47 protein-coding genes and 5 pseudogenes (1 of these 52 running past the window's edge) are annotated in these 57671 nt (G+C 69.2%); 31 read left to right on the top strand and 21 right to left on the bottom strand.

Annotated elements, in window-relative coordinates:
- From ACFY0P_RS49880 to ACFY0P_RS49870, 3 genes are all read left to right on the top strand, one after another.
- Positions 1–369 carry the 3' end of an alpha/beta hydrolase gene (locus ACFY0P_RS49880; protein WP_388929140.1) on the top strand. Its footprint begins 576 nt before the window's first position, so 369 of the gene's 945 nt are visible here — the last part of the coding sequence; its start codon lies beyond the left edge, outside the window; the stop codon is at positions 367–369.
- A gap of 252 nt (positions 370–621) precedes the next feature.
- Positions 622–1521, top strand: coding sequence for a helix-turn-helix transcriptional regulator (locus ACFY0P_RS49875; protein ID WP_388929139.1), 900 nt, complete (start codon positions 622–624; stop codon positions 1519–1521).
- Positions 1522–1631: 110 nt separating this feature from the next.
- On the top strand, positions 1632–2117 hold the full coding sequence (locus tag ACFY0P_RS49870; RefSeq protein WP_388929138.1) for a DUF5994 family protein: 486 nt from the start codon (positions 1632–1634) through the stop codon (positions 2115–2117).
- Positions 2118–2123: 6 nt separating this feature from the next.
- Here the strand turns inward: ACFY0P_RS49870 and ACFY0P_RS49865 are convergent, their stop codons facing one another.
- The 3 genes from ACFY0P_RS49865 to ACFY0P_RS49855 all read right to left on the bottom strand — a co-directional run bounded on the left by ACFY0P_RS49865 (position 2124) and on the right by ACFY0P_RS49855 (position 4070).
- Positions 2124–2891 carry an ANTAR domain-containing protein gene (locus tag ACFY0P_RS49865; protein WP_388929137.1) on the bottom strand — a complete coding sequence of 256 codons (768 nt, stop codon included), beginning with the start codon at positions 2889–2891 and terminating at the stop codon, positions 2124–2126.
- Positions 2888–3637, bottom strand: coding sequence for an ANTAR domain-containing protein (locus ACFY0P_RS49860; protein ID WP_388716934.1), 750 nt, complete (start codon positions 3635–3637; stop codon positions 2888–2890). The genes ACFY0P_RS49865 and ACFY0P_RS49860 overlap by 4 nt, the downstream gene beginning before the upstream one ends.
- A gap of 64 nt (positions 3638–3701) precedes the next feature.
- On the bottom strand, positions 3702–4070 hold the full coding sequence (locus tag ACFY0P_RS49855; RefSeq protein WP_388716931.1) for an STAS domain-containing protein: 369 nt from the start codon (positions 4068–4070) through the stop codon (positions 3702–3704).
- 428 nt (positions 4071–4498) lie between these two features.
- Here ACFY0P_RS49855 and ACFY0P_RS49850 point away from each other — a divergent pair, with 428 nt between their 5' ends.
- The 4 genes from ACFY0P_RS49850 to ACFY0P_RS49835 all read left to right on the top strand — a co-directional run bounded on the left by ACFY0P_RS49850 (position 4499) and on the right by ACFY0P_RS49835 (position 7799).
- Entirely contained in the window at positions 4499–4780 is a 282-nt protein-coding gene (locus tag ACFY0P_RS49850; RefSeq protein ID WP_388929136.1) for a DUF5372 family protein, read from the top strand.
- A 174-nt stretch (positions 4781–4954) separates the two neighbouring features.
- On the top strand, positions 4955–5437 hold the full coding sequence (locus tag ACFY0P_RS49845) for a transposase (protein ID WP_388929135.1): 483 nt from the start codon (positions 4955–4957) through the stop codon (positions 5435–5437).
- 28 nt (positions 5438–5465) lie between these two features.
- On the top strand, positions 5466–5711 hold the full coding sequence (locus ACFY0P_RS49840; RefSeq protein WP_388929134.1) for a hypothetical protein: 246 nt from the start codon (positions 5466–5468) through the stop codon (positions 5709–5711).
- 27 nt (positions 5712–5738) lie between these two features.
- A complete protein-coding gene (locus tag ACFY0P_RS49835) occupies positions 5739–7799 on the top strand; it encodes a recombinase family protein (RefSeq protein ID WP_388929133.1) in 2061 nt (686 codons plus the stop codon).
- Here ACFY0P_RS49835 and ACFY0P_RS49830 read toward each other — a convergent pair.
- A pseudogene (locus tag ACFY0P_RS49830) lies at positions 7762–8403 on the bottom strand (IS3 family transposase); the annotation flags it as partial. The gene ACFY0P_RS49835 and the pseudogene ACFY0P_RS49830 sit on opposite strands and share 38 nt — an antisense overlap.
- A 191-nt stretch (positions 8404–8594) precedes the next feature.
- Positions 8595–8870 carry a transposase gene (locus ACFY0P_RS49825; RefSeq protein WP_388716925.1) on the bottom strand — a complete coding sequence of 92 codons (276 nt, stop codon included), beginning with the start codon at positions 8868–8870 and terminating at the stop codon, positions 8595–8597.
- A 465-nt stretch (positions 8871–9335) separates the two neighbouring features.
- Between ACFY0P_RS49825 and ACFY0P_RS49820 the strand changes: the two genes are divergently transcribed.
- Positions 9336–10433: an IS110 family transposase gene (locus tag ACFY0P_RS49820; RefSeq protein ID WP_388929132.1), complete on the top strand. Its 1098-nt coding sequence runs from the start codon at positions 9336–9338 to the stop codon at positions 10431–10433.
- A gap of 863 nt (positions 10434–11296) precedes the next feature.
- Here ACFY0P_RS49820 and ACFY0P_RS49815 read toward each other — a convergent pair.
- A complete protein-coding gene (locus ACFY0P_RS49815; RefSeq protein ID WP_256215714.1) occupies positions 11297–11674 on the bottom strand; it encodes an ANTAR domain-containing protein in 378 nt (125 codons plus the stop codon).
- Between the two features lie 867 nt (positions 11675–12541).
- On the opposite strand from ACFY0P_RS49815, the gene ACFY0P_RS49810 reads away from it, so the two are divergent.
- The gene (locus ACFY0P_RS49810; protein WP_388929131.1) at positions 12542–14317 is read left to right on the top strand and encodes a SpoIIE family protein phosphatase; all 1776 of its coding nucleotides are present in this window, start codon (positions 12542–12544) and stop codon (positions 14315–14317) included.
- Between the two features lie 37 nt (positions 14318–14354).
- Here ACFY0P_RS49810 and ACFY0P_RS49805 read toward each other — a convergent pair whose 3' ends face one another.
- Positions 14355–14579: a hypothetical protein gene (locus tag ACFY0P_RS49805; protein WP_388929130.1), complete on the bottom strand. Its 225-nt coding sequence runs from the start codon at positions 14577–14579 to the stop codon at positions 14355–14357.
- A gap of 1096 nt (positions 14580–15675) precedes the next feature.
- On the opposite strand from ACFY0P_RS49805, the gene ACFY0P_RS49800 reads away from it, so the two are divergent.
- The 9 genes and pseudogenes from ACFY0P_RS49800 to ACFY0P_RS49760 all read left to right on the top strand — a co-directional run bounded on the left by ACFY0P_RS49800 (position 15676) and on the right by ACFY0P_RS49760 (position 21501).
- Positions 15676–15981 carry a hypothetical protein gene (locus ACFY0P_RS49800; RefSeq protein WP_388716916.1) on the top strand — a complete coding sequence of 102 codons (306 nt, stop codon included), beginning with the start codon at positions 15676–15678 and terminating at the stop codon, positions 15979–15981.
- 134 nt (positions 15982–16115) lie between these two features.
- Positions 16116–16610: a DUF5994 family protein gene (locus ACFY0P_RS49795; RefSeq protein ID WP_388929129.1), complete on the top strand. Its 495-nt coding sequence runs from the start codon at positions 16116–16118 to the stop codon at positions 16608–16610.
- Between the two features lie 84 nt (positions 16611–16694).
- Positions 16695–16949: pseudogene (locus ACFY0P_RS49790) on the top strand (STAS domain-containing protein); the annotation flags it as partial.
- Positions 16950–17127: 178 nt separating this feature from the next.
- Entirely contained in the window at positions 17128–17544 is a 417-nt protein-coding gene (locus ACFY0P_RS49785) for a DUF5994 family protein (RefSeq protein ID WP_093498239.1), read from the top strand.
- 344 nt (positions 17545–17888) lie between these two features.
- A pseudogene (locus ACFY0P_RS49780) lies at positions 17889–18332 on the top strand (aldo/keto reductase); the annotation flags it as partial.
- Between the two features lie 155 nt (positions 18333–18487).
- The gene (locus ACFY0P_RS49775; RefSeq protein ID WP_388929128.1) at positions 18488–19465 is read left to right on the top strand and encodes a magnesium transporter CorA family protein; all 978 of its coding nucleotides are present in this window, start codon (positions 18488–18490) and stop codon (positions 19463–19465) included.
- Between the two features lie 192 nt (positions 19466–19657).
- Positions 19658–20194, top strand: a complete 537-nt coding sequence (locus ACFY0P_RS49770; protein WP_093498237.1) for a DUF5994 family protein — start codon at positions 19658–19660, stop codon at positions 20192–20194.
- Positions 20195–20456: 262 nt separating this feature from the next.
- Entirely contained in the window at positions 20457–20729 is a 273-nt protein-coding gene (locus ACFY0P_RS49765; protein WP_135791221.1) for a hypothetical protein, read from the top strand.
- Between the two features lie 283 nt (positions 20730–21012).
- Positions 21013–21501 carry a DUF5994 family protein gene (locus tag ACFY0P_RS49760; RefSeq protein ID WP_093498236.1) on the top strand — a complete coding sequence of 163 codons (489 nt, stop codon included), beginning with the start codon at positions 21013–21015 and terminating at the stop codon, positions 21499–21501.
- A 38-nt stretch (positions 21502–21539) separates the two neighbouring features.
- Here the strand turns inward: ACFY0P_RS49760 and ACFY0P_RS49755 are convergent, their stop codons facing one another.
- The 3 genes from ACFY0P_RS49755 to ACFY0P_RS49745 all read right to left on the bottom strand — a co-directional run bounded on the left by ACFY0P_RS49755 (position 21540) and on the right by ACFY0P_RS49745 (position 24618).
- Positions 21540–22808, bottom strand: a complete 1269-nt coding sequence (locus ACFY0P_RS49755) for an ATP-binding protein (protein WP_388929127.1) — start codon at positions 22806–22808, stop codon at positions 21540–21542.
- A 120-nt stretch (positions 22809–22928) separates the two neighbouring features.
- Positions 22929–23792: a slipin family protein gene (locus tag ACFY0P_RS49750; protein WP_388929126.1), complete on the bottom strand. Its 864-nt coding sequence runs from the start codon at positions 23790–23792 to the stop codon at positions 22929–22931.
- A 136-nt stretch (positions 23793–23928) separates the two neighbouring features.
- Positions 23929–24618, bottom strand: a complete 690-nt coding sequence (locus ACFY0P_RS49745; RefSeq protein WP_093507934.1) for a DUF5994 family protein — start codon at positions 24616–24618, stop codon at positions 23929–23931.
- A gap of 335 nt (positions 24619–24953) precedes the next feature.
- Here ACFY0P_RS49745 and ACFY0P_RS49740 point away from each other — a divergent pair, with 335 nt between their 5' ends.
- Positions 24954–25559: a DUF5994 family protein gene (locus ACFY0P_RS49740; RefSeq protein ID WP_067052318.1), complete on the top strand. Its 606-nt coding sequence runs from the start codon at positions 24954–24956 to the stop codon at positions 25557–25559.
- A gap of 61 nt (positions 25560–25620) precedes the next feature.
- Here ACFY0P_RS49740 and ACFY0P_RS49735 read toward each other — a convergent pair whose 3' ends face one another.
- The 7 genes from ACFY0P_RS49735 to ACFY0P_RS49705 all read right to left on the bottom strand — a co-directional run bounded on the left by ACFY0P_RS49735 (position 25621) and on the right by ACFY0P_RS49705 (position 29674).
- A complete protein-coding gene (locus ACFY0P_RS49735) occupies positions 25621–26601 on the bottom strand; it encodes a PP2C family protein-serine/threonine phosphatase (RefSeq protein WP_388929125.1) in 981 nt (326 codons plus the stop codon).
- Positions 26602–26905: 304 nt separating this feature from the next.
- Positions 26906–27061 carry a DUF6131 family protein gene (locus ACFY0P_RS49730; RefSeq protein WP_093498231.1) on the bottom strand — a complete coding sequence of 52 codons (156 nt, stop codon included), beginning with the start codon at positions 27059–27061 and terminating at the stop codon, positions 26906–26908.
- Between the two features lie 84 nt (positions 27062–27145).
- Positions 27146–27754, bottom strand: coding sequence for an alkaline shock response membrane anchor protein AmaP (locus ACFY0P_RS49725; RefSeq protein ID WP_388716890.1), 609 nt, complete (start codon positions 27752–27754; stop codon positions 27146–27148).
- A 27-nt stretch (positions 27755–27781) separates the two neighbouring features.
- On the bottom strand, positions 27782–28408 hold the full coding sequence (locus tag ACFY0P_RS49720; protein WP_351961988.1) for a DUF6286 domain-containing protein: 627 nt from the start codon (positions 28406–28408) through the stop codon (positions 27782–27784).
- A gap of 112 nt (positions 28409–28520) precedes the next feature.
- Positions 28521–28928, bottom strand: a complete 408-nt coding sequence (locus tag ACFY0P_RS49715; protein ID WP_067052312.1) for an Asp23/Gls24 family envelope stress response protein — start codon at positions 28926–28928, stop codon at positions 28521–28523.
- Positions 28925–29092, bottom strand: coding sequence for a hypothetical protein (locus ACFY0P_RS49710; protein ID WP_030645371.1), 168 nt, complete (start codon positions 29090–29092; stop codon positions 28925–28927). Before ACFY0P_RS49710 ends, ACFY0P_RS49715 begins: the two co-directional genes overlap by 4 nt.
- Before the next feature lie 84 nt (positions 29093–29176).
- Positions 29177–29674 carry an Asp23/Gls24 family envelope stress response protein gene (locus ACFY0P_RS49705; protein WP_093498228.1) on the bottom strand — a complete coding sequence of 166 codons (498 nt, stop codon included), beginning with the start codon at positions 29672–29674 and terminating at the stop codon, positions 29177–29179.
- 154 nt (positions 29675–29828) lie between these two features.
- Between ACFY0P_RS49705 and ACFY0P_RS49700 the strand changes: the two genes are divergently transcribed.
- The 6 genes and pseudogenes from ACFY0P_RS49700 to ACFY0P_RS49675 form a co-directional block, all read left to right on the top strand.
- Positions 29829–30404, top strand: a complete 576-nt coding sequence (locus ACFY0P_RS49700; RefSeq protein WP_177232883.1) for an RNA polymerase sigma factor — start codon at positions 29829–29831, stop codon at positions 30402–30404.
- Complete coding sequence (locus tag ACFY0P_RS49695) at positions 30395–31066, top strand: hypothetical protein (RefSeq protein ID WP_388929124.1); 672 nt, start codon at positions 30395–30397, stop codon at positions 31064–31066. The genes ACFY0P_RS49700 and ACFY0P_RS49695 overlap by 10 nt, the downstream gene beginning before the upstream one ends.
- A complete protein-coding gene (locus ACFY0P_RS49690) occupies positions 31063–31431 on the top strand; it encodes a hypothetical protein (protein WP_388929123.1) in 369 nt (122 codons plus the stop codon). The genes ACFY0P_RS49695 and ACFY0P_RS49690 overlap by 4 nt, the downstream gene beginning before the upstream one ends.
- A gap of 253 nt (positions 31432–31684) precedes the next feature.
- Positions 31685–32567: pseudogene (locus ACFY0P_RS49685) on the top strand (SDR family oxidoreductase).
- Positions 32568–32827: 260 nt separating this feature from the next.
- Positions 32828–34141 carry a PP2C family protein-serine/threonine phosphatase gene (locus tag ACFY0P_RS49680; protein ID WP_388716884.1) on the top strand — a complete coding sequence of 438 codons (1314 nt, stop codon included), beginning with the start codon at positions 32828–32830 and terminating at the stop codon, positions 34139–34141.
- 360 nt (positions 34142–34501) lie between these two features.
- Positions 34502–34732 (top strand): annotated as a pseudogene (locus tag ACFY0P_RS49675) (GAF domain-containing protein); the annotation flags it as partial.
- A 408-nt stretch (positions 34733–35140) separates the two neighbouring features.
- On the opposite strand, the gene ACFY0P_RS49670 reads toward ACFY0P_RS49675, so the two are convergent.
- Positions 35141–35488, bottom strand: coding sequence for an ANTAR domain-containing protein (locus ACFY0P_RS49670; RefSeq protein WP_351962030.1), 348 nt, complete (start codon positions 35486–35488; stop codon positions 35141–35143).
- Between the two features lie 892 nt (positions 35489–36380).
- Between ACFY0P_RS49670 and ACFY0P_RS49665 the strand changes: the two genes are divergently transcribed.
- From ACFY0P_RS49665 to ACFY0P_RS49655, 3 genes are all read left to right on the top strand, one after another.
- The gene (locus ACFY0P_RS49665; protein ID WP_388929122.1) at positions 36381–37232 is read left to right on the top strand and encodes a hypothetical protein; all 852 of its coding nucleotides are present in this window, start codon (positions 36381–36383) and stop codon (positions 37230–37232) included.
- Between the two features lie 503 nt (positions 37233–37735).
- Complete coding sequence (locus ACFY0P_RS49660; RefSeq protein ID WP_099054838.1) at positions 37736–38971, top strand: PP2C family protein-serine/threonine phosphatase; 1236 nt, start codon at positions 37736–37738, stop codon at positions 38969–38971.
- Positions 38972–39761: 790 nt separating this feature from the next.
- Entirely contained in the window at positions 39762–40802 is a 1041-nt protein-coding gene (locus tag ACFY0P_RS49655) for an IS110 family transposase (protein WP_388929121.1), read from the top strand.
- Positions 40803–41391: 589 nt separating this feature from the next.
- On the opposite strand, the gene ACFY0P_RS49650 is transcribed toward ACFY0P_RS49655, so the two are convergent.
- The 3 genes from ACFY0P_RS49650 to ACFY0P_RS49640 all read right to left on the bottom strand — a co-directional run bounded on the left by ACFY0P_RS49650 (position 41392) and on the right by ACFY0P_RS49640 (position 47465).
- On the bottom strand, positions 41392–41760 hold the full coding sequence (locus ACFY0P_RS49650) for a LamG-like jellyroll fold domain-containing protein (protein WP_388929142.1): 369 nt from the start codon (positions 41758–41760) through the stop codon (positions 41392–41394).
- Complete coding sequence (locus ACFY0P_RS49645) at positions 41679–43376, bottom strand: hypothetical protein (protein WP_388929120.1); 1698 nt, start codon at positions 43374–43376, stop codon at positions 41679–41681. The genes ACFY0P_RS49650 and ACFY0P_RS49645 overlap by 82 nt, the downstream gene beginning before the upstream one ends.
- A gap of 213 nt (positions 43377–43589) precedes the next feature.
- Complete coding sequence (locus tag ACFY0P_RS49640; RefSeq protein WP_388929119.1) at positions 43590–47465, bottom strand: LamG domain-containing protein; 3876 nt, start codon at positions 47463–47465, stop codon at positions 43590–43592.
- Between the two features lie 479 nt (positions 47466–47944).
- On the opposite strand from ACFY0P_RS49640, the gene ACFY0P_RS49635 reads away from it, so the two are divergent.
- From ACFY0P_RS49635 to ACFY0P_RS49625, 3 genes are all read left to right on the top strand, one after another.
- Entirely contained in the window at positions 47945–56431 is an 8487-nt protein-coding gene (locus ACFY0P_RS49635; RefSeq protein ID WP_388929118.1) for a ricin-type beta-trefoil lectin domain protein, read from the top strand.
- Positions 56431–56874 carry an SUKH-3 domain-containing protein gene (locus ACFY0P_RS49630; RefSeq protein ID WP_352357987.1) on the top strand — a complete coding sequence of 148 codons (444 nt, stop codon included), beginning with the start codon at positions 56431–56433 and terminating at the stop codon, positions 56872–56874. Before ACFY0P_RS49635 ends, ACFY0P_RS49630 begins: the two co-directional genes overlap by 1 nt.
- Before the next feature lie 201 nt (positions 56875–57075).
- Positions 57076–57612 (top strand): transposase, encoded by a 537-nt coding sequence (locus tag ACFY0P_RS49625; RefSeq protein ID WP_388929117.1) that lies wholly within the window; start codon positions 57076–57078, stop codon positions 57610–57612.
- Positions 57613–57671 lie beyond the last annotated feature (59 nt).

Below are 57671 nucleotides of genomic sequence, written 5' to 3'. Positions count from 1 at the left end.
GCGTTGACTCCGCAGGCCCTGCGCGCCCGGGCGGCCGACTACCTCGGGGCGACAGCCGCCGCCACCGACCCGTTGGCCAGCCCCCTCTTCGCCGACCTGACGGGCCTCCCACCGCTCCTCGTCCAGGTCGGCTCGCACGAGATTCTGCTGGACGACGCCGTACGACTGGCCGCACGCGCCGCCGTTGACGACGTCCGCGTCCAACTCCAGGTGTGGCCCCAAGTCCCGCACGTCTTCCAGTCGTTCGCCGTCATGCTCGACGAGGCCGACGAGGCACTGGACTCCGCCGCCGCCTTCACCCGCGCGCACTGGTCGGCCGCCGGGAAGGCCGCCGCCGGGACTGCGCCGAACGCCGCGCTCCCGTCGTGACCACGATCACCCCCCGTACTCCGTAAGCAGATTGGGGAGGAACAGCAGACACACCGTGTTTTCCACCGGCGCGCGAGGCAAGGCGACACCGCACCCGCGTGGCGCCTTCTACGGCGCTGCCCGGCCCCCGGGCAGATGGCCGGCGTGCCTCCCACCGCGCCGGGCGCCGAACGCCCGCTCTCCTCATGGGTTTTACCCAGATGTGGAAGGGGAGGTCTGCCGTGAGCAGGGCATCCGCATGATGATGACCGCATGGCACCGGCGAACACCTTCGGCACCACCCTGCGAGGCTGGCGGGAGCGCCTCTCTCCCGTGGCTGCCGGACTGGAGACCCCCACCGGCCGGCGCACCTCGGGCCTGCGCCGCGAGGAACTGGCCCGCCTGGCCGGTCTGTCGGTGGACTACGTGGTGCGGCTCGAACAGGGCCGGGCCCGCAACCCCTCCGCCCAGGTCATCTCCGCGCTGGCCAGGGCCCTGCGCCTGGACCCCGCCGAGCGCGACCACCTGTTCCGCTGCGCCGGCCTCGCACCACCCGCTACCGGCGAAGTACCGTTGCACGTACCGCCGAGGGTCCACCGGCTCGTCCAGCAGCTCGGTGACACGCCGGTCGCGGTGTACGCCGCCGACTGGACACTGGTCGGCTGGAACCGGATGTGGACCGCCGCCGTCGGCGACCCCCGTACCTACGGCTGGGACCAGGGCAACCTCGTCGCCGGGATGTTCCGCTCCAGCGGCGGCCACCGGTTCGACTCCATCGCTGCCTGGCCGGTGCGGTCCTGGGCGGGCGACGCGGCCGAGGAGGAGGCCCTCGTCGCCGACCTTCGGATCACCGCCGCCACCCACCCCGACGACACCCGCCTCGCTGCCCTCGTCGACCGGCTGCTTCACACCAGCCCTCGCTTCGCCCAGCTGTGGTCCAACGGCACCGCGGGCCTGCACGTCGGCGACCGCAAGACCATCGAGCACCCCCTCGTCGGACACATGGCCCTCGATCTCGACGTCCTCATGGTCCCCGGCCTGGATCTCCGTATCGTCGCCTACACGGCAGTCACCGGAACCGACGACGCCGAAAAACTGGACGCCCTGCGTGGCCTGTCACCGGCGGGTCGTCGAGCTCGCGCGGGAGGGAGGGGCTCAGAGGCCAGGAGTTGAGCAGTCCGTGTCCGGCCTCGTCCGCGGCCCGGGACGCCGGCAGGCGGAGGCCCTCATGGGCGGGCGCGCCGAGGAAGTCACTCCATATCTCTCGCAGACGGGCGAGCGTCATGTCCGACTCCGGCTCTTCGCGTGTGACCAGGGTTCTGTCGGACGCCGTCCACCAGGTGGTGAAGCCCGGGACGGCTGTCGTACGGCTGGATACCACGCACGACCGACGGGGCGTTCTCGACGGGGCGTGGTGGCCGCATTCCCGGGACATCGCAGCCGAGCTTCCCGCCCTGATCTCCGCGCTCACGGAGCACCTCGGGCCGATCACGCGCGTCGGCCTGGACACCGGAGCCTGGGACGCGCTGCCGACCCGGCTCATCGTCGACGGCCGCGCCGTATCCATCGACTCCTTCCCGGTCGGCGATGACACCGTCCTCGTCACCCGGGGCGAACAGGACCACTTCTCCCTCCTCGTGGTCCCGCCGCACGCAACGCCCGAGGCGGCACGCGCCGCAATGGCCAAGGCCGTCCGCGCCGACAACGTCACGCAGGCCGAACAGATCCTCATTGACACCGGCACCGGTCGGGCGGTGCCGGGGGTGTGACGACCGTCAGCCGCGGTGATCGCCGGGCCGGTCCGATGCCGGAGCCGGGATGGCCGTGGTGTCGAAGTCGCCCGAGATGATCCGTGTGGCCAGCTCCGACAGGCGCATACGGCGGGAGCGGGCGTACGACCGGAACACCTCGAAGGCGTCGTCCACGGAGGTGTTCCAGCGCTCCGCCAGCACACCCTTCGCCTGCTCGACCAGGATGCGGCTGGTCAGCGCGGTCTCCAGCTGGCTGTTCTCGACGTGCGACTGCTCCAGCGTGCGCTGCTGGAGGATCGCGATGGTGGCCACGTCGGCGAGGGCCTGGGCGAGCGCGATGTCGTCGTAGCCAAGGCGCTGGGGGGTGCTCTGGAAGAGGTTGAGGGCGCCGACGATCCGGTTGCGCAGGCGCAGGGGGACCGCATGTGTGGCCGCGTACCCCGTTTCGCGGGCCCGTGCGGCGAAGCGCGGCCAGCCGACGGTCGCCTCCGGCTGCGTCAGGTCGATGTTGGTGCGGGCGGTGCCGGTGCGGTAGCACTCGACGCACGGGCCCTGGTCGTGCTGGAGCGCGAAGAGTTCCAGCAGACGGGTGTGCTCGTCGGAGGCGGCGATGATCTGCAGTTCACCGTGTGCGTCGGCGAGCAGGATCCCGGCCGCCGACACGTCGAGCAGTTCGACGCAGCGCGCGGACAGCCGCTGCAGCAGGTCGATGACGTCGAAGTCCTCGACGAGGGAGTCCGCGACCTCCACGAAGATCTCGACCAGACGTTGTTCGCGGGCCATGCCGATCATCCCTTTCCACCGTCGGGCGTGTACGGCCCGCTTACATCGTCATCGAAGTCGTCGCTGAAGCGCAGCCTGCGGGCGACCACGTCCGCCGCAATCTCGCCGAGGGGGCGCTCACTGCCGTACGCGTGAGCGCGCAGACGCAGCAGTGCCTCCTCCATGGACACGTCCAGCTGGACGCTGATCATTCCCGTGGCCTGGTGCACGACCGCGCGGCGCAGCCCCGAGGGAGGTTCCAGGGCCATGCCGAGCCTGGGAACGCCCCCGTCCCCGTCGTGTCGGTCGCCGTTCAGGAGAGCGCTGGTCAGCACGGCTGTCAGTGCCGTGGCGTCCGCGTACTGCTGCTGGCTCAACCGCCGCTCGCCGTCACACAGCAGGGTCAGTACGCCGATCCGGATGGCCCCGATGCCCAGCGGGAAGCAGCACACACCGTGCACGCCCAGCTCGCGCGCGGCCGGCAGCAGCGCGGGCCAGCGCTCGGGGCGCACCTGTTCCAGGTCCGGCTCGACGACGGGTGAGCCGACGCGGACCGCGTCCGGCCCTGGGCCCTCGCCCAGCGTGAACTGGAGTTCCTCGAACCGCGCGCTCAGCTCGGGATGGCACCACAGCGGCTCGGCCGACCGCTTGTCACCGACCAACAGCGACAGCGCGACCCCCGCGGCGTCCAACGCCCGCGCACACGCCTGGGCCGGGTCGTCGACCCGGCCCAGGCGCAGCGACCGCAGGACCTCGGCCATGCCGTCGCTGATCACGGTTCTCCGCTCCCTGGCGGCCGGGGCACTTCGAGGTAAGACGCCGTCCGGCTTGCGCCGTACATTACGTGCCCCGGCCCGCCGCCGCACGGTCCGCGGGTACGTCCTGCCAGGCGTCCTGGGCACTGGCATACCGCGGGAAACGCTCCAGCAGCCCCGCGGCCCGGAACACCAGGTTCGATCCCCGCCGCGAGTGGACGACGCGCACCCATCCGCCCCGCCCGCGGCAATCGCGCCACGCCGCGCACAACGGGTCCAGGATGCTGCCGTCCATGAACGTCACGCTGCTCAGGTCGACGATCAGGAACAGCCGGCCGGTGCCATGGCGGGCGTCCTCCAGATCACGCGCAAAGGCCGGCACGGTCGTCACGTCCAACTCGCCGCCCGCCGTGACCACACGCAACTCATCGAACAGGTCGGGATGCGGGCCCATGCGCCCCATCTCCTCTGTCACTGGGTGGCTTTCGCCTTGCGCAGGGCCTCTGTTGCGCGGAAGGGACTTCACGGAGAGGGCCGGGGTCACGGGCGGCCGTATGACGAGAGTACTGCCACGGAGGGATCGACCGATCGCCTCTTCTCCAGGTATCCACGAGGGTGGTCCGAAAGTGTTGTCCCTGGTCGGTTCCTGACGGGACCGAGAGAGAAGGTGCAAGAGAGTGGTGCGGGCGGAGGCCGTTGCCCGGGAGCCGGATTCCGAACTCGGCTCCCAGATGGCTCCCAAGAAGGCCCCACAACCACTCAGGGGCCCGACCCGCACTGCGGATCAGGCCACCTCCCGTTCGATGGTGGCGAAGAACGACTCGGCGAGCGCGTTGGCATTCACCGTCGAATGCGCTCGTTCCCCTCGATGACGATGCATGTGTGCGGTTGATCCATCCGTTTCATCCCCGGTGTGGTGAGGCTTTCGAGTTCCTCGAGCGGCTCAACTCGTGGCGCGGGGACGTGGTGTTGGTCCTCGACGGGCAAGGTCGCAGGTGTTCGTTCCCGCTGGAGTGGACCGATATGGCACCGGTGGATGCGTTCGTCGCGGCGGCCGGCGAGGAGTGCCCGTATCGGACCGGGGATCTGGTCGAGCTGGCGGCTCTGGTGGCCGGGCTGCTGTCTGGCGGCCGCCGGAACGGTGTCGGGGAGATGACGCCGTGATCGTCGTGGGATTGAGGCCGCTGCCGGGGGCGCTCGCAGGTGCCGCTGGGGGCGTGTGGAGGCTCGGGACGGTCCGTGACCTGCTTCTTCCGCTTCTCTGCTCGGCCTTCGCGCTCTTGGCCCCGGTGGTGGGCGGTCTGATTCTGGGGACATCGGGATCGACGGGGAGGCGCGATGATCCAGCCGGCAGGCAAGAAGGCGGCGCTGAAGGAGTTCCGGGCGCTCAATCCGCGGCCCGAGGCCGTGACCGACGAGGACTTCGCCGCTTGTCCGTTCCTGGACCCGGACGATGTGGTGCAGGTCAAGTACGAGATGGTGCGACGGGTGAGGGTGGACAAGGTGCCCGTGGCGCAAGCCGCTGCGGCCTTCGGGTTCTGCCGGCAGACCTTCTATGTGATCGCGGCCGCGCTGGACGCGGGCGGGCCGGCCGCGCTGGTGCCGGGCAAGCCCGGCCCGAAGGGACCGCGCAAGCTCACCGAGGAGGTCATGGCCTTCGTCGAACAACTCCGGGCCGGCGATGCCTCGTTGCGGCCGGCTCAGCTGGCGGAAGCGGTCTTGGAACGGTTCGGGATCACAGTTCATCCGCGGTCGGTGGAGAAAGCCCTGGCCAGGCGGCGCGAGCCACGCTCTGCGGAGGAAGCCCATCACCGCTGGTGAGGCGGTGTCCCGGGCAGGCGGGACCGAAATGGCCCGGCGGTATGAGGACCTGCGGGCTGCGGTCCTCGGCGGTGTCGATGGGGGATCCCGGCACGGCTGGGCGGTGCTGGCCCGTTCCGGCATGGCCGCCTGGATCAAGGCAGTTGCCCCCATCCCCGTGTCATCGCAGGCCGTTCGGCATCGGCCGTCGGCGCCGGTCGTGGTGGCGGGCGAGTTGGTGGAGGTGCTGGCGCGCATGGCGTGGACGGCGGCCGGGGGCTGTCGCAGCGGATGACCACAGCAACGCGGCGAGGAGGGTGCGGTGAGTTTCGAACAGACCGGGAAGGTCACGGCGGAGCATCTGCGGCGGGACGCGTATCTGTATGTGCGCCAGTCCTCGCTCAAGCAGGTCGTCAACAACAGCGAGTCCACCCAGCGGCAGTACGCTCTTCGCGGCCGGGCCGTCGCGCTGGGCTGGGAGGACTCCCAGATCATCGTGATCGACTCCGATCAGGGCCGCTCAGGGTCCTCGACGGCGGGCCGGGACGGCTTCCAGCACCTGGTCGCCGAGGTCTCCATGGGACACGCCGGGATCGTCCTGGGACTCGAGGTGTCCCGCCTGGCCAGGAACAACACCGACTGGCACCGGCTGCTGGAGATCTGTGCGCTGTCCGGGACACTGATCCTGGACGAGGACGGACTATACGATCCGCGGACCTTCAACGACCGGCTCGTGCTGGGCATGAAAGGCACCATGTCGGAGGCCGAACTCCACCTGCTGGCGGCCCGGTTGCGGGGCGGGCAGCTGGCCAAGGCCCGCCGCGGCGAGCTGAAGCAGGGCCTGCCGGTCGGCTATGTCCACGACTATGCCGACCGGATCGTCAAGGACCCCGACGCCTCGGTGCGGTCCGTCGTCGAGCACATGCTGGACCTCTTCGCGGCCACCGGCTCGGCCCGCCAGGTCGTCAAGGCCTTCGCCGCCAACCGTCTCACTTTCCCCTCCCGTATCCGCACCGGTCCCCGCAAGGGCGAGCTGGTCTGGGGCCCGCTCAAGCACTGGCAGGTCCTCAACGTCCTCCACAACCCGCTCTATGCAGGGGCGTTCTGTTACGGACGGCGCAAAGTCGAGCGCAGTGCGGACGGCAGGACCCATATCCGGCTGCTGACCCGCGAGGAGTGGGACACTCTCATCCACGATCACCACGAAGGCTATGTGACCTTCGCCCGGTGGGAGTCGAACCAGACCGCACTCGCCGCGCAAGCCGCCTCCCGCGGCCTGGAGCGGACCGCGACCGCACCGCGCGAGGGGCCCGCGCTGCTGCAGGGCCTGGTGATCTGCGGCCGCTGCGGCCGACGCATGACCATCGCCTATCACCTGCGGCAAGGCCGCGAGGTCTCCGACTACCGGTGCATGACCCACGCCATCCAAAACGGCGGCAAGGTCTGCCAGCGCATCCCCGGACCCGGCATCGAACAGGCCATCGCCACCCTGCTCCTGAAAGAACTGACCCCGCTCGCCGTCGAAGCCGCCCTGAAAGTCACCGACCGCCTCGCCGCCCAGGCCGCCGACGCCGACCGGCTCCGCTCCACCCACCTCCAACGCGCCCAGCACCGCGCCGACTTGGCCAAACGCCGCTATCTCGCGGTCGATCCGGACAACCGTCTGGTCGCCGACAGCCTGGAAGCGGACTGGAACACGGCCCTGCGCGAGGTCGCCGCAGCCCGCAAGGACATCGAACGCGCCCGCACTGAAGCCGAACCCGTCAACGAGGCCCTGCGGGAGAAACTGGCCCACCTCGCCGGCGACGTGCACCGCCTCTGGCACGATCCGGGCACCCCGATGCGAGAACGCAAACGCATCGCCCGCCTGCTGATCACGGACGTCACCCTCACCAAAGCCGAACGGATCACCGCCCAGGTCCGGTTGTCCGGCGGCCAGCACCACACCCTCGACCTGCCTCTCCCGCTGGGCGGCGGGAAACTGTGGCAGACCCCGAAGCCCATCGTCGCCGCCATCGACACCCTCCTCGAGGACCACACCGACGCGGAGATCGCCGACATCCTCAACCAGCGCGGCCTGACCAGCGGCAAGGGGTTGCCCTTCCACCGCCTCCTGGTCCGCGACATCCGCCAGGACTACCAGCTCACCAGCCGTTTCGACCGGCTGCGGGACCGTGGCCTGCTGACCGCCCACGAACTGGCCGAACTCCTCGGCGTCAGCGTCCCCACCGTCTGGAAATGGCACCGCGCCGGACTGCTCGAGGGCGAGAAGTACAACGACAAGAACGCCTGTCTCTACCCCCACCCGGGACCCAACCCGCCCCGCGTCCAGCAAGGCGTACGCCTCAACCACCGCCGACCAGCAACAACGACCTCAAAGTGAACCCGATAGGAGAAGAGGAGCAGTGTGATGACAAGTGCTTGTCCCAGCACTGCCCGGTCCGGCCGACCGACAGGCTGACGCCGAACTCCGTTGCCAGAGTGGCGAATTGCTGACTGGTGGACTGGCAGCCACGATCGGAGTGATAGATCACCGGCCGGGTGGGACGACGCTGTCGGCAGGCCGCCATGAGGGGTTCGGCGACCAGATCGGTTCGCAGGTGTTCGGCCGTTGCCCAGCCGATTACCCGGCGGGAGGCGATGTCGATGACGGTGGCCAGATAGAGCCAGCCCTCCTCGGTGGGGACGTAGGTGATGTCGCCGCACCAGCGGGTGTCGACGCCGGCTGGGTCGGGATCGAACTGCCGCGAGATGAGATCGGGCCGGGTGGCGGCGCGGGGGTCGGGGGTGGTGGTCAGGTGCCGTCGTCTGCGGTGGGAGCCCTCCAGGCCCGCCGCTCGCATCAGCCGGGCGATGTGGCGGCGTCCGCAGAGGGCACCCTCGCGTTTCAGGACGGCGTGGATGTGTGGAACGCCGTATGTGCCGCGGGACTTGGCGTGGGCCTCGGTGATCTGCCCGGTCAGCTCGGCGTCACGGACCGCCCGCGGACCGGGCTTGGCGGTGTGGCGGGCTTAGAAGGCGGTTCGGGAGACCTGCAGTAGTACACACGCGCGCTTGACGTTGTGACCGTCTCGCTTCTCCGCCTCGATGAACGGGTGCACCGTCACCGGGTCTCCTTCGCGAAAAAAGCCGTCTTAGATTCAACCGGTCGAAAGCGACAGTGCTGGTTGAGGACGGTTTACGTGGCCCGCTTGAGGATGTCGACGTCCTCGCGCAGTCGGCGGTTCTCCCGCCGCAACGCAGCCAGTTCCTCGCGTTCACTGCTGGTCAGGCCATCGCGTTCGCCCGCGTCGACCTCGGCCTGGCTGACCCACAGCCGCACCGCGGTCTCCGTCAGGTCGAAGTCCTTGGCGATCTGGCCGACCGAGCGGTCACTTCGTCGGCACAGCTCGACGATCTCGGCCTTGAAGTCCGGCGTGAACGAACGGCGAGGCCGAGGCTTCTTCTTCCCCATGCTCTCCACGATGGACATCCTCCCGGGGCGGAACCCCTGATCTCGGACGTCCGTCAAAGCGGATCAAGCCCAGTGAGCACCACCTCCTTGCGTGACGTATCCCTGCCAATACTGGTCAGGAGCGGACGAGAGCCAACGCCTTGTCAGCCGGTCCAGGCCAGGTTGAGCGCCGGTTCGTTCGAAGCCATCCGGCAGTCTCGAGTCACGCCGTTGTGCCGGGATCGATGGGACGGTTGCGCAGTGCCGTCCCAGACGGGGGTCTGACTCATGAGATCTATGACCGGAGTGTCCAGTCACTGGCTTGTCGACTGTCGTTGCGGGATGGCGCCTGCAGGTACCGAGCCACAGGGCGTGTCCCAATAGGGGCCTTGCCGATCCTCAGGCGCCATCACGGTTCAGACCGCCCGAGCAGGCCGGTGCCATCCACCCCAGCCAGCACGTCACCCACGTCGGAGGCGAACCATCATGACGACCCGACAGCGCAGCACCTCCTCGAGCACGGATCCGCCCGTTCGGCGCGAGGTCGTCCTGGGCGTGGACACGCACGGCGAGGTGCATGTTGTCGCCGTGATCTCCCCGCTCGGGAAGATCCTGGGAACGGAGTCCTTTCCCGCGACGGCGGCCGGCTACCGACAGTTGCTCGTGTGGGCCCGCAAGCGGGGTACGGTGCGCCGGGCCGGTGTGGAGGGCACCGGCACCTTCGGCGCGGGCCTGGCCCGCTACCTGCTGGCCCAGCAGATTCAGGTCTTCGAAGTGAACCGGCCCGACCGCTCGGCCCGCCGACTGCTCGGGAAGTCGGACCCGCTCGACGCTCAGGCCGCCGCGCGAGCCGTGCTCAGCGGTCGCGCCCGGGCCCGGGCCAAGTCCGGCGACGGACCAGCGCACAGCGCCCGGATCTTCAAGCTCGCCAAGGACTCCGCTGTCAAGGCCCGTACCCAGGCGATCAACCAGCTCAAAGCCGTCCTGGTCATCGCCGACCCCGCACTGCGGGAACGGCTGGCCAGCCTCGGCAACGCCGAGCTGTTCCGCACCTGTGCGCGCCTCGACCCACCCGACGGTGAGGGAGACGAGGACGCGGTGGCTCAGGCCACCCACATGGCGCTGCGCATGCTCGCCGAGCGCATCGAACAGCTCACCGGGCAGATCAATGAGCTGAACCAACGCCTGACCCGGCTCGTCGAACACCACGCCCCACAGCTACTCGTACCGGTGGGCATCGGCCCGGACAGCGCCGTCACTCTCCTGATCACCATGGGAGACAACCCCGAGCGGCTGAGTACCGAGGCATCCTTTGCTGCCCTTTGCGGAGTCAGCCCCGTCGAGTTTTCGTCGGGCCGTCGGAGCACGCGCCGGCTCAACTACGGCGGCGACCGGCAGGCCAACGCCGCCCGGCATCGCATCGTGTTCACCCGCCTGCGCCACGACCCACGCACCCAGGCGTACTACGAACGCCGAACGCAGGAGGGCAAGACCCGACGCGAGATCATCCGATGCCTCAAGCGATATGCCGCCCGCGAGGTCTTCAACCTGGTCAGACCGGTTTCCCGCACCCCCACGCTATAGGGGCGTCGGTGATACGGCGAAGCCCCACCGAGGTCCGTCTCTGGCGGGAGTTCTGCGCGGATGCGTGAGACGGCGAAGCCGCACCGGAGCACTCCGATGCGGCTTTTCCGTGGGATCGAGCGCGATGGCTCGCACGCCGCGGTCGGTGCCTCGTGCGGTCCGTGTGCCTGTGGCTCTCCCGGGTGCTTGATTTGCAGACGCACCCACTCACTCGTCCGTGCGAGGGGTGCATCCTCTCCCAGCAGCAACGGAGATCGTCGACTTCCGCCTGCCCGCGGGAGGCCGACCCGGTTCTCCGGGACAGCGGGGAGGCAGTGCCGCAGCGTGTGGGCGGCCCGGGGATCGTGCTGCGGTTGCCCGCTGCCCCGGCCGACAGCCCCGTCACGGTGCTCCGGCTGTCGGGCGTGCGGGCATCGTGGCGTTCTTCGAGCTGTCCAGGGGGCGTCTGTGACCGGCGTGTCTTGGGCACGCTGCGTCGACCGCCGGTCGGGATGGTGCGTTGCTGGTACCGGGCCGGCCGGGTGTGTCTCGAACGGGGGCTACGCGACCAGGCGTCGTCACCGCTGTGACCGTCCGCGCGGTCCGGGCCTGGCCGGTGGCGAGGGTGCCACAGGCGCTCGCGACGACCTGATGAACGGACTCGTGGCAGGGGCCCACGACGACATCGCCCTGCTCGCCCTGCGACTGCCACAGTCGGACGAGGGCGTCTCGCCCTGAGGCCGAATGCTCGCCGTACGCGATGTAAGTCTGGGGTGGGACGTTTTGGTCAGGTGGGTTCGGGGACGCGTTGGGCGGAGGTCGTGTCGCGTGCGGGTTCGGAAGTGAGCTGGCATTCCATTCGTCCGCCCGCCCTGCCGTCCGGCTCAGATCGCGGGCGGCAGAGCTGTGCTGCGTACAGATGACCGTGCTCTGGCCAGTGCCTTGTTGAGAGCGGTGCGGATCTCGTCCGGCAGCTGTTCGCCGTGTACCCAGTCCACGATCAGTTCGGATACCTGCCGCAGTTTCGTATTGGTGTGCTGTGAGATCTCTCGCAGCACTTGGAATCCTTGCTCGGGATGCAGGCCACCAACGGTGATGACCACGCCGATCGCTTGGTCGACCACGGTGTGGGAGACGACGGCCTCCTGCAGCTGACTGATTTCCGTCTGCAACTCGCTGATCTTGTTCAGGGGCGGTGTCCGTCCCGGAACCAAGTGCTCCTCGAGCCGCGTGAGGGTGCCGTTTCGAGAGTTCTCCATCATGATCACATCCCAGACCGCGGGTCTCCCGCCCGGGTCGCCGATGCCGTACGGATTGCGAGTACGACAATTCGACTATTACCCCGGGTTGCTGTCTTCGTGCGGATCGCGGGATGTTCCGTTCGTGGTCGCGGGTGCCCGCGGGCGTGCATGATCCAGGCGAAGGGCTGCTCGACCAGCAGACGCCGGGGCAGACGACCGTGCTTTCGGAGCGCATGAACCGCAGCCGGAAGAAGACGTCTTGACCGCGTCGTCTCAGAGCGTCCCGCCTCCCGGGGGCCTGCGCACGACCGGTCGCGGCTTTGTCCACGAAGGGGAGTGCCTGACGGACTGCAAGGATCCTGCGGGAGCGGATCACGGCTCACATGACCATACGATCGAGCGCCTGCCGTACATCGCGGCAGGGCATTCGGGTGTGGGGGACTCGGGAGGGGGGACCCAGGAGATGGGCCGCGTTCAGCAGCGTATCCATGGGGCTGGCTCGACTCAGGCTCCTCCGGTTCAGCCAACGAGCCGGGGGAGCCGCTGACAGGATCGCAGTGGTGACGACCGACGACGATGCCCATGGCGTCGCCGATGGTGTGGCGGGTGGCGAGGGCCAGTTCCCTCTGGATGTGGGTGGGCGTTCGAGACGGCGACCCCGCATGGGAGGCCGGCCGCAGACTTCTCGTCTCGGCGGGCACCCGTGCACGGTTGCGGTCGAACGCTTCGCGTTCCACGGGCTGACGAAGCCGGTCGGGCGAGGGCGGCGACCCACTCGCGGGTGCGGGGTACTCGAAGAGGAACCCATCGGGGTGCCGACGTCTCTGTGACCCGCCGGCCCGGGGGCCGCGCACCGCGGTGGGTCCGTGCGGAAAGGACGGCGGCGACGTGGCGGAGGGCCTGAAGTCCGGCGCAGAGCACGAGCGGCGGCTGTCCGCGGGGGAGCCGGCTCTGTGGCAGCAGGTGGTCGAGCAGCTGGGCACGGCCCTTGCCGTGATCGATCCGGCCGGGCGGATCGTCGCTGTCAACCAGGCCGCCGAGCGGCTTCTGCAGCGCGCAGCAGGGTCGGTGTACGGGCGGGATCTGCACGACCTGTGCCATCGCGACCCAGGAGGTGCCCTCATCCCGCGGGAGCGCTGCCCGCTGCTGCGGGCACTGGCGGAGAGGCGTGCGGCACGCGGGGACGACGACAGGTGCCTGCGTGGTGACGGACGGCTGGTCCCGATCTCCTGGTCGGCCACCCCCCTGGCGGACGACGTCTCCGGCGTCTGCCAGGGCATGGTCGTGTTGATCGTCGAGACCGCGGCGGACCGCCGTGCCGGTAGGGAACGAGCGGAACGCGCCGAGCGGTCGGAACGGGTGGAACAGGCGGAACGAGCGGCTCATACGAGCGCTCTGGAGAGCCTCGCCGAGCGGCTGACACTCGTCGCGGAGATCACCGACGTGCTCGGTCAGACCCTGGAGGTGGACGAGGCCCTCGCCCGGTTGAGCCGCGTCCTTGTCCCCCGCCTCGCCGACTGGGCCGCGGTGGACCTGCGGGTCGGCTCCCGTCAGGTGCACCGAGTGGCCGTGACCGGTCCGGAGGGCCGTGCAGCCGGGCAGGAGGACTGGCGCGGCCATCTGCCCCCGGTCGGGGAGGCGACCTACTCGCCCCTGGTCCAGGTACTGAACGAAGGCGCGCCCGTCCTGCAGGAGCGGGTGGACCTGTACGCACCGCCCGACTCACCGCTGGCCGCTGTCCACGACGCGTTCCTCGGAGCAACCGGCGCGGCATCCGCCATCACGGTGCCGCTCGGCAGTAGACGGCAGGTCACTGGTGCCCTGACGCTGGTGCGCACCGACCCGGCCCGGCCCTTCGACACCGGCGATCTCGACGTGGCCGGCGACATCGGCCGCCGGGTCGGTCTGGTCATCGACAACGCGCTCCGGTTCGGCCGGCAGCGCGCGGTCGCCGAAGCCATGCAGCGTAACCTCCTTCCCCCGCTGCCCGCGCACGGCCGGTTCCAGCTGGCCGCCCGGTACCAGCCCGCTCCGCCCGGCTCCCAGGTCGGTGGTGACTGGTACGACGCCTTCGCGCTGAGGGACGGCACGCTCGCCCTCGTCATCGGCGACGTCGTCGGGCACGATCTGACCGCCGCGGCCGGCATGGCGCAGCTGCACGGCATCCTGCGCTCCCTCGCCTGGGACCATGCCGAGCCGACCGGTGCCGTCGTGGACCGCCTCGACGACGCCATGCACGCCATCACCATCGTGCGGATGGCCACCCTCGTCCTCGCCCGGGTGGAAGGTCCGGACACCGGCCCCTGGACGCTGCACTGGACCAGTGCGGGGCACCCGCCGCCCCTGCTGCTGACCCCCGACGGGAGCGCGCAGTACCTCGAAGCCGGGCAGGGACTCATCCTCGGAACCGACCCGTGTGCCGGCGATCCGCGCCCGAGTGCCGCCCACGCGCTGCCGCCGCGGTCCACGCTCCTGCTCTACACCGACGGCCTGATCGAAGTCCCCGGCAGCGATCTGACCAGAGGGCTCAGCCGACTGCGTCGCCACGCTCTCGCCCTCGCCCACGAACCTCTGGACATTTTGTGCGACCAGCTGGCGGCCCGGATGCCCCTGGGCAGCACGGACGACGTCGCCCTTCTCGCCCTGCGCCTGCCCGTGCCCTGACCGGGCCGAGGCGTGATCCATGACGGGGCGCGGCTGTTCACGTCCCCGGAGCAAGCGCCAGAATGCGGAACGGACTGGGCGACACGGCCTGAAGGCCGTCGTCTCCGGCGTACCGCCAGCCCCAGGACCGCATTGTCTCGACGGTCCTGCCGTCCCGGACGTCCACCAGTGCGACGCCGAGCGCGGCGCCGTGGTCGGCGAGCAGTCGCCGCTGCAGGCGCCTGGCGAGGTTCCAGACGTGGTCCCGGTACTCCCGGCGCACGCGAGGCGGGACGACGATCCCGGAGACGACGAAGAGCCGCCCGGAGGCGGCGCGGCGGAGCAGACCTCCACGGACGTGCCCGTCGAAGCCCGCCCACCATGGACCCGAGCCGCCTGTGGGGAAGCCACAGGCGTAACCGGTCAGGGCGGTGGTCTCCGCGATCAGCAGCGAGAACCCCGGCCGTCGTGCGTCGGCCGTGAGATGGCCCAGGAAGGGGCCACGTGCCTGGTTCCACGCCCACGGGTCACCACCGGAGGTTTCCGCGTACAGGTCGCCCAGCTCCTGCAGACGGTCCGCGACCTGACCACGCGTCAGCCGATGGATCCGATCTGCAATCTGGGGCGAGGACGTGCGCTCCCTCTGCGGCGGGCCCAGTGCGCGGGTACGCGGCCTGCCCCGTGCCGGCCGGAGAGCGGGGATGGCCAGGGTCGTCGGGGGGGAGCACCTGCGCGGTCATTGCCAACCCTGCCCCCGGGCGCGGACGAAAGCCGCCCCGGCGTCGTCGATCCCCGAGAACGGCACCGGTGCCTGAGGCGGTGCGCGGCGTGCCCTCGGTGTGTCCACCGTACTCCCGGCCGGTCCCGCCCCGGCGACCCGGCGGTCGCCGGCACCGGGAACGGCGCCGACCGTCCGCGTGCGGTCGCTGTCCTGCGGCCCAGGCCGGCTCGCGTGGTCACCGGGCTCGGCCGGGCGAATGGCAGGCGGCCGGCCGCCCGGCCGGTCATGGGACGCACGGCCACCCGTACCCGGCATACCCTGCAGAGGGGGCTGCCGTGGAAACGCGACGCAGGCCCCCCACACCGTCGCCCGCCTGCGTCGGGCAGCGACCCGAATCGTGGTCCGTACGTTTCGTACTCGTCTCGCGTCCGGGGCTCCGTGTGGAGCAGCTGCCCCGCCGGTCGCGAAGGAGGGACCCGGCTTCATGTCACCCTCGACACCGCGCACGCCGTGGAACCCGCATGCTCCGGCTCGCGACCAGCAAATCGACAGAGTCCGCGCACGCTCACGCCGACGAGGTCTGACCCGGATCCGCGAGGCCACGAGGATCCGCCGGCGTGTCCGTCGCCCGCGGCCGTGACCCCGGAGAACGACAGCCATGACAAGACTCCGCGAACGCAAGAACAACCGGGAGGCGGTCCTGCGATCCCTCTACGGGGCCGTCGAACGCAATCGCCCCGAGGTCAGCGGATCGGTACTCCGCGCCGAGCTGGGCCTGCCCGACGAGGACCTCTCCGCCGCCTGCGCCTATCTGGCAGACGAGGGACTGATCAGCGTGGACTGGACGTCGCACCGGACCCCCGCGGCCGTCTCGCTGACACATGAGGGCATCTGCCTGATGGAGGAGCTGGAGGAAGAACAAGGGGAACAGGGGAGGCCAGAGAAGACGGGGCCGGACGGCTGACCCGCCCGCTTCTCCTGGGCTCAGGTGTAGCCTGACCGTACCGAGAGCTTTTCGTGTAGCGCTTCCGGCGGTGCCGTTCCCGGCGAGGGACGAAACGGGCAGTCGTCCTACGGCTCCCGGGACGGGACCGGACCATGGAACCCAGCAGTACGCCGGCCGATGACGCGCCCGGTGCAGACGCGCACACGTACCGCATGCCCCTGCCCCGCCTGACCCTGACCCCGGACGTCAGCCACGGCCCGCTGGACGGTGCCTGGTGGCCGCGCTGCGACGCGCTGGAACTCGAACTTCCCTCGCTCGTCGACTTGTTGGAGCCGGAGCCGGAGGCCGTTATACGGGTCACCGTGGACCCCGCCGGGTGGCCCGACACCCCGCACACAGTCAGGGCCCCAGGCCGGGTGATCGCCGTGGAACCGACCGGCCCCGGAAGCGACGCGCACATCATCACCCTGGACTGCGGCACCGTGGGACGCTGGGTGCTCCTGGTCGTCCCGCCCGAGGAGCCCCCCGGAACAGCCGTCCGGCTGCTGGCCGCCGCTGCAGACCCGGAGAACCCACTGACCGCCGCGAGCATGCTGGCGCTCGCCGATGCGAGTCGCCCGGTGGGCGCGGCCGGGGAGGCGGAATGAAGCGCGGGGCCCCTTGGGAGCCCGCGGCAGGGACGACCGGCCGGCCTCGACCACCATCCTCGCGTGAGCCGTTGCCCACTCTGAATGACACCTGTGCGCTCTTCGAGGAGTGCCGCATCGTCCGCACGCATGGCGAACTGGACACGCAATCCGCAACACCACTGGTCCGCGCCCTGGCCGAGGCCCGAGCGGCCCGGCCCGGACGGCTCTTTCGTGGACCTCAGCGAGGTGACCTTCTCCGACTCCAGCATCCTGTCTGCGCTGTGCGAGGCGTGGTCCGACTGCCGCGCCCGGCGCGGCTGGGTACGCATCGTGTACGAAAACCACACGACCGACCTGGTCTTCCGTCACACCGGCCTGCTCGACCGCTTCCCCGCCTACGCGAACGCACAGGACGCCTGGGAGGGACGAAGGCCGACGCCGCACTCCGCCTCCCCGCGAGCGCATCGCCCGCCGCCGAGGCGCGCTGTCCGGCCGAGGGCCACATGCCGCGCCGAACCACCCGACAGGACACCTCATGAGCGACCAGCTGCGGCGCCCGCCACCGGCCCCGCCCCTCCTTCGCCTGTACCTAGCGCCCGAGAGCACCGTGCCACGCCGGATCGACGGGGCCTGGTGGCCGCGAACCTTCGACCTCCTGGCGGAGCTCCCGTCACTGCTCTCCGGCCTGCCCCGCGCCTGGGGCCAGATCGTCAGTGTCCTGGTGAACGGCACCGGGTGGGCGGGGGCCCCGGGCCGCATGCTCGTCTGCAACCAGGTCGTACGGCTGCGCAGGACCACCACGGCGCGCACGCCGAGCACCATCGTCCTGATGGCCCCCGCCCACGGGCGCCGGGATCTGCTGGTCGTGCCACCGGAGGCCACCGAGCAGGCCGCGGAATCGCTCATGTCCGCATTGGGACTGACGCCGGAGCAGGGTCACTTCGCGAGCTGAGTGCGTGGATCCGGCCTGTCCGGCGGCACAGGCAGGCGCAATCGGCGAGGATGCGCTCGGTTCGTGGGTAGACGCCGGCCGGCTGCAAACGAGACTTCTTCCGGAGCAGCCCTGCGCGCGACGCGGTGCGAGGTCTGGGACGGGTACGGCGGCTTACGGCTGTTGACCGGTGGCCCTCGGGGTGTGCGCGGGGCGTTGCGGCGGCCGCGGCGCGGTCATGTCGAGAAGGAGAAGGGCGTCGTGGTCCGGAGTGCCAGACCTTCACCCTCGACCAGGCGCCGGACGCCTACCGGGCCATGGCCGACCGCCAGGTCCTCAAGGCCCTCATCCGTGGCCTGGCGGGTTTCGAGACGCCCCTGAACAAGCTGGGTCTGGACCACCTTGACGTCTACGGCCAGTGGCGCGCCATGGAGGCGCTCAACCGCGAGGGCGTGGCCAAGGGGATCGGCGTCGCCAACTTCTATCCGGACCGGCTGATCGACCTGAACGTGAACAACGAGATCGTGCCGGCGGTCAACCAGATCGAGACCCACCCGTTCTTCCAGCGCGCCGATTACCAGGACCTCATGCGGCAGCACGGGGTGCAGATCCAGTCCTGGGGCGGCTTCGCCGAAGGCCGGAACGACTTGTTCACCACCCCGCTGCTGGCCGAGATCGGCAAGGAGTACGGCAAGTCGGTCGCGCAGGTCGTGCTGCGCCGGCTGAGCCAGCGCGGCGTCGTCGCCATCCCCAAGTCGGTGCGTCCCGAGCGCATGGCCGAGAACGCCGACGTCTTCGACTTCCAGCTCGGACGCTTGATCCGCTCCCGCCCACCCCTCCCGTGCCACAGCCGCCCAAGGTGCGGCGGGGGCCTGGCGGCGCGGGAAGTCGGGGCGGTCATTGCCGGTCAGGATCAATGCGGGCGAAGCGCCATGATCTAGGTGTAAGACACTAGCCTCGGGCCATGGTGACGCGCACCCGGCTGTATCACGACGGCGCTCTCGTCCTGGAGGACTTTCCCGCCAGTGACGTTTCCGCGCATCTCGCCGATCCTGCGTCGGTCCTGTGGCTGGACCTGTACCGGCCCGGGCCTGCCGAGTTGACCATGCTCGGCCAGGAGTTCGGCATCCACGAACTGGCTCTGGAGGATGCCGTACAGCGTGGGCAGCGGCCGAAGCTCGACCGCTATCGCACCCACGAGTTCCTCAGTGCCTATTCCGTGACCGTGAGCCCGGACGGTGCGGAACTGTCATGCAGTGAGATCGCCGTGTTCCTCACCAGTCAGGCCATGATCACCGTCCGCAAGGACGACGGTCTCGACATCGAGGACGTCGTCGCCCGCTGGGACGAGAGCCCGGACCTGGCCGGCCATGGCGTCGGATTCCTGCTGCACGGTCTGCTCGACCATCTCGTGGACGGCCACTTCGCCGCGGTCCAGCAGCTGGACGACGGCATCGAGGAGCTGGAGGGCCTGCTCTTCGCGGCCGGGCGCCGTGAGATCGAAGCTGTACAGCACCGGGTTTTCGCACTGCGTAAATCGCTGGTCCGGTTGCGCCGCGTCGTGCTCCCGATGCGTGAGGTGGTCAACGGACTCATGCGTCCCGGCCTGCACATGGTCGCCGACCCTCTCGTCCCGTATTACCAGGACGTCTACGACCACGTGCTGCGTGCCACCGAATGGACGGAATCACTGCGGGACCTGGTGGCCTCGGTCATGGAGACGAACCTCTCGGTCCAGGCCAATCGCATGAACCTGATCATGAAGAAGGTGACGAGCTGGGCCGCGATCATCGCCGTACCCACCGCGATCACCGGCTACTACAGCCAGAATCTTCCCTACCCCGGTTTCGGCCGCCAGTCCGGATTCATCACCTCGGCAGCCGTCATCGTGGTCCTGTCCGCAGTGCTGTATCTGACGTGCAAGCGCAAGGACTGGCTCTGACCGGCCCAGTGCCGGGCGCGGGTGACCAGGCCGAAGGCAGGAAATACCTGGTCACCCCCGGCTTCTCGGGCCGGTGAGCGGAGTAGTGTGAAAGCACCGGGAGTTCTTCGCGTACCGGCTCCGCTGCGGGTGCCGTTTCCGGTGATCGACAATGCCGGGCCGCACCCACAAGCCCGGGGACAGGTGTGCGCCATGCCTGTGACCATTGACCGTACGACATCGAGCAGGCGCGCGCCGCCGCGGCCGGCCCGGCTGTCCCTGACGCCCGCACCGGGCGGGCTGGACGGCATGTGGTGGCCGCGTTCCCGTGCCCTCACCCGTGAGCTGCCCACCCTGACGGCCGCGCTGGTCGAACAGTGGGGCCGCATCACAGGCGTCACCGTGCACCCGGCCTACTGGCCCGTCATCCCGCACTGGGTGTCCGTCGCCGGGCGTACCGTGCAGGTGGGCTGGTCCACCGAGACCCAGGATCCGCACAGACTGACTCTCTCCCTACCCGACGGTCGCCGAGACGTGCTGGTGATTCCGCCGGAAACCCGTGCGGAGGCAGCCGCGCAGCTGATGGCGGGCGACGGCACCGAGGCCCCGGCACGGGAGGAAGCAGCAGACAGGACCGACGCCCGGATCAGGGAAGAAGCTTGGGAGACCGACGGCGGAGCCGGTCGGGCCGTCGGCCTGCCCCGGTATATCGGATCGGCAGGCCCTTCGCCCACCGTTCGACGGAGGTGAGAGGACCATGACGGTCATCGCCGCGGCCGCGCTGCTCCTTCTGATCGCCGTCGGAGTCGTTCTGATCCGCCGGCTCAACGGCCAGCACGCCGAACGGATCGCTGCCTTCCACTACAGCGATGTTCTGCCGGGGATCGGGCGTCGGCCCGGGAGGCACCGTCGGTCGGCGGTGGACGCGACCGTTCCGACGCGCCCCACCGCGACGGCGACCGCGGATGACATCGACTTCGGCCCGACGGTGGGCAGTAGAGGAAGGCGCGTGATGGCGATATTGCGAGACCGGAAGACGTATCGCGAGAGGATCATGCAGGCTCTCTACCAAGCCGCCGAGGGCAATCGCCTCCTGGGCGTCGATGGGGCGAAGCTCCGCACGGACCTCGGTATCCCTGAGCAGGACATGGCCGCTGCCTGCACGTACCTGGCGGGTGAAGGCTGGGTCGTCGTGGACTGGGGGAGGGGCAACACGCCCGCGATGATCACGCTGACGCACCAGGGGATCCGGCAGATGGAGACGGAAGAGGAAGGGCATGGCTGAGCCGCCGCGTCGGCTTCTCGGACCGAAGTGAACCCTCGCAAGGATTGCTTATGGCGGATTAATCCCTTTGACGTAACCTGGAAAGCGGGTCGGCGCACGCTCACGTGCGATGACCCGGAAGGGCGGCTCCGGCGGGTATACGCCGGAGCCGTTGCCTGTTTCCGTAACCGCGCCCTGCGGCGAGGCGCTCGCGCGAGCGTCGTGCGGAGTACGGTGAGGTGGCAGGGTCGTATCGCGGTCGCACGCTCTGCGTCGCACGCTTTTCTACGGACGGGCGGACACCATGGCCGACTCAGACACCCCCGACCACCTCCCCAGGCTCCTGCCGGACGCCGTCCACCGGTCGGTGCACCCCGGGACGGCCCTGCTGCGGCTGGAGACGACACACGCACGCGAGGGAATCCTGGACGGCGCATGGTGGCCGCGGTCCCGGGACATCGGTGCCGAGCTTCCCTCGCTGATCTCCGCGTTGACCGAGCATCTCGGGCCTGTCACCCGGGTCGGTCTGGACGGCAGTGCCTGGGACGGACTGCCAACCCGGGTGGTGGTCGACGGCCGAGTCGTGCACATCGACTCCTTCCCGGTCGGTGACGACACCGTCCTCATCACCCGAGGCGAAGGGGACCTTTTCTCTCTGTTGCTGGTCCCTCCGGACACGTCGCCCGATGCGGCACGCGCCGCGATGGCCAGGGCCGTACGGGCCGAAAACGTCATCGAGGCCAGGCAGATCCTCATCGAAACGGGCAGCGACACGCCACCTACGCCGGCCTGACACGTCCGTCGCAGATCGACTCCCCATCGGCCTGGACGCTAGATGCGGGCGAACTCCTCCGTCTGCTGGGCGAATTCCCGGGCCATGGCGGCGCTGACCGTGGGCTTGGTGTCGCGGATCGTGTCCAGGTAGTCGTCGGTGGTGGGGGTGGTCCGGGTTCCGGTGTCGAAGGTGCGCTCGAACTGGGCCTGGGAGACGGTGCGCGCCGCGTGGGCGATGTCGGCGGGGGTGAACCCCTCGCTGGCGGACGCGAGTACCGCGCTGTCGGCCCGTGCGCCCGCTCGGGCCAGGTAGCTGTCCCACAGCGCGGTCCTGGCGGTGCGGTCGGGAGGGCCGATCGGCAGCACGTAGTCGAAGCGGCCGTGCCGCAGGAACGCGGAGTCGAGCGTGGTCACGTTGTTCGTGGCGCAGACGAGCAGCCGTCCGTCCTGGCTTCGGAACCGGACGATCGCCTTGAGCAGTTCGTTGACGACGCCGACAGCGGTCGCGTCCGCGCCGCCGCGTTCGCCGGCGACCTCCTCGACCTCGTCGATGAAGACGAGGACGTGGTCGAGGCGGGCGATCTCGTCGAAGCGCCGGTTCAGCCCGGTCGCCAGGCCGTACTCGGCGGCCAGACGGGCGGGGAACAGTTCGAGGAAGGGCCATCCCAGGCGGCTGGCGATCGCGTGCGCGAACGTGCTCTTGCCGGTCCCGGGCGGCCCGAACAGCATCACCGCCCGCGGCAGTTCCACTCCGTGCTGCGCGGCCAGTTCGGGATGGGCCAGCGGCAGGACCAGGCGCCGCTCGATGAGCTGCTTCTCCCGTTGCATGCCCGCGACCTTCTGCCAGAGCCCCCCTGGCGGCAGCTCCGCTCCGAGCGAGGACAGCGTGCCGGCCGACTGCGGGGTCACCGGTCCGCGTTTCTCGAAGAAGACCAGCCCGGGGCGGGCGCCGAAGTCGCAGTTGCGCAGGGCGGTGGCACCGGTCTCGCCCTGGGGCAGGGCGGCGTGCACCGCGCGGACGCCGGCGGCGAAGAGCCGTTGCTCAAGGGCGGTGATCAGGGCACTGCCCAGCCCGCGCTGCCGCCAGCCGGGCGCCATGCAGATGCGCAGGATCCATGCCCGTTCGCCCTCCACCCTGCTCACCGCGGCGCCGATCAGCACGTCGTCGGCCGTGGCCACCACGGCCGGGTGGCGGGTCTGGAGGGCCGTCACGGCGTCCGAGAGCGGGAACAGCGGCGGCTCCTCGGTCGTGCCGCTCTGCATGTCGACACGGATCACCGCTTCGAGATCGTCCTGGGTGTAGTCCCTGACCCGCCAACCCGTCATGATCAGCTCCGCGTGTTCGGCCGTACCCCCATCATCAGCCGGTGCCCGGAGGACGCGCGCGACAGGCGACGGTCACGAATCCTCCCTGGTGCCACGGATCGCTCGGGCCGTGGTCCGGCTTCACGCCGCGGTGCCGGGCGCGCTGCCTGCCGGGCTGAGGGACTTGTCGGTGCGGCCGGTGCCGGCCGGTGGCGCTGCCGTGGAGGGTGCGGCGGCAGCGGTTTCCCGGGCGAGGAAGGAGCCGAGCTCGCCGATCGTGCTCATGAGGGGGGCCGGGAAGACGACGGTGGCGTTCTGGTCGACACCGATCTCCACCAGGCTCTGGAGATTGCGCAGTTGAAGCGCAAGGGGGTGGGCCATCATGGTGTCCGAGGCGTCGCCGAGCGCGGCTGCGGCCAGGGACTCGCCCTCCGCGTTGATGATCTTCGCTCGCTTCTCCCGCTCGGCCTCGGCCTGGCGGGCCATGGCGCGCTTCATGGTGTCGGGCAGCTGGATGTCCTTGAGCTCGACCAGCGTGACCTGCACACCCCAGTCGACGGTGGTGACGTCGAGAATCTGGCGGATGTCCAGGTTGATACGGTCCGTCTCCGACAGCGTCTCGTCGAGCGTGTGCCGGCCGACGACCTTCCGCAGGGTGGTCTGGGCGATCTGGTTGATCGCCGCGTTGACGTTCTCCACGGCGACGACCGACTTCACGGCGTCGACGACCCGGAAGTAGGCGACCGCCGACACGTCCACGCTCACGTTGTCCCTGGTGATGATGCCCTGGGACTGGATCGGCATGGTGACGACCCGCAGCGACACTCGGTGCAGGGCGTCGACGAACGGGATGATGAACCGCAGCCCCGGGGAGCGTGTTCCGACGAGTCGGCCGAAGCGGAACAGCACTCCCTTCTCGTACTGCTTGACGACCTTCACGGACAGGGCGAGGGCCAGGACGGCCAGGAGGCCGATCACGACGATGAGAACGATCAGGGCTTGCATGTGCTGCTCCTCGGGACGAGGATCCGCCGGTCGAGGCCCCTGCATGTGCCTGCGCCGGCTCGTGAGGCAGGTCCGAAACCCGGGAAGGCACCGGTTGTGGCGGTCATCTCACATGCCGATGACCAGGCGACTGGCCTCACATGCCGATGACCAGGCGACTGGCGCGATCGGTCCGTGTCGGAACGGCCGCTGAGGCGGGGCCGTCCTCGTACTTCCCTGCCTCGTCCGGTTCGAGTGGCCGGTCGGCGGTGGAGACGGCGTGCCGGGTCTCGTCCGCGGCCATGAGAGCGCTTGCGGTCAGCGGTGGGCCGTCGTAGTCGGACGAGGCCGCCATCAGGCGGGCCGCCGACTTCGTCTCCGTCTCGGGTGGGATGACCAGCAGATCCCAGCGGCCGGAGCCGTAGGAGAGCAGCAGCAGCTTGTGCGGGTCGATCTCCGGGGTGAACCATCCGACCTTGACGACATGACCGCCCACGGCGATCTCGTGCGGGATGACCGGCCAGTACTTCGGGTTGACGGCGATGCGGGTGATGCGGCCCCACAGAGGGTCCAGCACATCGGTCAGTGCGGGCAGCTCGCTCAGCAGGTCCCGGGAGCGGGGCCACCAGGCACCGTCGAGGAGGCCGCGCGACGGGCCGTCGGTCTTCAGCGCGAGACGCGCGGCCGGGGCTGCGACGGGCTCATGGTGTGGCAGGGGTTGGTGCAAGGTCGCCGACATGATGCGGACCCGTCTCCGGGCCGCCTCAGCGGCGACCCGGGTTTCGTCTCTCGCCGAGGACGACCCGGCGTGGAAGCCGGTGTGCGAAATGCCCTCGGTGCTGTCCACGGTACTCCGCACACGCCGGGGCGGTTGTGGAGACGTCTCCGCATTCGGCGAAGCGGCTGTCGATACCTGCGGGAGTCTCGCTGCAGGCCCCAGGGAGTCGTAACCGGACCGGTCTCGGGCACGATGGCTCGGGTGCCCCGGCCCAGCACTCCTCGGCTGTGTTAGGTGGGACGCGTTCGTTGAGCCCGCCGCTCCGTCTCGGTCCGTCGGGCATCCGCGAGGAGTATCCTGGTGATTACCGAGAGCATCTCGTGCACCGGCTTCCACGCCGGGTCGTTCTCGGCGATTCATGACAACCGGGCCGGCCGTGACCGGCCCGGGGTTGGGTCCGCGCCATGACCGCGACCATTCCGTTCACACCCGCAGTCGGAGACCGGGCCCCTTCTTCGTCACCGCTCCGACTCACGCTGGCGCCGGCCGGTGCCCCTCCGGCCCTGATCGACGGTGCCTGGTGGCCCCGTTCGCGCAACCTGACGGAGCAGCTCCCGGCGCTCGTCGAATGTCTCGACCCGCTGTGGGGGCGGATTACCCGGATAGCGGTGAGCCGCACGTTCTGGCCAGTCATCCCGGGAGAAGTGCCCGCGCACGGCCACATGGTGCGCGTCGGCTGGTCCAACGCCGGGCAGGACCCGCACAAGCTGTTGCTGCTGTCCTATACGTTCGGCTGCTGGAGCCTGCTGGTGATCCCACCGGAGACAGGGCCGGCAACCGCGGCCCGGCTCATGGCCACGGCCACCGACCCGTCACGGAGCCTCCCGCCGAGCGGCCTGATCCGTGAGGCCGAACGTTTCCGGGCCGCGGCAGAGGCAGCGGCCGACTCGGACTCGCTCCGGGAGGCGGTCTGGGACTCCGAAGGCGGACACGACGCCCCCCACCCCGCCTCACGCACTCCTGACGGACCGGTCACCCGTCACGTGCCCACCGCGGCAGCAGGAGTGTGAGAGATCGGCGGTGGGGAAAGGCTGCGTGCTGTCGGCCTTTCCCTGGGGGTGGGAGGCCGGCTCACTCCGGGAGGGCGAGGTCGTCGGTGGCGCTCCCGCGCCATTCGGTCAGCAGGAGCGTCGCATCGTCCGTCGTGATCCCGCCCCGTGCCCGTTGCAGCGTGTGGGAGAGGGAGCGCGCCACCGTCCGGATCTGCTGCGCCGCGGGCTCGAGGCGGTTCACCCACCCGATGAGCTGCTCCTCACCGAATTCCTCACCGCCGACATCGCGCTCCTCTATCAGTCCGTCGGTGAAGCAGAGCATCCGGTCGCCGGGGGTGAGAGCCACTTCACTGATCCGGGGCTCGTGACCGCCGAAGCCGACGGGCAGCGTCGTCGGGCCCTCCAGCCGTCGTACGACACGGTGTCCACGGATCAGCACAGGAGCGGGATGTCCGGCGTTGACCCACTGAAGCCTGCCCGTGGCCGTGTTGAGCCGCATCATCTGAGCGGTCACGAAGTGGTCGGGGCCGAACTGCTCGGCGACGGCCCGGTCCATGAACATCGGTTCTCTGCGGCGCAGCCGGAAGAACAGATCGGTGTAACCGTGCTTGGTCACCAGCATGTCGGCCACGAGCGAGGCGAGTCGGCGCAGCAGCCGTCGCTCGTCGTCGTGGATGCGGTCCAGGGTGACGGCCATGACGCCCACCTGGTCGCCACCGTCCAGCAGGGGCAGGTAGATCCGCACGCCGTCGGCCTGCGGCACCTCCACGGGACGCGCTTCCCGGAAGGCACGGCCGACGTCGGAGCCGTCGATCGGCTGCGGTTCCCCGGCCGCCAGCCCGTCACCCGGCAGGGGGACCAGCCACACCTGGCCGTAGTCCTGCAAGAAGAGCGAGGTCTCGCGGCCGTCGAGCCTGCCGACCTGCCGTGCGACGAGCGGACCGAGCTGGTGCGGCGGCAACTCGTGCCCCTGGTCGAGCAGGACTCCCAGAAACTCCTCCCCGAAGTGCTCCGACCGGGCGGAGCCTTCCCCGGGTTCCTGTCGCTCACGGTCCGTCATCGCCGTGGCCCCGGGAGACGTTCTGGCGGATCTTCAGGAAGGCGCTCTGCATACCGACTCCCGACAGAGACTCACCGGCCGAGGCGGCGTGGGACTTCCGCCCGGATCGCGGGGGCCGACCCACCGACTCCCATCGAGTCGGCCGTGCGCTCGTGCGCGCCGCGTCCGAGCCGCGGCGGCTGGTCGGCACCGGCGGCGACCTCTGCCGGATCGACCTCTCCGGCGCCGCGAACGTTTTGAGGGGGCCGCGCCGTCTGCCGCCCTGCCCGCGGCCCGGCTCACTGCCTGCGGGGCAGGATCCCGACTACCAGTAGTGGCGTCGACCGGCGACGGCGTGTCCCATCGCGCCGAGGATCCACAGGATGGCTCCGACGACCAGCAGGATGATTCCGATGGTCCACAGGATGGATATCCCGGCGAGGAAGCCGACGACGAGCAGAATGATGCCCAGGATGATCATGATCTCTCCTTTGGGGAGTAGTGCTGAGTCCCTGCGAACTACGAGGGACTGAAAGCGCGTTGAGGTGGCAATGGTCGATCCCTTCTACTCCACCCGGTGTGGTTTGTGGCGGGCGACCTGCAGGCGGACCTCGGTGGGCATGTCAGCAAGGCCGGTGGACCGCCGGGCGGTGCGGAGCGGGCCTTCACACAGGGCACCGAGAGTGGCGCCGGGCGTGCCCTCGGGAGTGAGGGTGAGCTCGATGCGGGTGCGGTGGCGGCCCGGTCGGCCGGTGATGAGTACGGCCGCATGGCCTACCCCTGGCAGGGCACCGGCTTCGTTCGCGATCGCCTCGCTGAGTGCGCGGTCGCGCAGTTCGACGCCCTCCTGCGGGGGTGTGCCGCCGACGGGCAGGGAGCCGGGGCGACGTCGGCTCAGCTGGGCGAGCAGCCACCCCAGGGCGAGCAGAGCCGCGACGACGAGGGCGGCGATGACCGCGGGCCACCACCACCAGCCCTGGCTGCTCCAGCGGGCCCGGTCGGCGGAGCCGAGCAGGACGTCGGCCGGGGTGGTCAGGGGCCAGCCGGCGGGTGGGGCCAGATCGTGCCGCCGGTAGAGGTCGAGCCCGGCGAAGAGGATGAGCAGTCCGCCGCCGAGGAGGACCAGTCCGACGAGGGCCAGCAGAGTGCGGTTGAGTGCGGATCGCGGCGTCATGGCGGGCTCCGGTGCTGCGGTCTTGTGTCAGCGGGTGCGTCGCCGCACCCGTACGGCGATGCGGGGAAGACGGGCGAGGGCCAGCCGGTCGCGTTCCTCGCCGAGGACGGCGGTGAGGTCGTCCTTCACCTGCCGGGGGTCGCGGAAGCGGACGTCCGCGCGGGCTTTGATGCGGTGGCGGCGCACCAGGACGTGCGCCGCGCCGACTCCGGGGACCCGCATGGCGGCGTCGCGCAGCAGGGCGGCGGCGCCGTCGCGCTCCAGAAAGGCCCGCATTCGCGGGCAGCCGGCGGGTGAGCGCAGGGGCAGCCAGCGGCGCTCACCGGGGGTGAGGGCCAGGACGATCAGCCAGACGCCGACGGCGGCGGCCACGGCGGCTCCCGTCAACATCCACACGTCGTCCACCGGGCGGGTGGCCAGTTCGTCGGCCAGGCGCCGTCGCCAGGCCGCCGCCGGGCGTCCCGCCCGTACGGCTATGACGTCGACGAGCGTCACGACCGCGGCCACGAGGATCACCGCAGCGACCAGCGCCGCCGTGATGCGGCGCGCGGACCACTTGCGACGGGTTCGGTGCCCCCCTGCGCGCTCACCGGCTGTGAGGTCCGAGGTGGACACGTCGCGTTCGGGAGGATCGGGCTCCTTCGTCAGCGGCACCGCGGCACGGTGCGTGGACGACGCGGAGCCGCGGCCCGGGGGAGGTGGACCGGATGTCATCACGATCGCCCTTCCTGCACGGCGTGCCCGGTGACCCGGGCCGCCCGGCCGCTCACCGGACCCGCCCCCGGCTCGAGTCGGTGGCGGTCACCAGCCGCCGGACGGTGAGGAGGACCTCTCCCACTCGCAGCCCGGTCAGCTGGGCGACCCGTTCGGCGACGTCCCGCTGGATCCGCTCGCAGACACGGGGGATGTCGGTGGGGTAGGGCAGGTCCATGGTCAGATGCAGGCGCACCGATCCGGTACGGACGGCGGCGGAGGCGTGGGGTGCCGCAGGTCCGCCCCGATCGGGCGGTACGGCGGCGCGCCGCGACTGCGCCGCGCGCGCGGCCTGTGCGGCGATACGGGCGACCACCCTGTCCGGGATGACGGTGGCGCCCCGCTCGGCCGGGGGCGGCAGCCCGGCGGCCGGTGCCGGCGGGCCCGACCCCTCGCCGGGGGAACCGGGCCGGGTCTTCACCGCTGCCTCCGTGTCCGGAGGTCCAGGTCGCCCTGTACGACGAGGCCGACGATCAGCCCCGCCGCACCCAGGACCAGCACCAGCAGAAAGGCCCAGAAGCCGCCGAAGTAGCCGGCGAAGCCGAGGGCCATGCCGGCCGCGAGTCCCGTCGTTGCTGTGTTCATCTCGCACTCACCCGTCTCGCGAGCGTCCCTCTCGCCGTGATCATCCGCTCGGGCCCGAGGACACGGCGGTGCTCCAGGCAGCGGTCACCTCACGCGGCCCTCGTTCGGTTCGGTCTGTTCCTCCTCGTCGTCAGGCAGATGGACGTCGTCGACGGCGATGTTCACCTCGACGACCTCCAGGCCCGTCATCCGCTCCACGGCGCTGATGACGTTGGTGCGTACGCCGCCCGCGACGTCGACGATGGAGACGCCGTACTCGACGACGACGTCCAGGTCCACCGCGGCCTGCCGTTCCCCGACCTCGACCTTGACGCCGCGGGTGACCGCTCCGCCTCCGCCTCCGCCTGCGCCGGGGACGCGTTCGCGCATGGCGCCGAAGGCGCGGGCCATCCCCGCGCCCAGGCTGTGGATGCCCGGTACCTCGCGGGCGGCCATGCCCGCGATCTTGGCCACCACACCGTCCGCGATGGTGGTCCTGCCCCGTGTCTCGGCCGGAGCCCCGGCCCCGGTGCGGCCCTTGAGCGCGCTCACGCCCGCTTCGGGCCGGCTGCCCCCGCCGACGCTGGTGATGTTGTCCGTCATGGCGGTCGCCTCGATCGGTCGGCCGGGCACCGGAATGATGCCCGTCGAAAGTTGGACATATCGAGTGGCGGAGTCCTCACGTGCCCTGGTGTGTGACGTGCATCACATCTCCTTTCGGGGGTACACGGTCGTTCCGAGCCTGCGTGGGAGCGCCATGATCGAACGCACTGCTTCCTCACGACTGGGGTGCGGCCTGCCCGACCGTCTGCTGGCGGTGCGGGCGGCCGAGGGAGACGAGGACGCCTTCGCCGTTCTCGTCCAGCGGCACAGCCGCTCCCTCCTGACCCTGGCCCGCTGCATGCTGGGCAACCCCCAGGACGCCGAAGAGGCCGTTCAGGACGCCTTCGTCAGCGCCTGGCGCCACCTGCCGGAATACCGCCACAGGGCGGAGTTCCGCACCTGGATGTACCGGATCACCGTCAACCGCTGCCAGACCATGTGCCACCGCCGGCCGCCGCCCCTCCCCCTGGACACCGTCGCCGAACCCGCGGCGGGCGACGCGTGGAGCCAGCCCGCCCGGGCCGCCGAGCAGGACGCGGCCACGGCCGCCCTGTTCCGCGCACTCGCCGAGCTGGACGCCGGACAGCGGGTCTGCTGGATCCTGCGGGAGGTGCAGGGCCTGCCCTACAAGGAGATAGCGCACGTGACGCGTACCGGCGAGCAGACGGTACGCGGCAGACTGTTCAGGGCACGCCGATCCCTGCAGGAGGCGATGGGCTCATGGCGCTAGACGACCCGCACACGCGGCCTCCCGAACCGCCCGGAGCCGACGGGCCCCGCAACGGCTGGGCCGCCGCCGACGTGCCCCCGATCGCAGGCGATGAGGTACTGCCCTGCGGCCGCCTGCTCAGCCGGGTCTGGGAACAGGCGCGGGACGCACCGCCGGCCGCGGACCCGCACCCGGTGTCCTGTCCTCACTGCCGAGAGGCGGTCGAGGGACTGGCCACGGTGAACGCGGCCGCCCGGACACTGCGCGACGAGGACCCTCCGGGCCTGCACGCACTCGCCGACCGGGTCATGGACGTCGTCAGGGCAGAGGTCCGGTTCGGGCGGCTGCTGCCCCTGGCCGACCCCGACCGGGACCTGCGGATCGCGGAGAGCGCCGCGGCGAAGGTACTGAGGCGGGCCGCGGACACGGTCCCCGGTGCCAGGGCCGCGACCTGCCGGCTCGTACCCGAGGGCAACGGCACCGACGTGCGGGTGACCATGACCCTGGCCGCCGCCCTCGACCGCCCGCTGCCCGAACGGGTCCACCAGGTGCGCCGATCGGTCCTCCACTCGGCCGGACAGGACCTGGGGCTCACGGTGACAGCCGTCGACATCACCGTGGCCGACGTACTGGAACCGGGACCGACCCTCGGTCCCCGCCTCCCGACGGGCGGTGGCGCATGATGACCGCCACCGGCACCACCGCGCTCCTCGGCGTCGCGGCCGAGGCAGCCCTCGCGGTTCCTGGCGTGGCCGCCCTGCAGCCCCGCCTCGCCCGGCGCCTCGCGGCAGCCGCCGCGCCCACCCGGGCGGACACCACGCCGCCCGAGGCCGGCGTACGCGCCGACCGGGCGCCGGACGGTTCCGGATGGCACATCGAGGTGCGCTGCGTCCTGACGGAGGGTCGGCGGGCGCTGGACATCGCCCGAATCGTCCACGACCGGGTGACAGCCACCCTCGTCACTCACCTCGCCACCCACGGTGCCGCGGAGCCGGTCACCGTCGCGGTCACGGTGACCGGTATCGCCGCCTGGCGCGACGCGGCATGAGCGGCGGCGCGGGCACAGGCCCCACGAACCGTCGTTCGGCAAGCAGCAGGTCGCCGACCGTGGGAGCACGCTGCCCCCCTCCGGAAGTCCTACATGGGCGGTCGCGGCTCAAGCCTCGATGCCGCCGACGATCCGGCTCTCGTGCGGGGTGACCGGCTGTGAGTTACGGGTACGCGGGGAGGCGGCCGACCACGGCAGCGGGAGAGATGAGGGTCGCATGCGTACTGTCCTCGGCAGCCGTCCGCCTGCCGCCATGCGCGACGGCCCACTGCGTGGCCGGGTCGCTGTGGTCACGGGGGCGGCGCGCGGCGTCGGCGAGGCACTGGTGCGGCGCCTGTCCGCGGAGGGCATGCGGATCGCTCTGCTCGGTCGTGAGGAGGAGACGCTGTCCCAGGTGGCGGCGTCACTGGCCGTCATGACCGTCTGCATCGAGGCGGACGTGACCGATCAGGTCGCCCTCGACAGGGCTGCGCGGCAGGTCGAGGAGCGGCTCGGACCGGCCGACGTCGTCGTGGCCAACGCCGGCGTCGCCGTCGGCGGGCCCTTCACCCGCACCGAGGCCGAGCTGTGGCGACGCGTCGTCGACGTCAACCTGGTCGGGGCGGCGAACACCGCGAGGGCCTTCCTTCCCCAACTCGAGCGGACCGGAGGTTACTTCCTCCAGATCGCCTCGACCGCAGCGTTCGGCTCCGCTCCGATGATGAGCGCCTACTGCGCGTCCAAGGCAGGCGCGGAGTCCTTCGCCCTGGCGCTGCGCGGTGAGGTCGCCCCCCGAGGGGGTCGCGGTCGGCATCGCCTACCCGCACTGGACCGGCACCGACATGATCGCCGGAATGGACGAGCACCCGGTGATGGGAGTCCTCTGCCGACACCAGCCGCCCTTCGCTCGGCGGGTCCACAGTCCCGCACAGGTGGCCGACTGGCCCGCCACCGGCATCACACACCGTGCCCGGAGCATCTACGCGCCCCCGTGGCTGCGCTGGTGCCAGCCCTTGCGGCCGGTCTTCCCGTTCGTGGTCGGCCGCATCACCCGGCGCGAACTGGGGGAGGGGTCGACCGACGAGCTCGGTGCCGATGTCGACGTGCTCGGGGCGGGCGGCCGCGCCGACTGGATGTCGGTCAGGCCCGAGACCTGACCCGTGACGGGGGCCGGAGGCGTCCAGAGGGTGTCCGACAGGCCGTGCGACGTCCGCGCATGCTGCGATCGCAGAGCGAGAGCCGGCCGGACCGGCCGATCAGAACGCTCGGTAACACGCCGGAAGCAGGAGACTCGGCCCCGGGGAGACCGTAAGGACATGCCCGGGCCCCTGCCGTATACGGACGCGGTGCACTGCCCGGGGAGTGGTTTCCCAGGGTGGAAGCGGCCGTAGAGCCCTCAGGCGGGTAGGTGGTCGCCATGGACGAGGATGACGCGGCCGCGGCGCTGCGAGCGGCGCTCGACCAGCTGGCGTTCGCCACCCGGAGCGCGGCGGCGCTGTCGAGCACGCTGGACGCGGTCGAGGGGCTCAGGCGGGTGTGCCGCGTGCTGGTGCCGGGGCTGGCCGACTGGGCCGCGGCCGATCTGGTGGACGAGGACGGCGCCGTCGAGCGGGTCTGTGTCTCACACCGTGACCCCAACACCGCCCTGACCGGCCTGACGGGACCGTTGCCGCCGGTGCCGGAGACGGCGACAGGCCCGCTGTCCCGGGTGCTTCGCGGCGCCGGCCCCCTGCTGTTGTCGGCCGGGCGGCTGCCGACCGCGCAGGAGGCGTCCGATCCGCTGCACAAGGCAACCATGCAACCGTTCGCCCGACTCGGGGGAGACTCCGTGATCGTGGCACCCCTGCGGGCACGCCGGCGAGTGCTGGGTGCGCTGACCCTCGTCAGGGGCGAGGGACACCCGCCGTGGGCCGAGGCTGACCTGGAACTGGTCGAGGACCTGACCCACCGCATCGCGCTGGCCCTCGACAACGCCAGGCTCTACGCCGAGACCCAGGCCGTCGCCGAGCGCCTCCAGCGCTCTCTGCTGCCGGACCTGCCCGTCGTACCGGGTCTGCGCGTCACCGCCCGCTACTCCCCGGCGCTCGCCACCGCGCAGATCGGCGGTGACTGGTACGACAGCTTCGTCCTGCCGGAAAGCGGTGACACCACTTTGATCATCGGCGACGTCACCGGCCACGATCTGCATGCCGCCGTGACCATGAGCCAGATCCGGAACATGCTGCGTGGCATCGCCTGCGACCGCCGGGAGCCCCCCGGCATGATCCTGCGCCGCTTGGACCTCGCAGTCGACGCCCTCTACAGCCACCGCACCGCCACCTGCGTGTACGCACTGCTCAAGGGCCAGGAAGGAGGGCCGTACCAGCTGGAGTGGGCGAGTGCCGGACATCCACCACCCCTGCTGGTCACCGCGGACGGCGACACCACCTACCTCTGGGAAGCACACGGCCTGCTGCTGGGCGTCGACCCGCACGCCGAACGGCCCAGTGCCTGCCTGCCCCTGCCCGAGGGCAGCACCCTGCTGTTGTACACGGACGGTCTGATCGAACGGCGCGGCGAATCCATGGATCACGGCATGACCCGGCTCCGGCAGCACGCTGCCGCCCTGGTCGACCAGGACATCGACGAGCTGAGCGACGAGCTGATGAACGCACTCGTGGCAGGGGCCCACGACGACATCGCCCTGCTCGCCCTGCGACTGCCACAGTCGGACGAGGGCGTCTCGCCCTGAGGGCGAATCCTCGCCGTACGCGATGATCCTGCGACCGTGACACTAGGTGTGCACGCGCCGGCAAGGAGACAACGCAAGAGCCCGGATCATGTACGGGCGGCCTGCCGAGCAGCGAGGAGGGCGAGGCGGCCACCCGTGGGCCAGGAGATCGACACTCACGTCAGCGCCCGTCCGAGTCCGTCCGGCCAGGCGTCCTGCGGACGCGGTCAACCGCATCGCCGGGCCGGATGAGCGGACCGGCGGCTCGTTTCCCCACCGCGCCCGGGCCGGCGCTCCCCGGCTTCCGGGGCTCCGCCTGTCCGGCAGCACAAGCCCGACGGCTCCGCAGGGCGCGGTCCTCGGCGCGGGACTGCGCCGCGTACGGGAGATCACCGAGACCGCCATGGGCCATGTGCGGCTCGCCGCTGTTCGCGGCACGTGATCCTGCACGTCGGCAGCCGCGCTTGCCACTGCGTCCCGCTGCTCGACGAGCGTGGTGCCTTGCTGGGAGCGATCTCGACGCATCACGCCCGGCCCATCGCCGGATTCACCCGCAGCCAGCTCGCGGCCCTGCGCGAAACCGCCGACGTGGCGGGCAGCTGGCTGGCATGACACCGACGCACCGTCATCCCGGACGCCATGGAGGATCTCCAACGCACAGCGTCCCAGGCGTACGGAGCGGCTGTTCGGCCCGCGCCGGCCTGCCGCCCGGTGCCGGTACGCGGCCTCGGCGGGCACCGGCCCGCGTACATACAGCTTCTCGCTCAGCGCATGACGCAGACGAGAACGGACCGGCCACGACGTTGTCCCGAGCTGCGTTCCGGTTTGGCCCCGGCGCTTCGTAGCGTGCGTGATCAGCGACCGCCGGAGAGTCTGGCGTGCGACGTTTTGGTCAGGTGGGTTCGGGGACGCGTTGGGCGGAGGTCGTGTCGCGTGCGGGTTCGGAAGTGAGCTGGCATTCCACTCGTCCGCCCGCCCTGCCGTCCGACTCAGAACGCGGGCGGCAGAGCTGTTCTGCGTTCAGATGTATCGTGCGGTGGCCAGTGCCTTGTTGAGAGCGGTGCGGATCTCGTCGGGCAGCTGTTCGCTGTGTACCCAGTCCACGATCAGTTCGGATACCTGCCGCAGTTTCGTATTGGTGTGCTGTGAGATCTCTCGTAGCACTTGGAATCCTTGCTCGGGATGCAGGCCACCAACGGTGATGACCACGCCGATCGCTTGGTCGACCACGGTGTGGGAGACGACGGCCTCCTGCAGCTGACTGATTTCCGTCTGCAACTCGCTGATTTTGTTCAGGGGCGGTGTCCGTGCCGGAACCAAGTGCTCCTCGAGCCGCATCGGGGTGCCGTTCAGAGAGTCTTCCATCATGATCACATCCCAGACCTCGGGTTTCCCGTCCGGGGCGCCGGTGCCGTACGGAATTGCGAGGACGACAGTTCGACTATTACCCCAGGTTGCCGTTTTCGTGCATCCCGTTCCACGGCGCGCAGCAGCCGGTGGAGCGGAGCTCACTCAGGGTTCAACTCGGCCATGACGGTGGGCCCTGCCCTGCGACGATCTGTACCGCTCGGATCGCGGGATGTGCCGTCCATGGTCGCGGGTGGCTGTCGGCGCGCCCGATCCGGGCGGAGGACTGTTCGACCATCAGATACCGGGGCAGGATCACGAGGCCGGGTATCGTCCTGGCTCGACCGACCGTGTTCACAGTCGGTTCGCGGGTCTCCGGTGCGGGCGCCGACGGCCGTGCGTTCGGAGTGCATCAACCGCAGCCGGAAGAAGACGTCTTGATCGCGGCGTCCCAGAGCATCCCCTCCTCCCGGGGCCCTGCGCACCGGTCGCGGCTTAGATTGAGCGCCTGTCGCACATCGCGGCAGCCATTTCGGTGTGGGTGGGGGACTCGGGAGGGGGACCCGGAGGTGGGCGGCGTTCAGCAGTGTATCCATGGGGCTGGCTCGACTCAGGCTCCTCCGGTTCAGCCAACGAGCCGGGGTAGCTGCTGACGGGACCGCAGTGGTGGTGCCCATGGCCCCGCCGTTGGTCTGGCGGGTGGTGACGGCGAGTTCCACGCACGACCCTGTGCCATCGCGACCCGGGAGGTGCCCTCATTCCGCGGGAGCGCTGCCCGCTGCTGTGGGCACTGGCCGAGAGGCGTGCGGCACGCGGGGACGACGACAGGTGCCTGCGTGGTGACGGACGGCTGGTCCCGATCTCCTGGTCGGCCACCCCCCTGGCGGACGACGTCTCCGGCGTCTGCCAGGGCATGGTCGTGTTGATCGTCGAGACCGCGGCGGACCGCCGTGCCGGTAGGGAACGAGCGGAACGCGCCGAGCGGTCGGAACGGGTGGAACAGGCGGAACGGGTGGAACAGGCGGAACGAGCGGCTCGTGCGAGCGCTCTGGAGAGTCTCGCCGAGCGGCTGACACTCGTCGCGGAGATCACCGACGTGCTCGGTCAGACCCTGGAGGTGGACGAGGCCCTCGCCCGGATAAGCCGCAGCCTTGCTCCCCGCCTCGCCGACTGGGCCGCGATGGACTTGCGGGTCGGCTCCCGTCAGGTGCACCGAGTGGCCGTGACCGGTCCGGAGGGCCGTGCAGCCGGGCAGGAGGACTGGCGCGGTCGTCTGCCCCCGGTCGGGGAGGCGACCCACTCGCCCCTGGTCCAGGTACTGATAGGAGGCGCTCCCGTCCTTCAGAAGCGGGTGGACCTGGACGCACCGCCCGACTCCCCGCTGGCCACCGTGCACAGCGCCTTCCTGGGAGCGGCCGGTGCGGCATCCGTCTTCTGCTCGCCGACCACGGCGCCGCGCTCGGCGTCGCCGAGGCTCGCGAGCGGCTGGAACTACTGCGGGTCATCGGTATCGAGGAATGCCCCACGGAACGGGCCCGACGGCACGGTGAAGCGGCCGGCCATGGGACCCGGCTCGGCATTCGGCGGTCAGGTCGGCGGAGTGGCCGCCCCTGAACTGCGGGATTGCGGGCCGGCTGCGTTGCGGGTCCACGTCAGCACGGGACCGGTGGCCGCCAACGTACCGGCCGCGTGGTCGGCAGCGGGCGCGACGCTTGCTGAAACTCCCCACTCCGCTGAACGCCGGACCAAGTGGGGCGACAAGTAGCCCTGGCCGCTTTCCGGGCCCTGTCCGCAGTTTCGTGAATCCCCAGGTCAGCGAGGGGAACGACGGGCACAGCGCTCACGGCGCGGTGAGGTTCTGTTCGGCAAAGAGGCGTTCCGGAGCAGCCCTGGCGCCCTGGAGGCGACCCTGGAGTCGCTCGAAGGCGAGCCTGCTGGATTTCCCGTACGACCAGCTCGCCGTCCAGGGCCGTCGCGTCGGCAGCTGGACCGTGCCCGGAACGAACCTCGGGGAAGGACGGTGCGAGGTTCCTGCCCCTGCGATAGCGCAACACCAAACGCCCGGCATCCAGAGAGAGCAGCGCTCTCCAGCGATCGTTCTCCAGACTCTGGCGTGTCTCCTAAGACATGGGCCCGTCGAGCCGCTTTTGTACAGAGCAGCCGTGGCGGCACCGTCCGCGGGCGAACGCCGGAGCGTGACTGTTCACGGATTGACGCTCACTGCGGTTATTACCAAGCTGGTGGGGGGTTGTGGAAAGGACTGCGGTCGTGAGCGGTGGACAAAGTGGGCTCACCCGATTGCTGACAGCAGCGGAGACAGCGGCGCCGGCGGACGCCGTCGACGTGATCGCGGAGGACCTGCGGCGGCGTTTCGAGGCCACTAAGGTCTCTTTCCTCATCGTGGACCTGACGGGGAAGGCGGTGGCTCGGCTGTCCACCGCTCCCACTCAGGGTGGGCGGCAGGCCGAGCGGGTTCCCCTGTTCGGCAGTGTCTACGAGGAGGTGATCCGTACCCAGCGCCTGTATCAGGACGCGACCGGCGAGGGGCAGCGGGTGATCGTGCCCGTCACCAACCGCGGGGATGCGATCGGGCTGCTGGAACTGCTCCTGCCGACCGGCCCTGGCGAGGATGTGCTCGACGCAGTCGGGGAAGCCGCCCACATCCTGGCCTACATCGTGATCGCCAACGGCCGCTTCACCGATCTCTACACCTGGGGCAAACGCTCCAAGCCGGCCACCCTGGCAGCTGAAATCCAGTACCAGCTGCTGCCCCTGTCGCTGTCGTGCGAGGCCGCACAGTTCACCCTGTGCGGGAACCTGGAGCCCTCCGAGGACCTCAGCGGCGACACCTTCGACTACACCGTGGACCGCGACACCTTGCACGTGTCGGTGACCGATCCCATGGGCCACGACATGGATTCCGCCCTGGCCGCCACGGTCCTGGTGGGCGCCCTGCGCGGTGCCCGCCGGGCGGGCACCGGCCTGGGCGAACAGGCCCACCGGGCAGACCAGGCACTGATCGAACACGGCCACGGTCATGCCACCGGGCAGCTCCTGCGCATCAATCTCCATACCGGGCGGGCCCGGTTCGTCAACGCCGGTCATCCCTGGCCGCTGCGCATGCGCGACGGGGCTGTGGAGACGATTGCCTGCGAGGTGGACCATCCCTTCGGGCTGTCTGAGCTGACTCCCCACCCGTACCGTGTGCAGGACCTCGACCTGCGGCCCGGTGACCGTCTGCTCATGTTCACCGACGGCATGCTCGAACGTCACGGAGAGAAGGTCGATCTGCCCGCCCTGCTGGGGTGCACCCGGAATCTGCACCCGAGGGAGACCGCGCTGGCGCTGACGTCCGCGGTCCGGGACGCCGCCGACGGCCGGCTCGAAGACGATGCCACCGCCGTCTGCCTGGACTGGCACGGCCCCCAGGAGACCCAGCGGCACGTCAGCAGCGGCGCAGACACCCGGCAAGCCTCAGCCGCACGCACGAAGGACCAGTCGTGACCTGGGTGAACGGTGCCAACGCGAATGAGACATCACGAGGTGTCTGGAGAACCGTCCCACTTCTCCTCGGCGGCCCACCCATCGGGCGGCGCCGGGTCGGTGACGGGGGCCGCGAGCATCGGGTCCGGCAGCGCCCATATGCGCCATGCCTTCCACGCGGGCGGCCCTTCGTGCGGTGCTGCTGTTCCCCGTTACTCGAGTAGACCGAGTTCCCAAGCACTCGCCGGTGCCTTTGCCGAGTTGCTAGGCAGCCTCTTTGGCAGCCCGCGCCATGACTTGCGGACAACCGTGCACCAGAATGAGGGCTCGAAGCCGTTCGTGCGATGGCCGATGGAGGGCGACCGTAAGGCGGCCCAGACGGCTGTCTGTCATTGCCGGTCGCGAGTGGGCGGGGAGTCAACTCATTCTCAGCCTGCTCCGGCCAGGTTGGGCATTGGTTCGGGCGAAGCCATCCGGCTGTGGTCGGTAGATGCCGATACGCCGGGATCGATGCGACGGTTGCGCGATGCCGTCCCGGACGGGGGTCTGACTCTTGAGATCTTTGACCGAAGTGTCCAGTCACAGGCTTGTCGACCGTCGTTGCGGGCTGGCTTCTGCTGTCACCGAGCCACAGGGCGTGTCCCTATAGGGGCCTTGCCGAGTCCAGGCGCCATCACGGTTCAGACCGTCCGAGCAGGCCGGTTCACCCAGCCAACACGTCACACGTGGGAGGCGAACCATCATGACGACCCGACAGCGCAGCACCTCCTCGAGCACGGATCCTCCCGTTCGGCGCGAGGTTGTCCTGGGTGTGGACACGCACGGCGAGGTTCACGTCGCCGCCGTGGTCTCCCCGCTGGGGAAGGTCCTGGGCACAGAGTCCTTTCCGGCGACGGCCGTTGGCTACCGTCGGCTGCTCGTGTGGGCCCGCAGGCAGGGGACGGTACGCCGGGCCGGCGTGGAGGGCACCGGCACCTTCGGCGCGGGCCTGTCCCGCTACCTGCTGACCCAGCAGATCCAGGTGTTCGAAGTGAACCGGCGCGACCGCACGGCCCGCCGTCTGCTCGGCAAGTCGGACCCGCTCGATGCGCAGGCCGCAGCGCGAGCCGTGCTCAGCGGTCGCGCCCGGGCCCACGCCAAATCCGGCGACGGACCCGTGCACAGCGCCCGGATCTACAAACTCGCCAAGGACTCCGCGGTCAAGGCCCGCACCCAGGCGATCAACCAGCTCAAGGCCGTCCTGGTCATCGCCGATCCCGCCCTGCGGGAACGGTTGTCAACCTTGGGCAATGCCGAGCTGTTCCGCACCTGCGCGACCCTCAGCCCGCCCGATGGTGGGGGAAACGAGGACGCGGTGGCCCAGGCCACCCACATGACGTTACGCATGCTCGCCCAGCGTATCGAACAGCTCACCGCGCAGATCAATGAGCTGAACCAACACCTGACCCAACTCGTCGAACGTCACGCCCCACAGCTGCTCGTGCCGGTGGGTATCGGCCCGGACAGCGCCGTCACTCTCCTGATCACCATGGGAGACAACCCCGAGCGGCTGAACACCGAGGCGTCCTTTGCCGCCCTTTGCGGAGTCAGCCCCATCGAGTACTCCTCTGGCCGGCGGCGCACGCGTCGGCTCAACCACGGCGGCGACCGGCAGGCCAACGCCGCCCTGCACCGCATCGTCTTCACCCGCCTGCGCCACGACCCGCGCACCCAGGCGTACTACGAACGCCGCACCCAGGAAGGCAAGACCCGACGCGAGATCATCCGATGCCTCGAACGCAATGCCGCCCGAGAGGGCGTTCACCTGATCCGGCCCGTCCCTTCACACCCCCCGTCATGGGGGCGGCCGTGAGATGTGGGAGCGTGAGTCGGGTGAGTGAGAGTACGTCCTACACCCTGCAATACCGCTTTGACGGGCCGGAAGAGGCCCCCGTACTGGTCCTGGGCCCGTCACTGGGCACCACCTGGCACATGTCGTAGAAGCCGTCCAGGACCGTCCATCCAGTCCTGTGCGGGCACATATGTCTAGGTTCGAGATCGTGTGCCGAGAGGGTGTCCACGGGGTTTGTGACTCGCCCGTGACAGCTGGCAGCGTGAGGAAGCCCCCGTCGGCTGGTTGTGTTTTGGGCTGGCTCGGCGGCATGGCTGGCGCGATGGTGGATATGGCGAGCGCTGAGCCGACGTACTGGATGCGGGCCTCTTCTGCGGCGGCTTACCGGTAGACGCGCCTGTGGTGTGCCGCTTCGATTTCGGCAATGCGCCTTTGCTCCGAGGTTGCGCTGGCGGGCGTGATCTCCTGGGTGGTCTCCGCAGGCTGGTCTTCGGTGGAGTGTTCGACGGTGTCGGTCCGTTCGCCGGCTGGGTGTGGTTGGCGGCTGCCGCGGACGTGGGTGGGCCCGCGCCGCTCGTGTCGGAGTCGGCGTGGGCCGTGTTTCGGTGGGTCAGTGCAGTGTGCTGACTTCGGTCGCCGAGAGTGTGTGTGGGTAGACGTGGACGTCGGTGACGGAGCCGGGGAAGGCCAGATAGGGGGTGGTGGCGGATGCGCTGTTGATGCAGCCGCCGATGGTGAGGTGCATGGAGGAGTCGTACTGGGGGCTGAGGTTGGTGGCGGTCCCGATGAGGGTGCCGTTCTGGTAGAGGGCCATGTTGCCGGTGGTGGAGCCTCCTGTGGCGGGTGCCGGGGAGGTGGCGACGAGGTGGGTCCAGGTGCCGTCACCACGGGCAACGGCTAGCGGACGTCGACGTAGTCGGTGACCCGGGCGCTTCTGAGGTAGTGGTCTCCGGTCTCGCGGTTGAGCGCGAGGGCCCAGGTGCCGTCCTGCTTGGCGGTCACCATGCCCTCGAGGTGGCCCTTCTTGTCGATGTCCAGCTCGCAGACGTAGTGGTAGGTGCTGGAGCCGCGGGGTTTGAAGTAGAGGGTGGGCCAGGCGTCGTCGGTGAGCGGTTTCCAGGTGGTGCCCTTCTTGTACTGGAGGGTGCCGGCGAATCTGATGGGCTGTCCCTTGCGGACCGGGTCGGGGGAGGCGTGGAAGCCGGTGATGCGGGTGGCGTAGCGGTAGAGGTGGACGGGCTTGGTGGTGCTGGTACCGAGGTCGGGGTTGCCGTCGAAGCGGGCCCGCCAGTAGGCGTCGGTGTCCGGCGCGGTGAGGGTGCGGGCGAACGTCTCCAGGGTCAGGGGTTTGTTGTGGCGGATCTTGATGGGGATGGTGGTGGCGTTCTTCCAGCCGCTCTTGCCGTCCTTCGAGTACTGCAGAGTGACAGTGGGCTTGGCGGGCCAGTGGGCGCGTGCGTCTTCGTAGTAGACGTAGCCGTCGTCCACATGGAGGGCCGAGTCGTCGTACAGGGACACGCCCGCGTCGATGTGGGTGGTGTAGGCGACGTGGAGGCTGAAGGGTTCGGTGGCTTCCTGCTGGAAGGGCATCCCGCTGTTGCCGGCGACGAGTTCGGCGTTCGGGGCGGCGTTGTACGAGGAGACGGGCAATGTGTAGGCGCCCTTGCTGTCGGTAGTGGTCTCGCCGACTGCGAAGGCGGGAAGACCGTCCGAGCCGAGGCCGAAGAGGGTGATCGAGGTGTTCGGCAGTGGTTGCCAGCCGGCGGTGGTCTGGATCTCGGCGTGCCCGGTGACGGTTCCGGTGGCGCCCTGTTTCAGGTTCAGGGCGTGGGTGCTTGCCGTGAAGCGGACCGGTGCCTGGGTGGTGTGCAGCCACTGGGTGGGGTACGTCGACAGGTCGATCGCTCCCGGGTAGCTGCTGGAGGCCAGGGGCGCGGCGGACAGCCGGAAGGACTGCTCGGTGGGGACGTAGGCGGCGGTGAAGCGGCCGTCGGGGCCGGCGGTCGCGGTCACGGTCGTCCGGCCGAGTCCGGTGTCGGCGACGACGTCGACGGGCGTGTCGGCGGCGGGGGTCGGGGTGTCGGGGGTGCGGGGATCCCGGGCGACGGCGGTGCCGCTGACGGAGACCTGCTGGTGGAGGTAGTCGGGCACACTCGGGGTGGGGGTCAGACCGGAGACCATGACGATGGTCCGGTACTGCAGGGGGTCGCGGGAGAGGGCGCCGGTGACGGTGGCGCCGGAGGCGTCCTGCAGATCGACGGTGACCCGGTAGTCACCGAGGTCCGCCAGGTGGACCGGCGCCCGCCAGGTACCGGACGTCGCGTCCTGTCCGGAGTACTGGGTGAAGTCCTCGGTCGATCCTGCCTCTTGGGCTCCCTCCGGTGCGTCCAGCGGATAGAAGTGGGCCGTGATACGGGTGATCGGGCTGTCGGAATGCGCGGTCACGAAGACCAGACCCGGCTCGTTCCAGCCGTTGGCGTCGACCAGGACGGGGCCGCCGGTGGTGCCGTCCGCCCAGGCCGGTGCGAGGCCCGTGAGCAGGCCGGTGGTCAGTGCGGTTGCCGTGGCCGCCGCCAAGAAGGTGCTGCGTCTCATGATGGTCCCCCCAGAGAATTGGTCGACTCTGCAAGCGAGAGCGCGAGGATCCGACTGCGGTCCCTCGGCGCTCTTGGATCGGTCAAGTGATCGAGAACTGTAGTGGTGCGCTCTGACGGTTCGATACGCAGGTCTGCTGCACGATCGTCCCGTCGGACCTGGCAGGCGCTCGACCGAAGTGACTCGGCCGAGCGCCTGAACGCCCCTCAGCGGTCAGTCGAGTTGGCTGATGGCAGGGTTGTCACCGGGCGCGGCCGCGTCGGCGGGAGGCAGGGCGGTGTTGTAGATGTGGATGTCGCTGATGCCTGCGTTGGCGTACTCGCCGTAGGCGCCGGAGGAGAGTTTGCGGCCGATCTGGAGGGAGCCGGTCGCGTTCCAGGGAGTGTAGGTCCAGTCCTTGGCGGCGGTGAGCTTGCCGTCGACGTAGAGCCGGATTTCCTGGTTGGTGACGTCGAAGACGCCTACCAGGTGTGTCCATTTGCCAATGACGGGCTTGCTGCCGTAGGTGGCCTGCCAGACGGCACCGCTCGCGTCGGTGCTGTGTCTACCGAAGGCCCACGCCTGGGCGCCCGAGGAGTAGTACAGCTGAAAGCCGTTGTTGACGGTCCCGTCCTGCGAGACGAATGTCGAATTGGCGGACGACGAATTGAGCTTGATCCAGGCGGAGACGGTGAAGCTTCGCGAGGTGTCGACGGCAGCCCCGGAGGTGTTGGCATGGCCGGTGGTGCCGTTGAGGTTGATGTACTTGCTTCGAGTCGAGTCGCTGCTCCAGGTATAGGCGCCGCTCAGTGACGCGGGGAGCCCACCGCTGCAGCCGGCGTCTGTCGCGGTGGCGCAGTCGGCGGCGGTGTTGCCGGCGCCGTCGTCAAGGTTCCACCAGTGAGTCGCGGCGTTGGAGGCGGTGCCCAGGGAGACAGGGGCGGCGAAGTTGGCGGTGGTACCGGTCGACGTGGTACCCGGGTACTCGATCAGTTCGCCGTGGGTGTCGGTGACGTAGAGATCCGGGTTGCCGTCCGAGCCGCCGGAGAGGCTGTTCACGTCGCCGGACGATGCGACCTGGGGGTAGGTCGCCGGAGGCAGGGTGAGGGGCAGCGCGGTGCGGGTGGTGGCGTGCAGGAGCGGGGGCAGGCCGTCGGAGCCGAGGGCGAGCGAGTAGGTGTACAGGGCGCCGGTGGTCTTGTCGCGGGCCCACAGGGTGGGAGTGCCGCCGACGGTACCGGGCGCGATGAGGGTGAGGCCGGACCAGTCGCCGTCACCGAGCAGGACCGGGTTGGCGAGGTGCTTGCCGTTGTCGGTCTGGTAGATCCACAGCTTGCCGCTCTCCACAGTGATGATGGCAGGGTGTCCCTGCTGGTTTCCGTAGACGTTGCCGGGGGCGATGAGCTGGGTGATGTTCCAGGGTGTGGTCGGGTCATATCCGGCTCCCGCGCATCGGCTGTCGGGAACGGTCGGCTGGCAGGGGTCCTTGGTCACGGGGTCGCCGGAGCGCTTGCCGATGTAGCCGGGGTAGTTGGACCAGGGGACGAGAGGAAAAGCGTTGTCGTTGGCAGGATCTAGGTCGTTCGGGACGACGTACAACTTGGATGTCTTGCGGTTGAAGGCGAACAGATCATCGACGTCAGCACCGTGCAGGTTTCCACGGTGGGCAATCAGGTAGTTGTTCCAGCCGGTTCCGTCAGGCGAGTCGGCCGGGGTGGAGACGAGGACCGGGCCGTTGATTGTGGGAGTCGTGGTGGTGGGGCCGGTCTGGGCGGGGGCGGGGCTCTGGGCGGGGTCGGTGTTGCCGGGGATGAGTTCGAGGTCGCCGGTCTTGGTGGTGGCGAGTAGGTCAGGGACGCCGTCGCCGCTGATGTCACCCGGGGTGATCTTCGTGGCGGGGTTCCAGGGGACGGTGAAGGTGTAGCTGGCCGGGGCCTGCGAAATATTGCCAGCCGCGTCGACGGCTGCGACATACAAGGTGTGCACGCCCCAGGTGGGCAGGGTGACGGCGATGTTGCCGGTCGCGGTGCCCTGACTGTCGGTACTTGTGACGGACACGGGCGTGCCGGTGGTGGCGGTGGGCTGGCTGTCGAGGAGCCACCGGAAGTGGTCAACGCCGCTGGACAGGCATGCGTTGGGCATGCAGCTGCTGTCGGAGGGGGCACCGTCCGCCGCAGTGACGGTGAAGCTGGTCTTGGTGCCGGCGTGGATACCGCTGGCCGTGGCGCCTGTGCCGACGGGCGGAACATCGGAGTTGTCGGCGATATCCGGGGTGCCCGGCGGGGTGAAGTCGGTCTTGAACCAGCAGTGGTCGCTGATGTCGGAGGTCAGGCTCAGAACTGAGTTGTTGTCCTGTGCGTAGGCGTCCCAGCCGTACTCGTGGCCGTCTTTGAGGGTAAACCCGATGGGTAGGCTGACGTCTCTGGCGGTGTCCGCTGCGACGTAGCCGGTGGTGGGTTTGCCTTCGTCCTGGGCGTTGCCGTTGGAGTCGAGGACGGTTCGGTCCCAGACGTGAAAGACCGCCCTGACGTTCTCGCCGGATACGTTCGATTTGACCTTGGCGTGCAGTTGGATGTTGCTTCCGGCGCCAGAATAAGTGGTCGCGCCGATCCAGCCGTCGCCGCTCATGACACAGTTGCCGGTTGCGCCGGTTGCAGGGGGCGTGGTTAGGAGATTGGTCGGGACGTCCGGGGGGATGTCGAATTTCACTGTCAGGCTGAGGGAGCTGGACATCCGCAGGTAGTCGTCGTTGCTGGAGGAGATGCTCTCGTTGCCGAAGAGACCGACGGTCCAGTGGTCGCCGCTGGCGCTGTGGTAGGTCGCTATCCGCTGGGCCTGGGCGAGGACTTTGAAGGTTGCAGGGTGGTTGCTGCAGCTGCTGCCGGAGTTGGCCCCACTGGGAATCGTGATTTTGACGGGGTCATAGTTGTCGTCGATGGGGTCGGGTTTGTTGTTCCAGTCGGTGCCGGAGTCGATCGAGCCTGTGGTGTGGAGGGTGATCGGCTGGTTCTGCGAGCAGTCCCAGCTTGCGGCGTAGGTGGAGTTCACCGTGATCTGAGCGTCGTAGACATGCATGGAGGGGTCGAGTTTGTCAGTGGGGATGGTGTAGTAGGCGCGCTCCAGGCCGGTACCGCAGACGCCGCCCCAGCGCTGGTAGCCCACGCCCTCACCGAGGGTCTGGAGTTTGTCGTACTGCGGGCTGTCAGCGCAGGTGGAGCTGGAGTACACCTCGTCGTAGTGGCCGGCGTCCTCGGTGACCGGGTTGTTGAATGGGTCGATGTACACCGGGTAGGTGGTGTCCGGGGCGTTGAGGACGCTTGTGTCCGGTGCCAGTGTGATGCCGCTGGACGTGGTGCTCATCGGCACCGTGGTGACGTTGGCTCCCTCACCGGGGCCGTCGGCGGAGGACGCCGTAGGGGCATCGCCGGCCGTCGTGGTGTCCGAGGCGGGTGCGGTTGTCGCCGGTGCGTCCGAAGTGGTGCTGGAGTCCCACATCAGCGGGCGCGGGCTGGTGTAGGCGACGGTGCCGTCCGCGGTGGTGGCGTTCATGCCGCCCGAGTCCGTGGCGGAGAGGGTCAGGCCCTGGGTGGAGGCGGCCTCGGTGAGCTTCTTGATGTGCGGGTCGGCTGCGGCTGCGGCGTCGTGGACGATCAGTACATCGCTGAAGCCGCCCTGGTCGGTGACTGACACAGACAGATCCACGCCGGGCAGAACCGACCTGTAGACGGCGGTGTCGTCGCTGACGACGGGCGCGGGCAGCGTGAAGGGCATGGTCAGAGCCATGCTGTGCCCGTCTTCGTTGGTCTGTGTGACCAGCGGGCCACTGCCGCCGCCCGACAGGGTGACGTCGTTCGGCGTGGCCTTGGGTGAGAGGGTTCCGTCCGCATTCGTGGCCAGAGTGGCGTCGACGGGTGTCCAGGCGCCGTCCTTGAGGACCCGTACCGGCATGACATTGATGGTGGAGGTGAACGTGCCGTCGGGGTTGGCGGTGACGGTGGAGGTCTCCGTCGTGAGGGAATCGACGGGCGCATCGTGACCGCTGGCGACGGCCTCGGCCTGGGCGGCCAGCATCGGATCACTCGGGGATGACTCGTCGGCGCTTGCCGGCACGGCGGGAACGGTGAGCAACAGCCCTGCCAGCGCGGGGATCAGCGCCAGACGGCGCGTCAGTTTTCTTCTCCTGCGCTGCTTTCGGGTATATCCGGACAACACTTAGCAACTCCCCCTCTTTTTGCAAATGCTTTGCATTCGTGATCTTCACCACATCGATGGATGTTGAAGCTGTGGCGAACGGTGTGCGTGGTGTCCGGTTTGCCATCAGGTGTTGATGTTCGCGACTTCACGGAAAGGGCACATCAGGCACTCAGTTGGCATACGTCATGGTCACATCGCCGGCACAGGGTATTGAGTTGCCCGCCCCCTATCAATAGCCTCCCGACGATCACGCAGCGGGCGTGGTGGGGGGACGACGGTCTGTCAGGACCGCTGGTCGTGGGGGGATTTCAGTGAGCGGCAAGCGGCGTTGGTATGCGAGCGTCCAGTACCGGATCTGGGGGAGAGCGCTGACTCTCGCGACGACAGCCGTCGCGTTGCTGACTCTTCTCGTGCCCGCTGCGGTGGCCGCCGGCGTGGTCGTGGGGCCCTACCGCTTCAAGGGCACGGTGTGGAACCCGAAAACCCTGCCGAAGACCCCGGCAGTGGGCAGTCATACCCTGCGCCAACCCGCCTCCGTGCACCCCAAGGGCTACAAGGCGGCGAACCGCTATCAGGCCGTCAAACCGGTGTGGCCGGAGGCCGGCACGAAAACGGTGTTCCTGACGCACACCACCGGACCTGGCAACACCACCTCCAGCATCGCGGCGACGCCGGGTCTGCCGTCCAGCCCCGCCAGTGCTTCCAGTGCTCCCTCCAAAGTGAAATCCACGCCTTCCCCGAGCACTCGCGTCCTTCCGGTGACGAAGCCCGTCAAGGCCGGTGCCCTGCCCGTGTGGGTGTCTCCGGCACCTGCCGCCAAGCACAAGTCAGGGTCCGCCAAGGCATTCGGCCCGGCGGCGGTCAAGGTGAAGGTGGCGTCGCACGCCCAGACCTTGCGGGCAGGCGCCGACGGCATGCTGCTCGCCTTCACCCGCGCCGATGCGAAGTCCGGTGGTGGCCGGGTGCGCGTGGTCATCGACTATTCGTCGCTGGCCAAGGCGTACGGCGGTGGGTTCGGTTCACGGCTGCGGCTGTTCCAGGTTCCGGCCTGTGCGATGACCACGCCTCAGCTGAAGCAGTGCGGGACGCGGACGCCCATCACGTTCATCAACAGGGCGACAGCGGACCAGCTGACCGCCACGCTCTCCCTCGGCTCCTCCAGCGCCGCGGCGTCACGTACCGCGAGCGGCACGGCCGAGCCGATGTCGGCGAACACCACCACGGCGAACACGACGACCGTGGAGGTCACCTCCGGCAGCTCCGGCTCCCAGGGCACCTACGCGGCAACTTCCCTGAACCCTGCGGGGAGCTGGCAGACCTCCGGTACCGGCGCCTTCACCTACTCCTACCCGATCGACGTCCCGTCCGCAGTCGGCGGGAACGCCCCGTCGGTGGCGCTGTCCTACGACTCGCAGTCCGAGGACGGGGAGACTTCGGCCCGGAACTCCCAGGCGTCCTGGATCGGTGACGGCTGGGACTACCAGCCGGGCTTCGTCGAGCGGGCGTATCGTTCCTGCGGCGCTCTGCTGGACAGCAGCGGCAAGAAGATCGTCAAGGGATCCGGGGACCAGTGCTGGGCCGGTGACAACGCCACGATCTCCTTCGGCTCGCACTCCGGGCAGCTGGTGCCCGACGGCGTCGACTCCAGCGTGCCGGGCGAGATCAAGCAGTGGCGGCTGCAGGGCGATGACGGCACCCTGGTCCAGGAGCTGTCCGGAGCCGCCAACGGCCTGCACGACGGCGTCTACTTCCGGCTGCTGACCACGGACGGCACTGCCGCGTACTTCGGTGCCGACCATTCCCCGACGGGCCCCGGACCATCCGGGGCGATGCAGTCCGGTACTCCGGGCGACTCCTCGACCGATGCCGCCTGGGGTGTGCCGGTACTGCACCCGGAATCGAGCGACCCGTGCTACGACTCGGCCAAGGGCAAGGCGTCGCAGTGCGACAAGCACGAGGGCTGGCGCTGGAACCTTGACTTCGTCGTCTCGCCGAGCGGGTTCGTCGAGCGCTACGACTACACGACCGAGACCAACTACTACGACCTGGGCGGCGGCCAGGCCGCGACCGGTGACTCGGGCACCCTGACCTCGTACGTCCGCGGCGGCAAGCTCGACTCCGTCTCCTACGGCTACAAGCTCACCGATGAGCAGACCGGCCGCAAGCCCGCGGGCCAGGTGGTCTTCACCTCCAAGCAGCGCTGCCAGACCACAGACACCTTCACCGACTGCTCGGCGGGAAACCTCAACGACAACACGGCCCCGCACTGGCCTGATGTGCCGTGGGACCTGCACTGCGACTCCACCGACAGCACCACCCTGCCGTCCGGGTCCACCTCCGTGCCCACGAACGTGTGCGTGACTGCCGGACCGACGTTCTGGTCCACCACCCGGCTGGACAGCATCACCACGAAGGTCCACGTCAAGGATTCCTCGACGGACGATCTCGTCGACGTCGACAGCTATCAGCTGGGGCAGGTGTACTCGGACGCGGGCGGGACGGTCGACCCGGTCACCGGTACCACTGTCGACCCCAAGGACGCGGGTTCTCTGCAGGCCGTGATGTGGCTGCAGTCGATCCAGCACACCGGCAAGGACACCTACGGCAACGGCAACAGCGCCATCAAGCTCAACCAGGTCTCCTTCACCGGTACCGAGATCGACAACCGGGTCAATGACACCTCCCCGTCGGCGCCGCCGCTGTACCGGCCGAGGATCTCCTCCATCCAGACCGAGACCGGCGAGTCCATCGCCGTCAACTACAACACCAACCCGTGCGCGAACAAGACGCTGTCGATCTCGGCCTCGGACAGCAACACCAACTCCTGCTATCCGGTCTACTGGACCGTGCCGGGCACATCGAAGCCGATCGCGGACTGGTTCAACAAGACCACCGTGCACACCGTCACGGCGTCCGACCTGACGATCGCGTCCCAGTACAAGCCGAACAGCCAGAACATCCCGGCCGGCTCGGAGACACAGGTCTCCACCTACAGCTACGCCGGTCCCGCGTGGCACCGGGACGACTCGGCCCAGACGGACGACCAGTACCGCACGTGGGACCAGTTCCGCGGATTCCGCACGGTCACGGTGCAGACTGGTCAGGCTCCCGAGCCGGTGACCCAGCAGACCACCACCTACCTGCAGGGCATGGACGGCGACTACAAGGCCGACGGCACCCGCCGCTCGGTCAGCGTGGATGCCAAGGTCGGTGGCTCCACGGTCCAGACCGTCACCGATGCCAACCAACTCGCGGGCCAAGCTCTGCAGAGCGACACGTACACGGCGGCGGGCGGCACCGTCAACGCCGTGACCGTCAACGGTCCGTTCACCTTCACCACCACCGCCCACGCCGCCCAGGCCCCGTGGACGGACTGGACGCAGGACGACAACCCCGGCCAGACCGAGCCGGAGCTGTCGACTCTCCCCGATCTGATTGCTCTGCGGATCAAGACCACACAGTCGCACGGCTACGCGCTGCTCGCCAACGGGACATGGCGCCACACCCGCACCGACACCACCTACGACAGCCAGGGCCGCGTCTCAACCATCGACGCCCACGGGGACGTGAGCGTGGCCGCGCAGGAGAAGTGCGCCACCACCACGTATGCGGCGCCGTCGTCCAGCAACACCATGACCCTGTCCTACCCGGACCAGGTCACCTCCGTCAGCGGCCCCTGCGGCACGGCGGCCTCTGCGAGCACGCTGCTGGCGGACAAGAAGATCTACTACGACGGTGACGGCACCCTCACCAACCTGGGCACGTTCGGACAGCTCGACCAGACCAGCAGCACCGCCATTGGCCAGGCCACTGCCGTACGCACCGCCACCGGTTACACCGGGACCACGGAGAACTGGCAGACCAGCTCGGCCATGAAGTACGACGGGGCCGGCCGCATCACCGATGCCCTGGACGCCACCGGGCAGAACACCCACACCGACTTCAGCCCCGCCTGGAGCCCGTTCGGCGGCAACACCAACCCGACTAGCATCACGACGACCAACTCCCAGAACTGGACGGTCACCTCCACCCTCGACCCGCTGCGTGGCCTGGCCACCGAGAACGGCGACGCCAACAAGCGCAAGACCGACATCACCTACGACGCGCTCGGCCGACGCACAGCCGTCTGGCTACCCGGCCGGGACAAGGCGTCGGGCCAGAGCGCGGACGAGACGTTCACCTACTCGATCAATCCCGGCGTGGTCACCGGGCCGAGTGGCACCGTCACCTCGCCGGGCGACCCCTCCGCAGTGACCACGAAGACGCTGCGCGAGGACGGCACCTACGCCACGTCGATCACCATCTACGACGGGATGCTGCAGCCCCGCCAGACCCAGGCCACGGCCGACGGCGACACCAACTCCGGCCGGATCATCTCCGACACCTTCTACGACTCGCACGGCTGGCAGACCGCGTCGTTCGCGCCCTACTCCGAGCCGAACAACGGCCCCTCCACCACCCTGTATGCGGCGAACGAGAACCAGGTTCCGTCGGAGACCACCACCGGGTACGACGGTGAGGGCCGCGCGACCACCAGCACACTGTGGCACCAGGCCGTCCAGCAGTGGCACACCACCACGAGCTACCCCGGTGCCGACGAGACCGACACCACCGCCCCGGCCGGCGGCCGCTCCACCGCGACTTACACCAACGCGCTGGGGCAGACCACCAAAAGCGTCGTCAAGAACACCGGCAGCACGGTCAAACTCACCCAGGGCCAGGTCATCCCATCAGGCACATCGCTGACCTCGGACAGCACCCGGCTGGCCATGCAGGCCGACGGCAACCTGGTGCTGACCTCCCTCGCGACCGGCAAGACCCTGTGGTCGACCAGCACCTCCGGCAATCCGGGAGCCTTTGCCACCTTGCGGAGCGACGGCAACTTCGTCGTCTCCAACGCGGGCGCCACCAGCACTCTGTGGTCGACCGGAACCACCACCGGCACCGTGATGCAGATCCAGAACGACGCCAACATGGTGCTCTATGACGGCGCCGGTGCCGCGATCTGGAAGACCGACACCTGGCACCTGGCGAGCGAGGCCGACACCGCCACTACCTACACCTACACCCCCGCCGGTCAGGTCGACACGATCAAGGACAACGCCGGCAACACCTGGTCCTACCACTACAACCTGCTGGGCCAGAAGACGTCCCAGACCGACCCGAACACCGGCACCACCAGCTACGACCAGTACGACGTCGCCGGCAACCTGCAACAGACCACCGACTCGCGCGGGCAGGTTCTGTCCTACAGCTACGACTGGGACAACCGCCCCACAGCCGAGTACAAGGGCGCGTGGTCGGCCACACCGGATCCCACCAAGGAACTTGCCTCCTGGGAGTACGACACGCTCGCGAAGGGCTACCCGACCTCATCCACCCGGTACGTCGGCGGGAAGTCGGGATCGGCGTACATCCAGGCAGTCACCGGCTACAACACCGCCTATCAGCCGACCGGCAGCACCCTGACCGTCCCGGCCGCAGACGGCTTCGCCGCGGCCGGACAGTCCACCGCCCCCAGCAGCGGCACCGTCATCTACACGCAGTCCAACTTCTACACCCCGACCGTCGGACTGCTGTCCACCGTCCGTTACCAGGCCGACGGCAACCTGCCCGCCGAGGACGTCGACTTCGGCTACACCCAGCAAGGAAACCTGGACGGCATCGGCGGCTTCATCACCGCCGCCAACACTCCCGACTACCTGGACACCGCCGTCCACGATCCCTTCGGCCGGGTCCTGCAGACCAACTACGGCCCCACCGGCAAGGAACTGGCCACCTTCGCCCAGTACGACGCCACCACCGGCCGGGTCACCCAGACGTCCAGCATGCTGCAGACGTCCACCACCGCGCTGGACGTGGCCAACTACCGCTACAACCAGGCCGGCGAGATCACCGCGATAGACGACCTGCAGAACAACACCACCCACGACACCCAGTGCTTCACCTACGACTCCTTCCAGCGCCTGACCGCCGCCTGGACGGACACCGCAGGTATCACCAACTCCACGAGCTCCCCCGTCGGAGCCGTCGGCGGCTGCACCACCGGCTCCGTGCAGACCACCACCACGGCACCGGTCACGGCCGGCACGGTGGGTGGCCCGGCAGCGTACTGGCAGACGTACACCTACGACCTGCTCGGCGACCGCACGAGCATGGTCAACCACGACACCACCGGCACCGCGGCCAACAACACCACGCAGACCACCGCCTACACCGGCACCGACGGCACAGCGTCCGCCACACTCCCGGACCAGGCCGGTACGACGACCAGCAGCAACCCGACCACCGGCACCGCCACCTGGACCCCCACGTACACCGACCCGGCCTACAGCAACAAGAACGCCGGCGACACCATCAGCCGGAAGACAGCCACGACCGGCCCGCTCAACACCGGCTTCGCCCTCTCCGGGGGCGGCAAGTTCTGCATCGACGACGCAAACGCCTCCACCACGCCCGGCGGGGTGGTCCGCACCTACACCTGCAACGCCTCCGCCGCCCAGAACTGGACGATCGGCACCGACGGCACTGTGAAGGTGCTGGGCACCATGTGCCTGGACACCACCGGTAACGCCACCACCGCCGGCACCCTCCTGGTCATCGACACCTGTAACAGCGACGCCACCCAGAAGTGGAAGGTCACCAACACCGGCACACTGGTCAGCAACGCCAACAGCGCGATGTGCGTGACCGACCCCGGCGCCAGCGCCACCATCCGTACCCAGCTCACCCTCGCCACCTGCGGCAGCGCGGGCCAGACCTGGACCACCGCCGGCACCGGAGCCCTGCCGCCCGGCCAGACCCAGACCTTCACCTACGACGCCGAGGGCCGCACCGCCACCGTCACCACCGGCTCGGGCACCGACACCAACACCAGCAGCTACCTCTACGACGCCGACGGCAACCTGCTGGAACAGACCAGCAGCCTCGACGGCACCGCCAAGACCCGCATCCTGTATCTGTTCGGCGGTACCGAGCAGATCACCCTAAACGTCTCCGCAAAAACCTGGACCGGGCTGCGTTACTACCACGGCCCAGACGGCACCACCATCTGCCGCTCCAGCAGCGGGACCGTCACCTACGAGGTCGCCAACTCCCAAGGCACCGCCACCACCGCCATCGACGCCGGCACCCTGGCAGTCACCCGCCGCTACTACGACCCCTACGGCAACACCCGCGGCACCAAACCCGCCACCTGGGTTGCCGCCGACGAGAACCACGGCTACCTCGGCCAGCCCACCGACACCACCACCGGCCTGGACCTCCTCGGCGCCCGTAACTACGACCCCGCCCAAGGCCGCTTCCTCACCCCCGACCCACTCTTCGAGGCGAACGACCCGAACCAGATGGGCGGCTACACCTACGCCGGCGACAACCCGGCATCGGGAAGCGATCCGACCGGAACCATCCTGGTCAACGACGACGGCACACAGTGCAGCGGCGGTTGGAGCAAGTGCAGCGGCCAGGCGGGCTCGGGCGGCAGCGGCACCGACGACTCCAGCGGCAGTACCACGAGCAGCGGTAGTGGGAGTAGCAGCAGTTCCACCACCCCAGGAAATCCTTACGCCTGCGGTCGATTCGGGGAATGTGGACCGAACGTCAACTACAAGCACGACCCCGCGAAGATCGTCGTCAAGGTCGTCATCGAGCCCCTCTGGGATTTCGCCCTCTGCGAAGCCGGATCTTTCGAGTTTTTTGCGAATGGTTTGAAGGGAGGAAATTCCCACCAGGACGCATGTGACGTCGCTGGCGGAGTGTACTCGGGCGGCCTCGACGACGGGATCGGAGGCGTCGAGAGCGGTGCGGCGCGTGACCTCGAAGGCGCCGGTGACGGGGCTCTCGAAGGCAACGCGGCGGCCGCATCCGACTCCCTCAACGAAGCTGCCGCCGACGAAGCCGACATGGTCGCGGCGAAGCGTGCCAACGCACAGGAACACGCCAAGGAGGCGGACGCTGCAGCGACCAAGCCCAGCGAACCGGAAACCGGCAACGCGGGCACAAAGTCCGCACCCAAGACGAAATCGAGTCGCTGCAGCTTCTCCCCGGACACTCCCGTCCTCATGGGTGACGGCAAGACCAAGCCGATCGGCAAGATCAAGACCGGTGACAAGGTTCAAGCCGCCAACCCCAAGACGGGAAGACACCAAGGCGCCCGAACCGTCCAGCACGTGTGGATCAACCACGACCACGACCTGCTCGACCTCACCATCCGCACCAAGAACGGCCACAGCGCCACCCTCCACACCACCGTCAACCACCCATTCTGGGACGACACGACACGCACCTGGGTCGCGGCTGGCGAACTCCATCCCGGCGATGCCCTCAACACCGCCACCAACGGCCACGTCTACGTCGTCACCGCCCAACCCACACCCGGTACGGCAAACCGCTGGAACCTCACCGTTCGGCAACTCCACACGTACTATGTTGTGGCGGGCGGCGTCCCGATCTTGGTCCACAATTCCAATGGTCCGGATAGTTGCCCGGTACTGGGAGCTGCACGAGCGGCGGCTGATACGGCATCGACAATCACGCCGGGTAAGGCGAGACCGGCAGTGGCAGAGGCTCTTCAGTTGCCGGGAGGTCAGATCTATTCGAGTCCTAGCATTCGTGGTGTGGCTCCCGAGCTTCACCCCGACGTTCAAGCCATTCTGGATGATATTCCTGAGGGCGAACGAGGCGTTGGCCATGGAAGATGCGGGCTGGCAGTGTGCGTATCGGATGCTCTGGGCGATGGATTCAACCCAACCGGATCTCGTGCTGCGGCGGTTATCGTGCGAAGTTCGACCGATAATCCAATGCATGGAATGCCTGTCGGGCCATGTGATAGTTGCGTAGCCCTCGAAGACGCATTCGATATCACGTTTGAGGGGATAGGGTAGTGAACGATCTTTCGCCTGAGTCGCGGACAGTCCTCCGCGATGCTGGATGGCACGCAGGAAGGCAGGTAGATACGTCGTCGTGGGTTGCTGCCCTGGGGGTGGCTGGGGTGGTCGCCCACGATGCGGCTCGGGCCTTCTTGGCCGAATTTGGCGGCCTTGTGGTCGACATCTCGGGCCCCGGAGTCAATCGGGCGCGTGAGCCTTTCGAACTTGACCCGCTTCTGTGCTCCGGCGAAGAGGACAGGTTCCTCGAATGGGGCGAAGAGATTGGGAAGTCGCTCTTCCCAATCGGAGTCCTTGATATGGGTCGATACTTCCTCGGCATTGACGAGCAGAGCGAGATCTATCTGATCGAAACGTGGGTCGCCAGTTTTGGCCGAATGCCACAGGCTATGGACAATCTCATCAGCGGCGTGCGCCCTACGGTTATCAGCGAAGGATGAATTGAATCCCGCTTGGCTTGCGTTCCCTGGTTCGGCCTTGGAGGCCCAGCTGTAGAAGCCAACTCAATCGTCTGGGAAACGGTCAGAGGCCCCGCCGGAGTTTGTTTCCGGTGGGGCCGCTGCGGTGTCTGACGCCAGTAGTTGACGCTGAGGTTGAAAGGGTGGGGTGACAGCGGGTGTTGGCGGTGCTACATCCTCGTCATGAGGTACGCGGATGGCGGCGGTCTGACCGCTGTGGGGCGGGCGAAGCGTGAGGCGGTGCGCTTCGAGGCCGCGGAGATGTTCGAGCAGGGGGTGCGGCCGCCGGAGGTGGCCCGCAGGTTACGGGTGTCGCGGAAGTCGGCTTACGCCTGGCACGCGGCCTGGCGGGACGGCGGCAGAGCGGCCCTGGCCTCCAAGGGGCCAGGCGGCTTTCCCTGTCAGCTCAGCGATGACCAGGCGGAGCGACTGCAGGTCGAGCTTGATGGCTGCCCGGCGGCGCACGGCTGGTGCGAGGACCAGCGGTGGACCCTGGCCAGGGTCGCGGAGCTGATCCATCGCCTGTTCGGCTACCGGTACACCCCGCGCGGGGTGTCCTACGTGCTGCATCGGCTGGGCTGGTCGCCGCAGGTCCCCGCCCACCGGGCCGTCGAGCGCGACGAGCAGGCCGTGGAGCGATGGCGGACGGAGCAGTGGTCACGGGTAAGAGGACGGCCCAGCTCCGGGACTGTCCTGAAGTTTGTGTATGCCCCGGTATGACCTGTCTGGCATGAGATGTGGTCTCTGCCGGGAAGGATCACGGATGGGCAGCAAGGACG

The sequence above is a fragment of the Streptomyces sp. NPDC001714 genome (genome assembly GCF_042892755.1).
GTDB lineage: Bacteria > Actinomycetota > Actinomycetes > Streptomycetales > Streptomycetaceae > Streptomyces.
This window is presented reverse-complemented; position numbering and strand designations above follow the sequence as displayed.

What these genes read in the sequence shown, in the direction of transcription:
- ACFY0P_RS49680 (WP_388716884.1), top strand. Translation starts at nt 32,828, where the DNA reads ATGGACGAGGATGACGCGGCCGCGGCGCTGCGAGCGGCGCTCGACCAG.
- ACFY0P_RS49670 (WP_351962030.1), bottom strand. Translation starts at nt 35,488, where the DNA reads ATGATGGAAGACTCTCTGAACGGCACCCCGATGCGGCTCGAGGAGCAC.
- ACFY0P_RS49820 (WP_388929132.1), top strand. Translation starts at nt 9,336, where the DNA reads ATGACGACCCGACAGCGCAGCACCTCCTCGAGCACGGATCCGCCCGTT.
- ACFY0P_RS49870 (WP_388929138.1), top strand. Translation starts at nt 1,632, where the DNA reads ATGTCCGACTCCGGCTCTTCGCGTGTGACCAGGGTTCTGTCGGACGCC.
- ACFY0P_RS49765 (WP_135791221.1), top strand. Translation starts at nt 20,457, where the DNA reads ATGGCGATATTGCGAGACCGGAAGACGTATCGCGAGAGGATCATGCAG.
- ACFY0P_RS49825 (WP_388716925.1), bottom strand. Translation starts at nt 8,870, where the DNA reads ATGGGGAAGAAGAAGCCTCGGCCTCGCCGTTCGTTCACGCCGGACTTC.
- ACFY0P_RS49755 (WP_388929127.1), bottom strand. Translation starts at nt 22,808, where the DNA reads ATGACGGGTTGGCGGGTCAGGGACTACACCCAGGACGATCTCGAAGCG.
- ACFY0P_RS49845 (WP_388929135.1), top strand. Translation starts at nt 4,955, where the DNA reads ATGATCCAGCCGGCAGGCAAGAAGGCGGCGCTGAAGGAGTTCCGGGCG.
- ACFY0P_RS49730 (WP_093498231.1), bottom strand. Translation starts at nt 27,061, where the DNA reads ATGATCATCCTGGGCATCATTCTGCTCGTCGTCGGCTTCCTCGCCGGG.
- ACFY0P_RS49700 (WP_177232883.1), top strand. Translation starts at nt 29,829, where the DNA reads ATGATCGAACGCACTGCTTCCTCACGACTGGGGTGCGGCCTGCCCGAC.
- ACFY0P_RS49855 (WP_388716931.1), bottom strand. Translation starts at nt 4,070, where the DNA reads ATGGGCCCGCATCCCGACCTGTTCGATGAGTTGCGTGTGGTCACGGCG.
- ACFY0P_RS49760 (WP_093498236.1), top strand. Translation starts at nt 21,013, where the DNA reads ATGGCCGACTCAGACACCCCCGACCACCTCCCCAGGCTCCTGCCGGAC.
- ACFY0P_RS49800 (WP_388716916.1), top strand. Translation starts at nt 15,676, where the DNA reads ATGACAAGACTCCGCGAACGCAAGAACAACCGGGAGGCGGTCCTGCGA.
- ACFY0P_RS49840 (WP_388929134.1), top strand. Translation starts at nt 5,466, where the DNA reads ATGGCCCGGCGGTATGAGGACCTGCGGGCTGCGGTCCTCGGCGGTGTC.
- ACFY0P_RS49690 (WP_388929123.1), top strand. Translation starts at nt 31,063, where the DNA reads ATGATGACCGCCACCGGCACCACCGCGCTCCTCGGCGTCGCGGCCGAG.
- ACFY0P_RS49815 (WP_256215714.1), bottom strand. Translation starts at nt 11,674, where the DNA reads ATGATGGAGAACTCTCGAAACGGCACCCTCACGCGGCTCGAGGAGCAC.
- ACFY0P_RS49710 (WP_030645371.1), bottom strand. Translation starts at nt 29,092, where the DNA reads ATGAACACAGCAACGACGGGACTCGCGGCCGGCATGGCCCTCGGCTTC.
- ACFY0P_RS49645 (WP_388929120.1), bottom strand. Translation starts at nt 43,376, where the DNA reads ATGAGACGCAGCACCTTCTTGGCGGCGGCCACGGCAACCGCACTGACC.
- ACFY0P_RS49705 (WP_093498228.1), bottom strand. Translation starts at nt 29,674, where the DNA reads ATGACGGACAACATCACCAGCGTCGGCGGGGGCAGCCGGCCCGAAGCG.
- ACFY0P_RS49785 (WP_093498239.1), top strand. Translation starts at nt 17,128, where the DNA reads ATGAGCGACCAGCTGCGGCGCCCGCCACCGGCCCCGCCCCTCCTTCGC.
- ACFY0P_RS49770 (WP_093498237.1), top strand. Translation starts at nt 19,658, where the DNA reads ATGCCTGTGACCATTGACCGTACGACATCGAGCAGGCGCGCGCCGCCG.
- ACFY0P_RS49865 (WP_388929137.1), bottom strand. Translation starts at nt 2,891, where the DNA reads ATGATCGGCATGGCCCGCGAACAACGTCTGGTCGAGATCTTCGTGGAG.
- ACFY0P_RS49735 (WP_388929125.1), bottom strand. Translation starts at nt 26,601, where the DNA reads ATGACGGACCGTGAGCGACAGGAACCCGGGGAAGGCTCCGCCCGGTCG.
- ACFY0P_RS49875 (WP_388929139.1), top strand. Translation starts at nt 622, where the DNA reads ATGGCACCGGCGAACACCTTCGGCACCACCCTGCGAGGCTGGCGGGAG.
- ACFY0P_RS49750 (WP_388929126.1), bottom strand. Translation starts at nt 23,792, where the DNA reads ATGCAAGCCCTGATCGTTCTCATCGTCGTGATCGGCCTCCTGGCCGTC.
- ACFY0P_RS49740 (WP_067052318.1), top strand. Translation starts at nt 24,954, where the DNA reads ATGACCGCGACCATTCCGTTCACACCCGCAGTCGGAGACCGGGCCCCT.
- ACFY0P_RS49725 (WP_388716890.1), bottom strand. Translation starts at nt 27,754, where the DNA reads ATGACGCCGCGATCCGCACTCAACCGCACTCTGCTGGCCCTCGTCGGA.
- ACFY0P_RS49665 (WP_388929122.1), top strand. Translation starts at nt 36,381, where the DNA reads ATGGTCGTGTTGATCGTCGAGACCGCGGCGGACCGCCGTGCCGGTAGG.
- ACFY0P_RS49795 (WP_388929129.1), top strand. Translation starts at nt 16,116, where the DNA reads ATGGAACCCAGCAGTACGCCGGCCGATGACGCGCCCGGTGCAGACGCG.
- ACFY0P_RS49625 (WP_388929117.1), top strand. Translation starts at nt 57,076, where the DNA reads ATGAGGTACGCGGATGGCGGCGGTCTGACCGCTGTGGGGCGGGCGAAG.
- ACFY0P_RS49695 (WP_388929124.1), top strand. Translation starts at nt 30,395, where the DNA reads ATGGCGCTAGACGACCCGCACACGCGGCCTCCCGAACCGCCCGGAGCC.
- ACFY0P_RS49775 (WP_388929128.1), top strand. Translation starts at nt 18,488, where the DNA reads ATGGTGACGCGCACCCGGCTGTATCACGACGGCGCTCTCGTCCTGGAG.